We start from the raw sequence: 57,671 nt of genomic DNA, 5'->3' as shown, positions 1-57,671 counted from the left end.
GCGATCGCACTGCAACTAGAACAAACTCAACAACAACTGAGTCAAAAACTGGATCTAGATTTCCAAGGCTTTGAGATTCAAAAGCTAGCAATTAGTGAGCAAAAACCCCTCACCATCGAGAATTTACCAGCTTTCCGGGTGCGGGGAAAGTATGACTTAACAATCAAATTACCCAAAAGACGCTTGACGCAACTGCAACAACCCTTTGAAGTTTATTTGCAAATTCAGCAAGAAGGTAAAAGTTGGCGACTGCTGTTACCCGAAAGGGTGGGAAAAAATACTGAACCAATTTGGCATAGCTATCTGATCCTCTAGGTAGATGTGCAACTAGAAAAACTATCACATAATTTCCGTATAATTGCCCAGGTATCGCCATTATCAAAGTAATAGTTTGATTGGGGGCAAGGAAAGATGTATATAAACTTTTTCATCAGTTCCATTGCCAGCATTGTCGTTGTGGTGCTGGTGTCTTTTGGTTTGCTGCAATGGTTGCACATACCCGCTGGTAGCTTTCTTGACTGGGTAATTGGTGGTGCAAGTTTTTGGTGGCTGTTGGTAATTGTTACCGTACCCTGGAATGTGCATTTTCAGGCTAAAGAAGTTTTAGCAGAAGCAGCGCAGTCGATAGAAAAAGGCATTCCTGTAGACGAGAAACAATTAAAGTATGTCAGGCTGTTGGCAAAGCGATCGCTCTGGGTAGCTTTAGCTTTACATTTATTTTCAGCTATTGGTCTTTATACCTTGGCGGCGACTGGTATTAGTACAGTAGGCTACATTAGTTCCGGTGCTGCGTTGTTATTAACTATTCTTCGTCCAGCCATCCGTGCTTATGAATATTTATATGCACGGTTAAGGATGATTCGCCAAGAATGGCAATATCCCCGTGAAGATATTATGGAACTGCGCGATCGCTTTTCTGTATTAGAACAAAAAGTGCAGCGCTTAGAAGAACAACTCGATGCAGAACAACCTTACTCAATTCCCGCAACTCAACAACGCTTTAGTGAAGAAACCCGCCGTGACTTAGCCAGAATCGCCGCCAACTTAGAAGAATTACGCGCGACAAATCAAACCGAACACTTAAGTCTATCTCGGGAAGCCAGAAATGCGATCGCCCAACTTTCTACCGATGGACAATTTCTCGATCATGTCCGCGAAATTATTCGATTTTTCAAGACAGCATAGTGGTAATTCGTAATTAGGGGTGAAACCCATAGGGGGATAGACACGCTAGCGCATCATCAACAGTTTGCGTAAAATTATGCTTCCACAAATACCGATAACACCAGCGCCAGCTTTTACACCGTATTCACTGGCGCTTTTATTGTGCTTTGCGTGTCAGTTGTCATTGGGCATTTGTCATATCATGTCCGAGTAATTTAGTTATGATTCCCACAATCTTTGCACCTTATTAGTAGCCTCATAATAGAGACTGTTAAACACGAGTAATTTAGTTATGATTCCCACAATCTTTGCACCCCACCCCTTAATCCCCTCCCCGCTTGCGGGGAGGGGAGACAAAGCGTCGCTTTGGCGGGGTGGGGTTCTTGCGATTTAGTAAGTAATCAACCGGACATGATATCAGTTATTCCCCTCATCCCCCTCATTCGACCAATTCCACAGAAAACACTTCCGCAAAGGACTGTGAGACATGAAAACGTACTTCTTCACAGGTAATTCCCGGAATCCATTCGGCTAAACTGGCTACAGGCTTATCAGCAATACCACAAGGAACAATCTGCCTAAAGCCTTTGAGATCGGGACAGACATTTAAAGCAAAGCCATGCATAGTAATCCAACGGCTAACTTTAATCCCAATGGCTGCAACTTTGCGTCCTTCTACCCAAACACCTGTAAATGAGGGTATGCGTTCACCTTGCAATCCATAAATTGCTAATACCCGAATTAATACTTCTTCTAGTTGGCGCAAGTACCAATGCAAATCTTTTTGATAGCGTTGCAGATTTAAAATTGGATACCCCACCAATTGACCGGGACAATGATAAGTAACTTCGCCACCGCGTTCGACTCTATATACATCAAAGTTACTTTTGTCAAGGTCAAATTTGAGAAATTCTAAAGTAGCTCCTTGTCCCAAGGTGTAGACGGGGGGATGTTCGAGCAGGATTAACACGTCATCCAGATTTGGATTGTTCAAGCGATCGCTCATCAGCGTTCTTTGCCATTCCAGAGCCTCTAAGTAAGGTAACAATCCTCGGTGATATAACAAACAACGATGCATAGACATTGGCTTATTACTACGGATGCCGCTAAAAATCAACTACTTGAGGGACAAAAAATATTGCAAGTCTCTGGGGGAGAGTCAACAAATGTCAAGCTATGCAAAGGATTTTAAAGGAACATCAACGGAACCAGCTAATAAAAGTACAAAGTGCTAGTTTGAATATATAACCTAACTGGTTCTAGGAGGAGTTCTCTGCAATAAGCATCACGCCACAACAACAAGAAGAAATGTACTGGCTGATGAAGTCTAAATAAATTGTTTGCATCAAAAACTGTAACATTCTCTATGCAAAGTCAGCGAACACCCCAGGAGAAAAAAGAACTACTCAATAGTCAGATAGAAATTGCTCCAACAGCAAAGGCAAGTCGGAGTGATGCTACTCAGACTCCTGAGCTTCAGGGTTTTCACTTAGGTAGTCAATTGATTGACAACTAGTTATATACCAACACAAACATAGAGAAAAATCACAAAGGAACGCGCAATAGCAAATTCAGATACACCAACAATGATGGTAGACGTATCGTTAGTACAGCAAAATACTTCAAATATTGTTTTGGCGGCAGTGATAGACCTTACCGCATTTCCGTTTCATACAAAACTAATTCACATCAAATAAATATTGAGCGGGAGAGTTTACATGAAGCTTGTCATCCACGGCAAAAATATAGAAATCACCGATGCGATTCGGGATTATGTGCATCAAAAGATAGAAAAGGCGGTTAATCATTTTCAAAACATCACAAACGAAGTGGATGTGCACCTTAGCGTAGCTCGCAATCCCCGAATTGCTTCTAATAGACAAGCGGCTGAAGTCACTATATATGCCAATGGTAGCGTCATCCGTGCCGAGGAAAGCAGCGAAAATTTATATGCCAGCATTGACTTGGTAGCAGATAAAATTGCCCGTCAATTGCGCAAATACAAAGAAAGACGACAAGATAAGAAGACTCAAACTCAACCAACTAACGAGGTAGTAGTACCAGAACCAGTAGTTGCAGATTTAATAGGCGATCGCACTCCCGAACTACCCAGTGAAGTCGTTCGCACTAAATATTTCTCCATGCCACCTATGACTGTTACAGAAGCTTTAGAACAGCTGCAACTGGTAGGTCATGATTTTTATATGTTCCTAAATTCGGAAACCGGTGAAATTAACGTAATTTATGAACGTAACCACGGCGGTTATGGAGTACTTCAACCCCGCCATAATAATGGCCACACCAACGGTCATAGTAAGAATGGCAAGACAGCCAATGCTAATTTTGCCACTACAGAAAAACCGTCTTTGAGCAAATGAGGGCTAGGGGCTAGGGCGTGTTTTCAAAGTCTTAGATCCCCCCTACCCCCCTTAAAAAGGGGGGCGAAAAGACTCTCAAAGTCCCCCTTTTTAAGGGCGTGCCTCAAAGTTGGCTTCGGTTAGATAAGCACTAGCGACGAAAAGACTCTCAAAGTCCCCCTTTTTAAGGGGGATTTAGGGGGATCGAGAAATTTAGAAGGCTAAACGAGTAGTTTGAAAACACGCCCTAGGGGATGAGGGGGATGAGGGGGATGAGGGAGACAAGGGAGATAAATAAGAAATGCCCCATGCCCAATGCCCAATGCCCCATGCCCTATTTAGCTGCGAGTTGTTGCAATGTTTTCAACGCTTCTTCAACGTGCCCTTGAAAATTAAACATTGAATCAAAGACATATTGCACAACTCCCTGTTGATCGATAACGTAAGTCACCCGTCCAGGGAACAAACCAAAGGCAGCGGTTGCACCGTATAGTTTCCGTACTTGGTCGCCTTTGTCACTTAAGAGCGTAAATTGTAGATTGTACTTCGCAGCAAATTTTTGATGGGACTCGCTAGAGTCACCACTGACACCAATCACTTCAGCGCCGGCGTTTTTAAACACTTCATACTGATCGCGAAAAGCGCAAGATTCAGCAGTACATCCTGGTGTATCGTCTTTGGGATAAAAATACAGAACTACAGCATTTTTGCCCCGAAAGTCTCTCAAGCTTACCGTTGAGTCGTTTTGGGCAGGTAAGCTGAAGTCAGGTGCAGTATCTCCTACTTTAACTGGCATGGGTATTAAAAAATTCCAAATTGATAATTGCACAAACAACTATTTTAATTGATTGCACGAGTTTCAATCCCTAATAGGGATTAATTGTAATTGCAATCTCAGTCGCCGCAGGGCTACCCCGGCTTTTCTATTGTGGCGTTTCAATCCCTAATAGGGATTAATTGTAAGTAGGTCAACATAATTAAATGTAAGATGTCATTGCGAGGAGGAACGACGAAGCAATCCCAGTCTTTGCGATTCTTTTAGCCATTTTATAAAGGCTTAATCCAAACGAGGAGGAACGACGAAGCAATCCCAGTCTTTGCGATTGCTTCGTTCCTCGCAATGACAAAACATATTATATTTATTTAGGTTGATCTACTTAATTGTAATTGCAATTTTTTGTTTAGTAGGAGATATGTGAAAGCTATATTTGGTTTCAATCCCTAATAGGGATTAATTGTAATTGCAATGGTGTGCCATAATCATTTTGTAAATACAGAAACGAGGTTTCAATCCCTAATAGGGATTAATTGTAATTGCAATGGCGAACTGCTCAAATGAGTATCAAGATAGACGAAGTTTCAATCCCTAATAGGGATTAATTGTAATTGCAATTCAAAAGCGATCGCCAGCGATGTTAGTACAATTGTTTCAATCCCTAATAGGGATTAATTGTAATTGCAATCGGATTTTTGTGTCGAAGGGTTTTGTTGTTTTCGGGTTTCAATCCCTAATAGGGATTAATTGTAATTGCAATAAAATATGAAAGCAGTACCGCCACACAAAGCCGAGTTTCAATCCCTAATAGGGATTAATTGTAATTGCAATTACCCATTGCAGATGCTTTGGCGTTTATTTCCTTGTTTCAATCCCTAATAGGGATTAATTGTAATTGCAATCTACGTTGACGGATGCATTCTCTACAATCCGTTCGTTTCAATCCCTAATAGGGATTAATTGTAATTGCAATTTGTTGTTCAAATCCTGCAATGAACAGTACTCAGAGGTTTCAATCCCTAATAGGGATTAATTGTAATTGCAATTATCTAGATTTCCTCTGTAAGGTCATGGGCAAAGTTTCAATCCCTAATAGGGATTAATTGTAATTGCAATGGATAGTATATTTGTAGAGCTTCTAGAAAAATGGGTTTCAATCCCTAATAGGGATTAATTGTAATTGCAATAATTGGCTTCCGGTTGCACACATGTCTAGTTCTAAGTATGTTTCAATCCCTAATAGGGATTAATTGTAATTGCAATCGTAGGATTTGTCATATTAGCCTTTGCTTTTTGGTTTCAATCCCTAATAGGGATTAATTGTAATTGCAATTCACCCCTTCCAATGGCGATTTACCAGTATCGGTTTCAATCCCTAATAGGGATTAATTGTAATTGCAATGTGAATCTGTCGAGTTGGAGTCTACCGGATTCAGTTTCAATCCCTAATAGGGATTAATTGTAATTGCAATTGTTGATGCGTTAAGCCTAGCAATACCTGATAGATGTTTCAATCCCTAATAGGGATTAATTGTAATTGCAATGCGTCTATGAGTTCACCTTTAGGTTTAGTTACCTGGTTTCAATCCCTAATAGGGATTAATTGTAATTGCAATATAAACGATTGAATGCTGATAAACTCAAATATGCTGGTTTCAATCCCTAATAGGGATTAATTGTAATTGCAATATATCCAAGTCATTAATGATGCTGATGAAAAGTTTAGTTTCAATCCCTAATAGGGATTAATTGTAATTGCAATGTGGTTTCTTTTTATGAGGAAATGGGAATAATAAGCAAGTTTCAATCCCTAATAGGGATTAATTGTAATTGCAATTTTTTACAAGAGCAGGAAGTAAAAGTGTTTGTAAAACGTTTCAATCCCTAATAGGGATTAATTGTAATTGCAATCGCCCGGAGTTGGAAGCATTGATATATTTGGTTTTCAAGGTACAGTTGCGTCAACCTGAAATCAAAGTAGCTTTTGGGGCATTGGTTTGTCAAGGGTGTCATGGCGAAAATCCTTCAAAAGCTTGTACAACAAGGGTTAGGGAATTTGCTTCAACCTCAAAATAGGTAAAAATGGTTCAAAACCAAAAGGGGTAAGCTTTTGAGGCGCAAAATTTTGCTGTTGCTGTCAAACACCTACTGATTGACGCAAAACTCCAGCCAAGAACAGTACTTACTAGCCAAGGTTCGTTTGCTTAATCCTTTACGATATTTTAACTTGTATGTTGGTCTAGAAACTTTCCTTGCTCGTCTGCAACAGCAGGAGTAATGTGTAGATCTTCAAAAGACAAATTTCCTGCTATGCGCCTGACTTCACTTGATGTTTTTCGTGGTATTACCATTGCTCTGATGATTCTCGTCAACATGGCGGGAGTAGCAGATGATGTCTATCCTCCCTTGGCTCATGCTGATTGGCACGGCTGCACGCCTACTGATTTGGTATTTCCCTTTTTTCTGTTTATTATCGGTGTGGCGATGACATTTTCGCTGTCAAAGTACACTGAAGGTGAAAAACCCCAATCGGCTGTTTACTGGCGGATTTTGCGCCGCGCTGCGATTCTCTTTGCTTTGGGTTTGCTACTCAACGGTTTTTGGAATCAGGGGATTTGGACTTTCGATTTGAGCAGTATTCGGCTGATGGGAGTACTACAAAGAATCAGTCTCGCTTATCTATTTGCTTCCTTAACAGTCCTCAAGTTACCGCGTAAAGGTCAATGGATATTGGCGGCTGTACTACTCATCGGCTATTGGTTGGCGATGATGTATGTACCTGTACCTGGTTATGGTTCGGGAGTTTTGACGCGGTCAGGAAATTTTGGCGCTTATGTTGATAGATTAATTATACCGAAAGTTCATCTGTATAAAGGTGATGGGTTCAATTTCCTGGGCGACCCTGAAGGACTTTTCAGTACTATTCCGGCTATTGTCAGCGTATTAGCTGGCTATTTTTCTGGGCAATGGATACGCTCGCAGCCTGTACAATCACGTACGAGTATTGGTTTGGCGTTATTTGGCGTTGGCTGCTTAATTGTTGGTTGGGCGTGGGGGTGGACATTTCCAATTAACAAAAAAATCTGGACGAGTTCCTATGTTGTGTTTACCAGTGGTTGGGCGTTGCTGTTGCTAGCTGCTTGTTACGAACTTATCGAAGTGCGGCGGATAAAGCGCTGGAGTAAACCATTTGAAATTATGGGCTTAAATGCGATCGCTCTTTTCGTGGCGTCGGTTTTATTGATTAAAATCTTAGTTAAAACCAACATCGGTACTGGTGAAAAAGCCCCCAGCACCTACAATTGGATTTACCAGAATGTTTTTGCTTCTTGGGCTGGAACCTTCAACGGTTCATTTTTATTTGCGCTTGTTACCGTCCTTTTATGGTTGCTCGTTGCAATAATTATGTATCGCCAACGCTGGTTTCTCAAAGTTTAGGAGTAATTTTTGCCTTGTCTACTTACTCTTCTTCCACATTAAAATCTACCTTATCGTAAATATCCGCCAGAGTAATTTGAAAAGAAACAGAAGCCAGGGATAAAATTACATCGCCATCTTCATATTCCGAAAATATCCATTTATTATTTTCGGTTTTAAAGTATTGTTCAACATGCATCTTATATTGGTCAATTAGAACATACTCTTGAAAGCTAGGAATTGTCCGATAAGCTGCAAACTTTTCATCTCTGTCATAACTTTTGGTGGATTTTGATAACACCTCAGCAATAAATACTGGATTTATCAACGTATCTCTTCTTCCTTCCTTATACTCCAAAGGAGTTTTGACGATCATCACATCAGGGTAAGTGTGAATTTGCCTGTTAGGAATCCATAGACGCTGGTCGGTATAATACACTTCATAAGGCTGACGCTTGAGAGCAAAAAGAATTGCAGCGTACAAGTTACCAGCAAGTTTGTTGTGATTTGGTGTTCCACCTGTCATAGGGATAATTTGCCCATCAATATATTCATGGCGTTCCTCAGAATTAACCTCTAATTCAAGGTATTCTTCAGGTGAATAATATCGTTGTGTCTGTGCAATAGTCATTGGATTTCACCTAACCTAATACTTCCACTTCTTCGGCAGCATTAATTTGGTCAAGAATTCCCCAAATTTCTTGTAACATTGTATCTAAGCCAATGCGGGTGACTGCTGAAATTAAGAAAACCTTAGCGAAGGAACGATGATTTAATTCAGTAGCTAATGCCTCTAAATCTACCGTTTCCCGGTCAACTGCATCAATTTTATTCAGTGCTAAAATTTGCGGACGTTCTGCTAAACCTCTTCCGTAGGCTTGTAATTCTTGCTGAATTGTCATGAAGTCACCCACCACATCTTCACTTGTAGCATCAACTAAGTGTAGCAGCACCCTTGTGCGTTCAATGTGGCGTAAAAAATCGTGTCCTAAACCCGCCCCATGAGAAGCCCCTTCAATCAATCCGGGAATATCAGCAAAAACTGTACCATCCCCACTAGGTTTACGAACTACACCTAAATTTGGTATTAGGGTAGTAAAAGGATAGTCAGCGATTTTCGGGCGTGCGGCGGAGAGTGATGAAATTAAGGTAGATTTACCAGCATTTGGTAAGCCAATAATTCCCACCTCAGCCAAAAGTTTCAATTCCAAGCGCAGCACTTTCATTTCTCCTGGTAGTCCAGGGAGGGCGTATTCTGGGGCGCGGTTACGGTTACTCAAGAAATGCTGATTTCCCAATCCACCTTTACCGCCTTCAGCCACCCGAAAACGTTGTCCAGGTGCGGTTAAATCTTCTAGTAAAGCGCCTGTTGAGGCATCATAAATAGCAGTACCACAAGGAACTTCGACAATTAAATCTTTGCCATTTGCGCCAGTACAATTATTTGGGCCGCCACGTTCGCCGTTTTCTGCTTTAAACAGGTGGTTATAGCGGAAATCTAGCAAAGTTTGCAGGTTTTCCACAGCCACAAAAATTATTGAACCACCTCTTCCGCCATTACCACCAGAAGGGCCACCAGCGGGGACATATTTCTCACGGCGAAAGGCGACAATTCCATCGCCGCCTTTACCAGCTTCTACTTCAATTACTGCTTGATCGATAAATTGCATAGTTAGTCAATAGTCATTTGTCATTGGTCAATAGTCAATGGTCAATGGTCAGTTGTCAGTTGTCAGTTGTCCTTGATGATTTTTGTGCATCATCCGCAGGGTAACGCAATCAACGTCGCTCATGCTGCGCTCACACCAGTGCTAGACCAAGGAGAATTAATGACCAATGACTAATGACCAATGACTAATGACTATTAACTAAATATATGGTGAAATATCCTCTCCACAGTCATCTGCCAAATAGGAGAGGGCGCGAAAACGTAAACCTACCATTTGTTCATACAGGGGGTTAATTTTACATAATGGCGGAATATGCACGATTTTGCGTCCAAATAGCTTGACATCCCGTTCAAAGGGACATTGGGACGGAATCATTTTACATAAAAAGCGAGCAACTCTAGGGTCTTGAATATCAAGTCTATCTAACCAATCGCGTACGGGGTTGAGTGCATCATGGGGCGGGACATGGGGCCCAATTGTGATGGAAGGTTGGGCGGATGCGTCTTTTTGGAGGAAACCTTCTATCGCCGGATCTAGATGTTCTGTGTGTTCTAGGGTGTGGCGCAGGGCTTCAATTAAGTCCTTTGGTTCTCCTAGGGCTTGGCACAACTGTTGCAAAACTTGGTCTTCACTGGGAGAATATATTCCATCGGCGATCGCGACCATGACTGCTGTGCGTAAGAAATTTTCCGCTGCTGATGTCCCTTTACCCAAAATTGCGGCTAATTCCTCTGGTGTGATCACTTCCAGCGAATCAAAGTTAATGCTGGGAGCTAATTCGTTTTCGGTGATACTAGCAATCAATTGCTGTTCATGAGGGTCAAAGTCACCATCTGCTAAAGCAATAGTGAGCAATCCACGCAACCAAGCGGCTACTTGTTCACTACTGTAGGGGGATTGAACGACACTTTTCATAAACTCATACCTCAAGCTGTCCTCAGTCCATACAGTACATAGTAAGCTACCTTCAAGGAAACTAAACTGCTACATATTTAACTTTAGCGGCTGTGATAATTGGTTTTTTCAGCCCTAGAGAGAAAATAAATGTATGAACAGGGAAAAAGAATTTTTAAAATTTCCGAGCTTATTAAAAAAAGATTGAGAATATTTCTACTTAAACTCTCTAGAGTTAAGTTAGTTTTTGTAGGTTTATAGTCTCAAAAAGCAGATTAGATCTGACTCTAACCTCAATTTACTGTGGTTATTGCAGAAAATATTACATCTTTGATACAATCATTGTTGCAAATCTCTCTCAGATGGCTGGCATAAACAGCAATTTTCTGCAACTCTGTACAAAACTACCTCAAGTAGCATCCGGAAATTCATATATTTGGGATGGCTTCAAGATGTGATCTGAAATATTTCCTGTTTTATTACTAAGCATCAGATTGCGATTAACTTCAAATATCTTAGGTAGGAATATAATGATGTTTTTTTTCGGTATTGAACATGAAGTTGCTTTCCTGAATCAAGCAGGAAAGTTTGCTGATTTTGAAAATACAAAGTTTGCTGATTTTAGCCAAATTGTCGAAAGGTTACCGACATACCCCAATGATTATGGACAATTACGGGTTGGGGATGCTGGAATTAAAACAAAAAGATGGTATATTGAGGGGTTTGAAAGATTTGCTGACTCTGATAAGGTAATTGACTGCTTACCTAAAGGTATCGAAATTAGAACTACTATACACTCTGATATTCAAGGTGCAATTAATGAATTATCAGCAAGTTTTCTCTTACTACGCGATGTCGCTGCTGATTATGGTTTCTTACCTGTATTGACTAGTTTTAATCCCTACAAAATTGTTTTTGAACCGCAACCACCATTAAATGATTATGAGAAAAAATATCTCCAAGCTTATCCTGATGAACATACTGCTAATATTTACATGGTGACATACGGCCCAGATTTAAATATTTCCGTAGCAGATTTGTCGGGAGAAAAGCTAATTGATATTGGTAAAAAGTTGACTTATTACAGCCCCTATATAGTTCCTTTTAGTTATAGTGCGCCTTTTTATGATGGCGGTTTGTGGTCAGGACTTTCGGTGAGAACTTTTGTCAGAACTGGGAAAAGGTCAGCAACGTTGGTTTTTGTTGAAACAGCAGAACAAATTATTTCGAGTGTTCCTTCTTTGACAAAAGTTGCACGCATCCCAGCCGAAGTGGGTCGCATTGAATTTAAGGCTTTTGATAGCTGTGATGACTTTTCACTTTATGCAGCTTTGTTAGCTTTGTTAAAAGGCTTAGTTTTAGATGAATCTTTGTTAGGTAGAGCGACTATTCCCGATGCAGGTTTACACCAAGTTTCCGCCAAAGCAGGATTTGATAATGAAGAGATATTTTTGGCTGCAACTCAGGTGTTACAAGCGGCAGAATTTGCTCTAAAAGATGACCCCGATCGAGATTTATTAATGCCTCTGAAAGTTAAATTGAATAAACGAGAAACACCATCTCAACAACTAATCCAAGATTATCAGCAATTAGGTTCTATAGAAGCAGTATTGAAGAATACTTACTCTCAATTTAGAGTTTGAGTCTCAAATATCAGACCAAATCTTGATAAAATTTTGCTGCTACATAGCTAAGCTGCGATGCATCTAATTTGTATATAAGACGCGCGCAAGAAGCCCGCACTACAATTATTTTGCGTTTTTGACTTATATAATTTAGCTGCACATCAGCTTAGTAGAGACTTTTGATGAAACGTCTCTACTAGAAGATTTGCTGTATTTTACTTCCGAAAGTATATAATTACAAACTCGTTAATACCTGAGCTAGTTCTTGAGATAAATCAGTTTGATTATTTTGGCATCTAGTAAATAAAACTCCAGCCAAAAAGTAATATTCACCAGAATAAAATGCCATTTTGTGTTTCCGCAATTCTTCAATGTGCTGTTTAACTTTTGGCTCGGAGCTATAATGACCAAATTTGAGCGGGAGAACGACAAAATTGTTCACTGTATATCCATAATCTTTTGCCTGTTCTATGGTACTATTAGGGTTAGAATAACTAGAAATTAAAACTAGCACGTTTTCATAACCCAAAGACAACAGATTATTGGTGACTGTAGCGCCATCTATGCCACCAAATAATAATGGCATATAAATATCTGGATCTGGTGCAGGGAGATAGGGCGGATTAGCGACGAGATATTTAGCTTCAGGTTTATCAGATTTAAAGAGACAGGAATTATTGATGATATATTTGTCGGTGAGGTTATATTCATCAATGGTTAAATTTGCAGCTTTCCAAGCAGAGGTATTTAATTCAAATCCCTGGATGACTCCCTCAAATTTATTTCTCAGTAAGGAGTTGATGACTGGGCTACCATCGCCGGAACCAAATTCAACAATTGACTCAGGATTTTGGCAATTTCTCAAAACTAAGTTTTCTAAACAATTTGAGTAGAAATTAGATTCTTCTGGGCAGAAAAATATTTCTTTCATGTGACCTCAATTTAAATTTAATGTAGAATCAATTAGATTTAGGCAGCAAGAACCGCTTCTTTAGCGATCGCATCATCACTAAAGAAAGCCTTGTCTGTTGAAGATTGGGAATCCTACTAGCTATTTTTCTTGTTCGCGTATTGAACGAACTACAGCTTGCGCAGCGCGATCGCCCATGAGTTTTTCTTGGTCATACCCCAGTACCAATTCCCACGCCTCATTGGGGTACTGTTCGGCTAAAGCTAAAGCCACATCATCCAACATCCAACGACCGTGGCGTTCGTCTTCTTTGATGTGCAATTCCCAATAACCCATCGCCGCCGCTGACAGTCCCAGTCGTTGCGCTGCTGTGAGATAATTTCTGTATGCTGCGGGGCCAGCTACTTCAAAATAGGTTAATGCACCACTGTAACGGAGAAAATAGCGTTTACGCTCTGTGGTTAAGAAGTTATGGTTATCACAAGCTAAAACTTCCCAAGGTACTAAATCAAAATATGCTTCTGGTTGGGTATTCATCCCAAACTCAGCTAGCATTTGGGCAAAAAATGTTGAATGCTTGCGAGATAAGCGACCGTTGCCGTATTCTTCTAAAAATACTCGGACTAGGGTACACTGCACTTCATTCGCCGCACCGCCTAAAATAGAGGTCATCCGACTACCTTCTACTAAGCCATCAAAGGAACCAATGGCTAGTAAGTGACGGTAACCTGCTTCACTCATTTCTTCACGAATGTAGCGACTATCCGGTGATAAAGGCGGATCGACATCGACAGTGGCGCGTTCAATCAGTGCTTGTTTCACATCTAATTGTTGCAATGCTGAGACATCGATTTGTGATAGTTCCCACTCTTGCCAAGCCGCTTCAATTTTGTTACGACATGATAACAAATAAAGCGATCGCTCATTTTCATAGTGCCGCAAATCGTCATACCAAAAAAACTTTAGCCGATTAATTCGGTACAGTATTCTTTGCAGAAATCGATGAGCCTGTTTATCACCACAGCCGTTTCCATAAGCAGCAATTATTGCTGTTGATAAGGTCTGTTCAAAGTCCCAGACTTTGCTAGCGTCTTCTTCCAGTTGATTATCTAAATTTTCTGTAGCTAGCAGCTCTATAAATTGCTGTTCAGCATTCTTATACTTGGTAGCTGTTTTTTGGGCTATTTGTGTAGTATTCCCTGTACCTTTCAGGTTGGGGAACATAACCAGATTGTTTTGCATGGAATATTAGGTAGCCTTGCCAAGATGTGAAAAAAAATTTCATCTCATATACTTAAATTTCCACATTTGTAGCTTTGTTTACCTCTTTCTCTGGTTATAAAGAAAAATTAAGCCTTGCGGGGCATATCATTATCGAAAAGTTGATAAATATGTCAAAAGATTGAGAAATAAACTGCATAATCTATTTTGTAACTATTCCTTTAATTGAGTGAGTACTTTATTCAAGTTCGATAAAGAATTGTATTAGTTTGAGAACTGCTACCTTTGTGTGCCCGTATACTGAAGGTATTCCTCAATTAGCGTGCAGATTGCACATATGGAGGCTCCAAAATGGTTCATACATACGAGGTTTTGGTAGATATTAAGGAATTTGCCGATAAAACGGATAATACTTATCAACGCGGAACGACAAGATACGAAATTGATGCTCCTTCAAAAGAAAAAGCTGATGGTATGGCATTCCAGAAAGCTAAAAACGAGCATCCACATGGCACTGAATATGATGTTAGGGTAACAAGGCTGCTCAAATAAAGCCATTGTGCATAAGTTGTAAATTCACTAATTAATATAAAGTACAAAACCGCCCTCGATTGTTTGGGGGCGGTTGAAATGTGGGAATTGATTTTCTATTTGAGTTTTGCGATCGCTTCGCTGATATCTATGGAGGTTTCATAATCTTGATAAGGTATCTTTTTCAACACCCGCAGCACTTTCTCGTCGAAACCTTTCTCTTCTGCGTTCTTAATTAAGTCTTTTTTGCTAATTGGATAATTAAGTTCGTTCAAGCTTTTATTTAGTTGTACCGAGTTTACTGTACTCATCATGGTAATTCTCCTGAATACTAATTATCGGCATTTAAATGTTAAAGCCACTGAATTTTTATCTTACAGATGAATTTGCTGACTCTTTTTAGGCAGGTGAGTAGTTAATCAGAGTCTATTTTAACTATTTGTTATCACTTATACAATCAAAAGTTACAATTTTTTTTTACATCATACTAATGGTAGATTTTTGATTTTTTCTCAGGATGCTGTTGGCGAATGGTAGGTTTGTTGACTCAATTGTGATGAAAAAAGTTCTCTCGCTTACCCGAAAAAACGCCCGCAGGAACCGGTAGCCCACAAAGGTAAGCTTTTGTGCGATTAGCCGCACCCGGAGGTGAAAAAGCCCGAAGAATTGCGTCAGTTATGCTCTACACTTACAAGCGATCGCACTTTGGCGGAAATTTCTCAGGAATTACTCGTTATTTGTAACAAATAAGTCACAAATTTGACTTTAAAAGCTGAAAAATTATATATTTATATATTAAAGATACGCTGTGTCATGCCCCGAAAGGGGATGGAAACATTGATGTACTTACTGGTACATTAGCTTTTTTGGCTTTCCTACCTTGCCCCGAAAGGGGATGAAAACATGGCGACGAGACTTTTAGGGCTAACATATTTCGTCAGCTTTCCACTGACCTCGCCCCCAAAGGGGATGGAAACTCGTGAGCAAAACTGAATTGTCAGCAAATATCCCCTTGCGGGGATTGAAATAACGCTGAGAGCGATCGCTTTGCTGTTAACTGTAAACTTCTGGATTCACGCAATGAGGAAGGCGATCGCCTGTTAATCCAGCGATGAGATTTGCGATCGCAATTGCTGCCATTTTTGCCCGTGTTTGCCTACTGGCACTACCGATGTGTGGTGTAATAATTAAGTTATCTAAACTCAGTAACGGGCTATCCATTGATAGGGGTTCGATTTCTGTGACATCCACAGCTGCTGCGGCTATTTGTTTTTGCGACAGTGCGCGATATAATGCATTTTGGTCGATAATCGTGCCTCTGGCTGTGTTAATTAAGATAGCTGAGGGTTTCATTAAGGCAAATTGGCGATCGCTCAACAGATGATATGTATCCTCAGCGCCTGGTGTATGAATGGTGATAAAGTCGGATTCTTGGAGTAAAGTTTCTAAGCTGACAAACTCTGCCTTCAGTGATTCTTCTACCTCCGGCTGACATCTTTGTCTACTTGTATACAAAATTTTCATCTCAAAACCTTGGGCGCGACGAGCAACCGCTTGTCCAATGCGCCCGAAGCCGATAATACCTAAAGTAGCACCTGCTACATCTGGTCCTAATAATAAATCTGGTTCCCAAGTTTTCCACAAACCCGCGCGAGTGAATTTATCTGCTTCCACAACTCGCCTAGCTGCGGACATGAGTAACGCCCAGGTTAAATCTGCGGTAGCATTTGTCAAGACACCTGGAGTATTTCCTACGGGAATTTTTTGGGCTGTAGCTGCGGCGATATCGATGTTATCGTAACCTACCGCCATCTGACTAATGACTTTGAGTGAAGAGGTTGTGATTAATTGCCGGTCAATTTTGTCAGTTAACAGACATAATAATCCATCTACCGCCTGGGCTTTTGCTAGGAGAACATCATAAGGTGGTGGTTGACGTTCCGGCCAAATTTCTACATGTGCAATCGCCTGTAGTTGTTCTAAACTAGCAGGTAAGCGGCGTGTGATAAAGACTTGAGGTACAGACATAGTAGTTATTCAAAATCTTGCATAAAGCGATCGCACTCAACCTATAGTGAAATCATGGACGAATATATGACTGTTGATGGTTGATGGTTGACTATTGTACGGGCGGGTTCACAGATATCCTCGTGGATCAGCAATGATCTAAATAAACCCGCCCCTACAGACTGTTGCCCAATGCCCAATGCCCAATGCCCAATGCCCATTAACTTATGTGTCCACGCGCTGTATCTACAAGTCGCTCAAGTCAAGCTAAACAAACAATTGTCCCCAAATTGTGGTTGTTACTGGTGGGTGTGAATCAATATCAAGATGAGGAACTTCCTTCTCTACGTTATTCCGCAGTTGATTGTCAGGTTCTTGCTGAAGCTTTAGCTGTTGCAACAAAGGAACAATTTCCCCAAACACAGGTAAAAATCTATCACGATTTTGCCCAGCAATTGCCACTATTATCCACTGTTAGGGAAAGTTTACAGCAAATTGCCGCTGATGTGCAAGCGATTGACACAGTTTTATTTTATTTTTCTGGTCATGGCATCTTACAACCAAATACTCAAGAAGCATTTTTGTGTTTGGCAGATACTCATAAAGATAATTTAGAACAGACTGGTTTACCTGTGAAAGAACTTTTGGCACAGTTGAGTAAAAGCGGGGCACAAAATCAGTTAGTCTGGCTAGATGCTTGTCATAGTGGGGGAATGACTCTCAGGGGAGTAGGAGAAACTTTACTGAATCCGACTCCGCAATTAGTTGAGGTTTTGCAACGCAATGCGGGTAAAAGTAAGGGGTTTTATGCGTTACTTTCCTGTGATGTTAATCAACAATCTTGGGAATTTCCCGAATTGGGGCATGGGGTATTTACTTATTATTTAACACGGGGTTTAAATGGTGATGCGGCTGATGCCCAAGGTGTAATTTTTGCTGATGGACTTTATCGCTATGTTTATCATCAAACGTTACAATATATAGATAAAACTAATCAACAATTACGCTTAATTAATCAGCAGAAACGCGGCAAGGGAGACACCCAACTTTTTAGCGAGTATCCCTTACAAACGCCCAAGCGCATTGTCGAAGGAGTGGGGGAGTTAGTACTTGGTGCAATTCCGGCGATCGCCGAATCGAATTCTTTGAGATTAGCACTGGTAATTGAGGGATTTAGTGGTTCTCAGACGACTCTCGATTTGAGTAAGATATTGCTTGACACTGGCAATTTTGAGTTGGAATATTTGCCTCGTCCGGGGGAAACTACTGCTAAAGATATTCGTGTTGCGATTCAACAATGTTTAGGTTTAGCTTATCGCAAAGTAGATGAGGTAGCAGGAGAGGGAGACACGGGGACGCGGGGACGCGGTGATGGGGAGACGCGGGGAGAGGGAGAAAAGCGTATATTTGCTAATAATAATGATGGTTCATTACCTAACCAAGCCTTTGATTTGAGAGAGAATTATCAAAAAACCTCAGAATTTTCTCTTGATAATTCCCCGCGTCCCTCAGTCTCCGCGTCAGAGCGTCCTTTGCAGGAAGCCGCAACAATATTGTTATATCTACGCGGAAGATTGGAAGAAACTCCGACTGGGGAAGCTGCATTATTAATATCAGATGATATTTGGCTGAGTCGTTCTTGGTTAAGACAACAATTACGCCGTTCGCCAATTGCCCAACAAATCATTATTTTAGATTTTCCGGTAGTTGCAACTACTGTCTCTTCTCTGCAAGATTGGGTTGATGATTTGCGGTTGGAATCGGAGAAAGGACAATGTATTATCGCGGGAACTTCCCCAAAAGATAATCCAGAGTTATTTGCCCAAACACTAATTACAACTTTAAAACCTGCGAATAAAAATGCTGGTTTATCTGTAGCTGGGTGGATTACCCAATTGCAAGTGCAACTGTCTACCCAAACCCAAAGCACCCCATTTTTACCCCTGAATTTTTGGTTATCAGGAACTCAAGGTGTAATTGAAATTATCCCCGCCACAACTGGCGCACGCATTCATAAAAAATCAGCTTTAGATTTACGAATTTGTCCTTACCGAGGATTAAGGGCTTTTGCTGAAGATGATGCACAATATTTTTTCGGGAGAGAATCTTTAACCCAGCATTTAATTAGTCAAATAGCACATAAATCTTTCTTAGCTGTAGTTGGTGCTTCTGGTAGCGGTAAATCTTCAGTTGTGCAAGCTGGATTAATTGCGCAATTACGTCCAGGTAAACAATTAGCTGGAAGTGATTCTTGGTTAATTAAAAGCTTGCGTCCCGGTGCGCGTCCGTTGGAAGAGTTAGCGAAGCGATTGGGAGAGGGAGGGGGAAGGGGACAAGGGGATAAGGGGACAAGGGAAGGGGGACAAGGAGGACAAGGGGGACAGGGTAGTAATATTTCTCCCTTGTCTTCCCCCTCTCCCCACCTCATCCTTGAGGGAATGCTCTACCAGGGGGTGGAAGGCTTTGTTTACTGGTTGCGGAGTCGTCCTGAGTCTGTGGTAGTTTTAGTGGTGGATCAGTTTGAGGAGTTGTTTACTCTTGCGCCTGGTGAAGATAGACAGCGGTTTTTAGATTTGCTGCTGGGAGCAATAGAATATGCGTCTGATAAATTTAAATTAGTCATTACTTTGCGGGCTGATTTTATCGCTCCTTGCTTGGAAGTTCCCGCACTGGCGAGTTTATTGCAAGAATCTAGTGTGTTGGTTCCGCCGAATTTAAGCGATCGCGATTACCGTCGTGTCATGATTAATCCAGCCCAACAAGTCGGCTTAAAAGTCGAGTCGGAATTGGTGGAAGTTTTGCTACAGGAGTTAAACCACTCGGCTGGCGATTTACCTCTGTTAGAATTTGTCCTAGAACAGTTGTGGGAATTCCGCCAAGAGGGCGAACTAACTCTAGCAGCTTATCAGCAACAGGTGGGTGGAATTAAAGGCGCTTTGGAACGGAAGGCGCAAGCAGTTTACGAAAGTTTAGATAAACAAGCTCAAGATTGTGCTAGGTGGATTTTTCTCTCTCTCACCCAATTAGGTGAAGGAACAGAAGATACCAGACGCAGAGTATTAAAATCAGAGTTGGTGGTGCAAAAATATCCCGCTGCGTTGGTGGAAAGAACTCTGCAAGTATTAACTGCTGCGAAGTTGGTGGTGGTGAATGTGGATGATGAGGGGAGTGGGGGAGATGCGGGGACGCGGGGACATGGGGATGAAAACGATGCTGTCATATCTAGTTCGGGTAATCTATCATTAAAATCTCTCCGCGTCCCCGCGTCAGAAGTTCTCCGTGTCAGTCCTAACGATCAGATTATCTCTCTGCCGGCATCAGCTGTAACAATAGAAGTAGCCCATGAAATTCTGATACGTCATTGGTCAACTTTGCGCTGGTGGTTAGAAGAAAATCGGAGTAGATTGCGATCGCAGCGTCAAATTGAACAAGCCGCAGCTTTATGGAAACATAATCAGGAGCAATCTGATTTTTTGTTGCAAGGTATCCGTTTAGCTGAGGCGGAAGAAATCTATATTAAATATACCGATGAATTATCCCAAGATGTCCAACTTTTTATTGCTGCTTGTTTAGCAGAAAGAAAACGCCAACAATTTGAACAAAAAAAGCGTCTACGCCAAGCGCAAAGGGCGATTGTTGTCATCAGTGTTTTGGGTATTGCGGCTAGCGGTTTTGGCGTTTTCGCTTATTTCCAAAAACAAGCGGCGCAGTTACGGGAAATTTCAGCTTTAAATGCTTCATCGTCAGCATTATTATTATCCCATCAGCAACTTGAAGCTTTAATTGCTAGTGTGAAAGCTGGGCGAGAAGTTAACCAAGTATCTACACAAAATAAAGATATGCAATTAGCAACCGTCGCCACTCTCCAGCAAGCTGTAGCGCAAACTCAAGAAATCAATCGCTTGGAAGCACACAGTCAAGAAGTTAACGCTGTGAGTTTTAGCCACGATGGTAAAATTCTCGCCTCTGCTAGCGATGACAGAACAATTAAAATCTGGCGTGCAGATGGAAAGTTAATCAATACTATTACCACTAATCAAAATAGATTTACATATCTAGCTTTCAGCCCAGATGATAAATTGATTGCTGCTGCCAGTACAGATAAATCTATCAAACTATATAATATAGATGGCAAATTCATCAAAGCTTTTATTGGACATACTGATTGGGTAAATAGTATTGATTTTAGTCCTGATGGTAAAATGCTGGTTTCTGCTAGCCGAGATAAAACTCTAAAGTTATGGCGGATTGACGGCACTATAATCAATACCTGGAATGCTCATAATGGCTGGGTGAATACTGTTAGCTTTAGCCCAGATAATCAAATTATTGCTTCGGGTGGTGAAGATAATGTGGTGAAGCTGTGGCGAACTACAGATGGGAAGTTGCTGCAAACTCTGTCAGGACATAAAGAACGAGTTACCTGTGTGAAATTTACCCCAGATGGGAAAATTATCGCTTCCGCCAGTGGCGATAAAACTGTCAATTTGTGGAATCGTCAAGGCAAAATTTTACAAACTCTAGAAGGACATACAAATCAAATCAACAGCATCAGCTTTAGTCCAGATGGGAAAATGCTAGCTTCTGCTGATGATGACGCAGTTGTGCAAATCTGGAATAATCAAGATACATCCCCAATAGAATATACAATCAACCAAACTTTAAAAGGACATGGTGGCAGAATTAATAGTATTAGCTTTAGCCAAGATGGTAAAATGATTGCTTCTGCTAGTGCTGATAAAACTGTAAGACTTTGGCAAGTCAATAATCCACTAAATAACCTAGATAAAGGTAAATTTTATAGCGTGAATTTCAGCCTAGATAACCAGATGTTTGCTGCGGCTGGGTGGGATGGGATAATTAAAATTTGGCACAGAGATGGAGTATTTATCAAATCTATCTCAGGTAATAAACAGATAATTTATGCCTTAGATTTCAGCCCAGATAACAAAATTATCGCGGCTGGAAGTGAGGATAAAACGATTAAATTGTGGAATATAGCAAATGGTTCTCTACTTCATACCCTCACAGGACATACAGAGCGAGTAACTAGCATTGATTTTAGCCCAGATGGTAAAATGCTGGCTGCTGGTAGTGACGATAATACGGTAAAACTTTGGCAACTTGCAGATAAAAAACTACTCCAAACTTTAACAGGACATACAAATAAAATCCGCAGCGTCAGTTTTAGTGCTGATGGGAAAATGCTGGCTTCTGGTAGTGACGATAACACCGTAAAACTTTGGCGCATTGATGGTAGCCTTGTCAAAACTTTACAGGGAAATGGACTAGCGATCGCATCTGTGAAATTCAGCCCCGATAACACCATCCTCGCCGCTGCTAGTTTAGACAATACCATCAAACTGTGGAACGTCGCTGACGGGACTTTAATCAACACCCTCACCGGACATTCCAGCGGTGTCACCAGCTTGAGTTTTCTGCCCCATAGCCAAATACTAGCTTCTGGCAGCGCAGACGGTAAAATTAAACTGTGGAATATCCGCGATGCCTACGGCGGTAAACTACGCACTTTACTCAAAACCCTACTCGGTCATCCTGGTAAAATTAATAGCATCAGCTTCAGTCCCGATGGGAAAACACTGATGAGTGCAAGTGAGGATACTGGCTTAAAGCAATGGAATTTAGACTTAACCGACCTACGCCAACGCGGCTGCTTACGTATCAAAGATTACTTACAAAATAACCCAAATGTAAATCAGAGCGATCGCCATCTCTGCGATAATTAAAATAACTCGAAATGACAAATGACCAATGACTAATGACTAATTCTTAACGCCTCTAACTGCTTCAACTGCTGCGATTGCTGTTCCAGACGAATGGAAAGACGCGCACACACTAGTTCACAGATATCAAAAATTAATGGATCTGTAATTTCATAAAACACACTCACCCCTTGGGGTTGACGCTTAATCATCCCCGCTTTGGTGAGAATTTGCAGATGTTTGGACACATTAGCTTGTCCCAGTCCAGTTATATTGATAATTTCTGTGACATTTTTGCTACCAGACCTCAAAGAACATAAAACTTGCAGCCTGCTAATTTCCGATAGTACTTTAAAATAATCAGCAATTTGCCCTAGAGCAGCAGGTGAATTTTCTAACATAAAGATTCTCTAATATTTGCATACATTTATTATATTACTATATGGTAGTATAATCTGGCTGCCAAATAATTGGCTATGAGATATTGTAGGGAACATCCACAATCTTTTGGTGTATGCAGTAATCTTATCAGTGCCTAGCGAACAGTCCAGATTTTTGCTGGTTGTTTAACAAGGTCAGAACTTTCTTTAACAAGGTTAGAACTTTGTTTAACAAGGTCAGACGCTCGTAAAGCCACCATTACACGGTTAAAATCAAACCCAGACTCAAAAGTAGCTTCTACAGAGTCGGTGTAATTGAAAACTGCGATCGCTTCGACAATTCAAACATCGCTAGTTACAAGAGCGATCGCACACTTACACAAGACGCTCTATTTGCTTTGACATTTAAAACACGCCCTATAGGCAGAAAATCAAAGCAAAACCTCTCTCCTCATAGGAGAGAGGTCTATTTGTAGTTAATTTACCGGAAGATGCTCAGATCAAACCGAGTTATTTGTTTCCTGGTAACTGCTGGGGAATAGAGAGGGGCTTAAACGGCTTGAAAGTATTGATATCTACGCAGTTGGTATTATCCAGCTTAACTCTCAGTTCTGAACTGAAAGTAACTAACTGCTCAACAAGAGCTTGGCGATCTGTTAAGCAGCCTTTAATCGCCATCAATTCGCCCAAAGTCCACTCATAGAGATTTCTGTCTGCGTTGTGAATAATCACCGTCAATTCGTTTCTAATTCTCAAGATTTGGTTGAGCAGTTCATCCACTTTAAAGTTGATTACATTCGCAATTCGCAGATTGAATGTATCGTTGTCGCCGATGATGTTGATGAGTTCATTAACGTACTGTCTCACCAGAGTGATGAATGACTGATTCCACTCATTGCGGACATTCTCAATTTTGATGTCAATGTCTCTGTAGACGTTGTTAATCTTGTTATTAATTTCCGTACTGTTAACAACGAAATTGAGAATCCGGTTGTTAATTTCCGTACTATTGATCACCACATTTTCAATCTTTTGGTGAATTTGAGAATTATCGTTGAAGATAGCCTGAATCTTCTGGGTGATTTGCTCGTTATCAAAGATTTGGTTAATGATCACGTTGTTGTTCGTGACATTGTGGTGTAAGCGCTGATCGACGTACTGATTTAATACGTCATTATTATTCACAATGTTCTGAGTAATTAATTTGACATAATTTTTTACCTTTTGCTCGTAGGTATTGTCAATTTGCTGGCTGACGTACTGATTAATATCAGTATTGTTATTCACGACGTTCTGAGTAATTAATTTGATGAATGCTTCTCTACCACCGATGATATGAATCAGGTCATCAACTCGCTGTGTCACTAAACTGATAAATGTCTCATTCCATTCGTTGCGGATATTCTCAATCCTGGTGGTAAATTGATTACTGTTAGCAACGAGGTTGACAATATTGTTATTAACATCAGTATTGTGGTTGACAGTTTGCTGTAAGCGGTGGTCAACGTAATTGTTGAAGACATCATTATCATTGATAATGTTTTCGGTAATCACTTGAATGTGATTTTGGATTTTTTGCTCAAAGCTGTTGTCTATTTCTTGGCTAAAGTACTGGTTAAGCTCAGTGTTCTCCGTGATGAGATTCTGAGTAATTAGTTTGATGTTGTTGCGTATCTTTTGTTCAAAACTTTGGTCTAATTTTTGCTCAACATGTTGGTCAATGTATTGGTTGAGTTCCTGCTTCTTGATAATGTTGTTGACAATTAATTCAACATTATTGCTGATTTTGTCCCCGAAGATTTGGTCTATTTGCTGGTTGAGGTATTGGTTTATTTCTGTATTGTTAGCAACAATACTTTGCGTAATTAAGTTGACGTTATTTTGAATCTTCTGCTCGAAGGTTTGGTCAAGTTGCTGATTGACATGGCTGTCAATATACTGGTTGAGTTCCTGTTTATTGACGATGCTGTTGACAATTAATTCAACATTATTGGTGATTTTGTCTGCAAAGGTTTGGTCTATTTGCTGGTTGACGTATTGGTTGATTTCCGTATTGTTGCTAACAATACTTTGGGTAATTAAGTTGACGTTATTTTGAATCTTCTGCTCGAAGCTTTGGTCAAGTTGCTGATTGATATGGCTGTCAATATACTGGTTGAGTTCCTGTTTATTGACGATGCTGTTGACAATTAATTCAACATTATTGGCGATTTTGTCGGCGAAGGTTTGGTCTATTTGCTGGTTGACGTATTGGTTGATTTCTGTATTGTCGCTAACAATACTTTGTGTAATTAAGTTGACGTTATTTTGAATCTTCTGCTCGAAGGTTTGCTCAAGATACTGGTTGAGTTCCTGCTTATTGACGATGCTGTTGACAATTAATTCAACATTATTCGTGATTTTGTCGGCGAAGGTTTGGTCTATTTGCTGGTTGACGTACTTGTTGATTTCCGTATTGTTAGCAACAATACTTTGTGTAATTAAGTTGACGTTATTTTGAATCTTTTGCTCAAATGTTTGGTCAACTTGCTGATTGACGTGGCTGTCAATATACTGGTTGAGTTCCTGTTTATTGACGATGCTGTTGATGATTAATTCAACGTTATTTTGGATCTTTTGCTCGAAGCTTTGGTCAACTTGCTGATTGACATGGCTGTCAATATACTGGTTGAGTTCTTGCTTATTGACAAGGTTGCTGATAATTAAGCTAACGTTATTACGTACTTTTTGCTCGAAGCTTTGGTCAACTTGCTGATTGACGTGCTGGTCAATATACTGGTTAAGTTCCTGCTTGTTGACAAGGTTGTTGATAATTAAGCCTACGTTGTTACGTATTCTTTGTTCAAAAGTTTGGTCAATTTGTTGATTGACATGGCGGTCAATATACTGGTTGAGTTCCTGCTTATTAACAATATTGTTGACAATTAAGCCAACGTTGTTACGGATTCTTTGCTCAAAAGTTTGATCAACGTATTGGTTAATTTGCTGGTTAATTCTAGTTGTGATCTCGACATTGATTTTATCTGCGAGCAGCTTGTCTAAATAGCTAGACCAACCTTGTAAATACTGGTTGAGATTAAACTCCATCTGCTGTTGATAAGCATCCATCGAAAATCTGACTTTCGCGATTTCTACGGACAGGTTTTTGAAGTGCTTCTCGTAGTTCTTTAAAAGCCACTGTTCCAGTTGATCCCAATACTTAGCTTCCAGGGTGACATCAGCTTGATCGATGACTTTAATAGATGCATTAATCTGCTGTAACTGCTGCTCCCATTTTTTCTTAAATTCTTCGTCGTTAAAGCTGAAGCTGAAGTTCATCGAGCTACTGACACCGATTGGTTCCCGATTTACATTTCCACTATTACCTTCAATATTCGTGACAGTCTCGGTTGTTACACTTGTAAAAGTCTTTTCTTGTTTTTGATATCTTTCAGTCAGTTCAGTTACACTAACTTCCTCTATCGCTAGAATAATTCGCCCTTCATTATCGTCTTTGAAGGTGTCAATAAATAAACCTGTTAGCGTAGTTTTTTCTTTGACTTCTAAAACTACTTCATCTTTCAATCCATTCAATGACAGCCAAGTTTCTTCAACTTCAATTCCAGTCAATTTGGTAATAGTTTTTCCACCTTTGAGCCAGATTAAAGCCCAAGGTTCGATATTGAACTGCTTGTTCTCTGACCAATAGCTAGCATTTCCTTCACGAATTTTGAGCCGATAATTACCAGGATTTAATTCAACAAAATTATCACCAGATTGTTTCAGACTAGAAAGATATTTTTCATCTAGAACATAACAATTGCGTTTGCTGTCTACTGTTAATGTCTGAGGGTTAAAAAATGGCTTATTGCTGCTAATTGCCAGATTAATTGCACCATTATTCTCAGCATTGTTGACATCAAAGAATAAGGCGTTGAGAACTGCTTTTTCTTTAACTTCTAACTTCAGGGTATCATTATAGCCATTTAAAGTTGTCCAGGTTGCACCAACCTCAAACCCTGTATTTTTGTTGATGAAGGTATGACCATCGACACCATATATCCAAAGTAAAACGAAAGGTTCACCTTCGGTTTTTGTCTTAGCGTAACTATAGCGACCACCAGTAATTCTGATGTCGTAAGTACCTTTTTCAAACACATATGAACTAGCAACATTTTGTTGCAAATTGTTCATTTGGTTGGCATCAATAACGTAACAATTGTTTTTGGTGTCGATGGTTAAAATACTCATGCTTTCCTTTTTAGCAGTTGTAATTGCTTGGGGAACTTTTGCTTTTTGGGATTGTGCTTCTGAGGTGATTACTGTTGTTGCTGCTGTAACTGGTTCATAAAGACTGATACCAGCCCAACGCCCGACTGGTTCAGTGGTAGCAATTAATGTGCCTTTGCCGGTTTTAGTATCAATGCGGATTAATTGTCCGTCTTTACCTAAGTTAAAAAAGTTGCCGGTTACGCCATAGAGAACATCACCAACAAATTCCATACTGGCGACATCAGCAAAACCTATATCGCCAATAGTTTTAACTTCACCTGTATCCAAGTTAGTGCTGGCTAATAACTTCTTCTTGTCGTAACCAATCAAGGTAATATAAGCTTTACCTTCAGCATTAAAGGCAACTTCGCCACAGTTGAAGTCTTTATCTGCTACTGTTACTGCTGGCGTACCTTTACCTGTGTCGAGATTAATCGCAATTAGTTGTTTAGCTGTTGTGGCGTAGAGGGCTTGACGCTGGCGATTATATGCTAAACCTGCGGCGGCAAAGCCTATATCTCCGATTACAGTAGCATTACCTGAATTCAGGTCAATTTTCACTAATCGAGTTTTTTCGCCTTCGCGGTCGAGTCCATATAGTTGGGAACCGACAAAAGCAATATCAGAAACTTCTGTAACTATCTCGCCAATAAAAGCAGCTTTTCCTGTAACTAAATCTAGGGTATAGAGTTTGCTTAATTGATTGGTGACACAATCTTGAATATAAACTGCCCCTGGTTGGAGTTTTATAGTTTTAGGTGTGGTGATTGTGTTAGGTGTCCGACTACCGCAGATAACTTTTTCTAAGACGGCACTAAAACCACTGATAGCATCTTTATTTGTAAAAAATTGCCCCCCTGTTGAGGACGCAATTCTCGCATATTCGCTTTTGATTCCTTCTTGATGTTTGCTATTAGAAGTGCCAAAATAGGTGTGAACCGTAACTCCTGCTTTTTGGGCTTTTTGGATAGCTAAATCAGCGGCTTGAATATCTTTTTGCTCTGTTTTATCTCCACCACCTTCGAGTGCTTCATCACCGAGATAAAAAATTCCTCTCGCTGCACCTGCGCGCCAATTAAAGTGTTCACAAATATCTTCAATGGCACGCGCGCCATCTTCTTGCGCTCCGGCAGATTTTACTGTGCCGATTTTTCTTCCCCGGAGTTTTGATTCCGCTACTTTAGCTGTTTGCGTGAGATAATTTCTGATAGTTTGGTCGAAGTTTGTTCCTTTCCAAATACTTTCTATACCCAGCCAAACTACTCTTAAATCTGAAGGACAACTAGATTTAGCTTTGGCGATCGCACTGGCAGCCGCATCACTGAGATTCCGTGCTTCATCTCTCATTGACGCACTAGTATCAATGATGATTACTAAATCTACAGCAGGTGCAGAGTTTGCCTGTTTATTCATGTTTATTTCCTTTTTTTTCTTGTTGATGAAACTAAATAATTTCATATTTGCATTTGCAATGGAAATCCAAGCAGTAGACAGAAATTTTGTGGATAAACTTGATGTTATTACTTAATGTGCTAGTCTATTTAAACACTTTTGCCAGAAATAATACAAGGTCATAAATGTCATATATTTATCTCTGCGTTAGATATTTGGACTTGTTTGCCAACTGACTAGTCTTGATAGTACTGCCTAAGTATTGGTGACAATTTAAAGCGATCGCGCCGATGTCAAACAGGATGTGTTTGCGAGTCCTGGGTTTGCCATTACTGTATTCCCTTAGGTACACCTCTTGAAAAGATTACCTTTTTCTGAAGTTGTAACCATACTACCTAGGTAGGATTGTCAGAATTCTTCTATTGACAGATGACTTATGGTAGTGTTTATGCATCAGTATGGAAGAAAAAGAGCGAAAATAGAGAAGTTAGAGCAGGAACGCAAATTCTCAAGATTGGGCTTGATTTTCACTTTTTCCGGACACCGTTAACCCCTAAAGGTAATCGAAGACGGCTGAAACCACGAGTTGGTAATCACTTGCTGTTGCGTTTTCAAAACTTGAGGGGTGATATTTTATCGTTTCTGACGGAAGCAGAAAATTTCGGGCGCTTTCATTCGCCAATATACGTTTCTTTCTTTCGACTGCATCGCAGCGTGGTCTTAATCTCTTGCAAGTGTTTACTGACGGATGACAAAATAATGTCTCTGTTTTCTTTTCTTCTAAGACTATTAGCTAGGCAGTTACCTTTTGTCAGTTAATTATGATTATTATGCATATTTATGAGTTTATGTCAATGCATAAACTTCATATGTTTTGAGATAAAAAATTAAGTTATGTTAGGAAAAAATATAAATAATTTGTTAAATTTTTCGGATTTATTGTGTGTGCTAGTTTGTTTATTGTTAGTATAAATTTAGTCAAAACAATGAGTTACCAAGAAATTCTCAAACGCTATATAGCGAAGTAAAGAGATTTTCAGTATCTGAATTTAAACCAGATTTCTTTGCAGGGTGTTGCCTGAGAGTTAGCTTATTTATTTAATGCTGACTTTATCTGTGCAGACTTAGAATTAGCTTCTTTATGATTAAAGTTACTGGCTTAACTAGTCAACAAAAGTAATGGCTAAAAGAATTCGCAGATAAAACATCTTTGGTTTTGAAAATAAATGAGCAGCATAGAACAAATTCTCGAAACTACAGAAGCATTAATTTTTAATAAAACAGGAAAATCGCTCTCTTTTATTCAAAAAGCTATCCTGTCTGCATCTCTGGCAGAATATAAAAAAAATTATGCACAAATTGCTGGAGAAAATAACTATTCTAAAAATTATATTAGACAAATAGTTGCTCCTAAATTATGGCAATTACTTTCTGAGATTTTCGAGGTAAAAGTCAATCGAACTAATTGCCGTGCTGTGCTAGAGCAACGATTAGAATTGACATTTTTTCAGACTAAATTACCGCAGATACAAAAGCAACACAAGCTAGATTTAGAACCTCCACAAGGACAAGTTCCTCTGGCTTCTAGCTTTTATATTGAACGTGGTTTAGAACAGATATGTTATCAAGAAATTTTGCAACCTCATGCATTTATCCACATCAAAGCGCCACGGAAGATGGGAAAAACTTCTCTCATGTCAAGAATTTTGGCTTATGGCAGATCTCATAGTTATCATACTGTCCGTTTAAGTTTACATCGGGCTGAAACCAAAGTTTTCACTTCATTAGAAAAATTCTTGCGTTGGTTCTGTGCTAATGTTACCTACCAGTTAGGAATAGAGTCAAAGCTAGAAGAATGTTGGGATGAAGAAATGGGAGCTTTGATGAACTGTACTATTTATTTTCAAAATTATTTATTACCGGAAATTTCCCACCCGGTTATTTTGGCTGTAGATGAAGTTAATAAGTTATTTGAATATCCTGAGATTTACCCTGATGTTCTGACATTATTTTCTTCGTGGTATGAGGAAAATCGAGATATATTAATTTGGCAAAATCTGCGGTTAATAATTGTTAATTCTCCCCAGATTTATGAGAATTTAAATAAGCATAACTATCCTTTTAATTTAGGGTTAACAATTGACCTACCCCCATTTACCAGATTGCAGGTGGAAGATTTAGCAAAGCTTCACAGGCTGGAACTTACAGAATCTCAACTAGAAGTATTAATGGAACTTACAGGAGGATTTCCTTATTTAGTACGTCAAGCACTTTATCATAGTGTCATACATCAGATGCCTATAGAAACTGTACTGCTTAATACTGGGACTGATACGGAAATTTTTAGCCAGTATTTACACGAACAGTCTTGGAGTCTGAAGCAAAATATTGATTGGGCGCCTCCTATAGCATTGAAAATTGTTTCCCGATGACTCTTTGGTTCTGGGGAAAAGAGAAATAATCAAAGGATGCTTCTTTGGCATCACGGCAGCAAGCTGTTCTCAATTTTAACCCGGAGACAAAAAAGTGCAAATTACTAAGCGCAATGTCGAGTTAAGAGTAAATGACAGCTTAATGCGTGTCTATGTAGCCGCGCCTAAAGCAGCCGGAGTTTACCCTGGTATTGTATTTTACAGTGATATTTATCAGTTAGGTGGTGCAATCATTCGTCTGGCTAACTACTTAGCAGGATTTGGCTATGTAGTAGCAGCACCAGAAATTTTTCATCGCCTGGAGCCAATTGGGATGGTGATTGAACCAGATGATTTAGGGCGGATGCGGGGAAATGATGATGCACGGCGAACGGCGATCGCGGATTATGATGCTGATTGTCGGGCGGTAATTGAATTTCTCAAAACAGAAAGTTCCGTTTCTCCTGGTAAAATCGGTACTCTCGGCTTTTGTATTGGTGGACATTTAGCTTTCCGCGCTGCTTTTCAATCGGAAATTAAAACTTCTGTCTGCTGCTACCCGACCGGCATCCCCAGTGGTAAGCTAGGTCAGGGCATAGCTGATACAATCCATCGGGTGAGTGAAATTAAAGGCCAGATGCTTTTGGTTTTTGGTACTCTTGACCCGCATATCCCAGAACCCGACCGTCAAACGATAATTAAAGCGCTAGAGAATGCAAATATCCCTCACAAAGTTCTGATGTATGAAGCAGAGCATACATTTATGCGTGATGATGGTTATCGCTACGATGCGGTTGCTGCTACTTCTGCTTGGGCGGAAATAGTCAGTTTCTTAGAAACTATGTTTGCAAACTGAAGAATAACTGATATTATGTCCGCTTAATTATTTACTAAACCCGAAGAACCCCACCCCGCCAAAGCTGTGCTTTGTCTCCCCTCCCCGCTTGCGGGGAGGGGATTAAGGGGTGGGGTGCGATGCTTACTTTTACACAGTAAATCGATACAAAATATTGCCCTGTTCGTTCACTTCAAAAGTAGCATTGAGTTCTTTGGCTTTTTCATCTAAATATTGTTTAGCTTCCTGGATTGGTATTTCCGAACTTTGCGCTAGTTGGAATACTGTTATGCTGCCGGCATTGTTATCTATTAATTCTAAGAATACTAAGTCAAGACGCTTTTGTTCTGATGCCACAAGTAATGCTTGTTCTTTTCGCTTCTGCTGTAATAATGACCAACTCAACCAGCCTCCTAAGACTGTTGAGGGAACGGTCAGAATAGTTAAAGCTGCTACAGCATCGTTTTTGTCTTTAGGTGTAGTGTTGGGATTAATAATTTCTAGCATCATCGCCACAGAAAATGGAATACCAAATAAGAGAAAACATATTGCTAAAAATTTTTTAACTAGTTTCATATAACTTTTTTCACTTACTATTAAAAAAGTATATGTTTATTATATACGTATAATAAATAACTTGTAAAAGAGATATTTTACGGAAATTTTTAGGGAAATATGCTATGTTGAGGCGATCGCTCAAAGATGATACAGCAATCCTAGATGATTTGTGAAAATTCGCTGCTTTTAGATGCCTGACTTCTCAAAGCAGTGGCGGATCTATTCACAATCAAGTGCGATCGCCTGGGTAGTTTTTGGCTATCCTTAGATCTAAACTGTGTTTTGGTATTTGAGATGATTGCGGATGTTGGCGATTTTGCACTAATACCAAGGCTGCAACTGCTAAAAGAAAATAACCAAAGGTTTTCTGAAGTTTTTGGGCTGGTACAAACTGAGCTAAGTATGCACCGGGAATTGTTCCTAAACTTGCAGCCAAAATAAAGGATAATATCAGACTCCAATTGAGAGAAACCTGTCCCAGGTAGCCCAAAAAACCTGCAACTGAATTAAATGCGATAATCAGCAGTGATGTACCGATCGCTTTTTTCATGGGTACATTTCCTAAGAGTACCAAGGCTGGGACGATGGCAAATCCACCACCTACACCCACCAACCCAGTTAGTACTCCAACTCCTAAGCCTTCAGTCATTAACCATAACCAGCAATATTTACAAACTGGTCGAGGATAAAATGCTAGTTGTGGATCTGCGGCGGTAGGCTTAGAACTACGGCGAATCATAAACACTGCTGCTAGCAACATCATGACTGCAAACAGCATCATTTGGAAGCTTTCGGTAACTATTGGGAGTGTGGCAATTTTGGCTCCGATAAATGCACCCAACATTGTAGCGGAACCGAAGATAATTGCAGTTTTTAAGCTAATATTTTTGGCTCGCCAGTGGGGAATCAGTCCCAATAAACTAACTGTACCGACAATTACCAAAGTCATAGCGATCGCAGATTTTGGCGGTACACCCATGACGTAAACTAAGATTGGCAGCGCCAGCACTGAACCACCACCGCCAATTAAGCCCAAGCTTAGCCCAATACCAGCAGCTAGTAGATGCCCAATAATCCACAGTGTCATACGCTACTCCGCTGGTTATACGGTAGTTTCGCCAGCATCATCCCCAATATACAAGTGTCTGTGATGCCTGAATAGATTAACCCTGCTCCCATTACGCCACTGAGAAGGAGGAACCAGGGAGAAATAAATACTCCTAGTAATGTACCGATTACTACTGAGGAACCTGTAATCATCTGAACTTGTCGCAGTAGGCTAATTGGGGCTTTGCGGTTGATTGTAGTAGGTAAACCTGCTTCTTTCCATGCACCAATACCACCGACTAAATGAGTTACTGTTGCAAACTCAGCAGTAAACAGCTTTTGGGCTGCCATTGTCGAGCGATTTCCTGAGCGACAGTAGAGAACGATGCTACCATCTTGAGGAATCTTGCGAAGGTCAAAGTTAGATAGGGAAACTAGGGTTGCGCCTGGGATATGTTCGCCTGCATACTCAGCTGGTTCACGAACATCGATTAGTGTCACAGCTTTTTGTTCAAGCAGCTGTTTGAGAGTTTGGGCGCTCACTGTTTGCAATCTATTTACACCAGAAGTAGTCATCGAATTTTATCCTTGTAGTTATGAAAAGGCAGAGGGCAGAAGTGAAGAGGTTTTGAAGTATATTTATGTTCGTTATATACTTCGGTTTTTTACGCCTTTATACTGAGTTCTCTATATTTGAATTAAGCTGCAACGCTACCGCAGCGCTGGTTGGCTGGGACGGCTTCCATAATTTTGTTGGGTTGGGGTAGGTTGAGATTTGCCATCAATTGCACAAATTCACTGCGGTTACGTCCGGCTAACCGAGGGTTCCATTGCTTCTCTTCACTAATGGTAGAAACTGTGTGTCCGCGATAATCATGACCGGGATAAACTAAGGTTTCATCTGGTAGTGTGAACAATTTTTGCGTTATTGAGTCATACATGGCTTGTGCATTCCCACCTTGGAAGTCAGTTCTTCCACAGCCACGAATCAGCAGCGCATCTCCAGTTAATAAGTGAGTGCCATTAACTAGATAGGCATTATGGCTGTCGGTATGACCAGGAGTTGCGATCGCTTCTATTTTCACACTCCCTAACTCTAATATTTCTCTATCTTTAATCAAGCGGTCTGCACAGGCAACTTGGGCATTTTCCGGCACAATCCCCAGACAACCTGTTAACTCCCGTAGTTTGGCTGTGCCTGTAATATGGTCGGCGTGGATATGGGTTTCTAGACAGTATTTTAGAGTTAGTCCCAGTTCATTGAGCAATTTGCGATCTCGTTCCACCTGCTCTAATACTGGATCAACTAGGACAGCAAATTTTGTCGCGCGATCGGCAATTAAATACGTATATGTACTTGTTTCTGGGTCAAATAGTTGTCTAAATAACATGATGGCTGACTCCGATAATCTCTCTTGCCAATATCTTATTCGCTAATACTACTATATAGTTATATATTGTATTTGGCGATATTTTTTGCGAAAAGATAATTGAAATTCTTTGCTGGTGGGTCTTTCTACTCTACGTCCTGACATGAACGGCGACGGCAGTAATACCGCAATCCCCACATAGAGGTAACTAAAATCACAATTTTTAAGACCAAAGGACTGAAAACAAAACTGATAAACAGACTGACTACGGCAATAGTACTTGTCAAAACAACTACTATCTCTTCTTCGCGAAAGTAGAATCTGAGAAAGATGGCGATAAGTGCAACGCTAAATGCCAGGAGCAAGGATGTATACATAAAAATGCACCTTCTGGAAGAGTCAAAGGCTCAACAGTCAATCAATTTTGGATTTTGGATTTACGATTTTGGATTGACTGCACCCATAAAGGTAGGGGCGGGTTTAGTTGGATGTTTGTGAATGAATGAGGATATTTGTGAACCCGCCCCTACTTGGGGATTTTAAATTGACGATTTTGGATTTGTTCCACCCACGGCTGTGCATGAACCGAAATAATCTAAAATCTAAAATCTAAAATTGGCGCGGTCAACAGTCATTAGTTATTTCTCCCTCATCCCCCGTAAAGATTTTTATCGGTTTAGTTTACCAAAGTCTTGTATTACTATATAGTTATATCATGAAATGAGAGTTATGAGGTAAAACTGCTGTGGGATGTCAGTCGCATACTGCTACAAAGCGGTATCAGTAGGTGAACCTCGTAACTAGTATGAGGAGCTGGTTGACTCTGGCTGTATTAAATAGTTACCGGGGGGAATTTTATGGCTCGAATTGTGGTGATTGGTGCTGGAATTGGGGGATTACCCGTTACCTACGAACTGCGACGACTCTTGCCAAAAGAACATCAAATTACACTGATTTCTAATACCCCTAAGTTCACTTTTATTCCTTCTCTGCCTTGGGTAGGGTTGAATCTTAAAGAACTTAAGAGTATTCAATTAGATGTAGAAAATCTGTTAGTAAATCGAGGAATAGATTGGATATTAGGAGGAGTTAGCCAAATTCAGCCAGAGTTGCAGCAAATCGTTGTAAATGAAACTGTAATTCCTTATGACTACGCGGTGATTGCTACAGGTGCAGAATTAGCATTAGACGCAATCCCCGGAATGGATCAGGGATATGTGCAGTCTGTGTGTAATCCACCTCATGCACTTAAAGCTGCCCAATGCTGGAAACAGTTTCTCAAAAAACCAGGGCCGATAGTAGTAGGAGCCTTACCTGGAGCGAGTTGTTTTGGACCAGCTTACGAATTTGCATTACTTACAGATTGGCTATTACGGCGATATGGGTTACGCAATCAGGCCCCCATTACTTTCATTACACCAGAACCCTATATTGGACATTTGGGAATTGGTGGGATGGCAAATTCTGCGGAGTTGGTGACAAAATTACTCAAACAAAAAGAAATTACAGTACTGGAGAATACAGCTATTAGCTATGTTGGGCCAGAGACAATTTACTTAGCAGATGGTCGTTCTCTACCCTTTGCCTACAGTATGCTGCTTCCACCTTTTCGGGGGCCGCGTTTTTTACGAGAAGCGCCTTCTTTAACCGACCAAAAAGGGTTTATGCCCGTACTGCCAACATACCAACATCCTCAGTTTCCCTCAATATATAGTGTCGGGGTGATTACTCAACTCAAACCACCAGAACAAACTCCCATTCCCATCGGTGTACCTAAGACAGGTCAAATGACTGAAGCAATGGGGGTAGCTGTAGCTCATAATATTGCTGTGCAACTAAAGGTAATTTCTGCTCCTTTGGTAGCTCCAACTTTAGAAGCGCTTTGTTTAGCAGATTTTGGAGACACAGGAATTGCATTTTTAGCAGACCAAGTTTTACCCGATCCAATTACTAAACAAAGGCGACGAGCAATAGCGAAAGAAGGGCTTTGGGTAAGTTGGGCTAAGACTGCTTTTGAGAAATTTTTCTTAGCTAAAATGCGTTGGGGTTTAGCAGTTCCTTGGTTCGAGCATTGGGGATTAAATCTCATGGGTTTAAACCTGGTACAACCGGTCGAAGATTTGGAATTTTTAGAAAAGCCTCAACCTGTGGAAATGAAATAGTCATTAGTCATTAGTCATTAGTCATTTGTCATTTGTTGTTTGTATGGTGTGTTGTTGCGTATCAACGCACCGCTAATAATTCTCACTTTAAACCCAAATTTTTCTCTGCAAAATCTGGATAGAAAAAATTAATTTACCAGAAATAGGAGAAATAAAGATGAAAAAGATAGTCCCAACAATTGCAACGATTTCTATTTTGAGTTTACTTTCAGTACCAGTTGTACTAGCTCAATCAGGTACAGGAGGATGTACTTCTAGAGCTACTTCATACCAACGAATGTATGACTCGAAAACTGTAGAAACCATAACTGGGGAAGTAATTGCCATAGATAACGTCTCTTCGCCTAGAGGGATGTCTGGTGGATTACATTTAAAGGTCAAAACTGCAACTGAAGCGATTCCAGTGCATTTGGGGCCAGCATGGTACATCAACCAACAAAACATCCAAATCAAGCTTCAAGACAATATTGAAGTTAAAGGTTCAAGAATTACCTTTGCTGGACAGCCGACAATCATTGCTGCCCAAATTAAAAAAGACAACCAAATTCTGAATTTACGTTCTGACGATGGTATACCAGTTTGGGCTGGATGGAGAAGACACCAGAGGTAAGCTGATGAACAGCGATGAACGCAATATTAGGCTAGAAATTTACTTTCACTTAGTAGATGTTTTAGCACTAATTACTTGCTGGAGTTTGACATTATTGACAGGTTTTATATTGTGGTTTGCCCCGACAACAAAAAGTGTAGGTAGTCTTAATTGGTTGTTCAGCTTATTACAATTTGAATGGGGCAAACTTCATTTATTTATGGGTGTAATTGCTTTGTGTATCACAACGGTTCATCTGGTAATTTCTCGAAGAGTTTTACAGAGGTTGAATCATCGTCACAATTTATGGGAATAATCTTTATTAAAGATGTATGGAAATTGCACTCAACCCCAATGAATTAGAACTCCTAGCACGCCGCTTTAAAGTTCTTGCAGAACCCACAAGATTGCAAATTTTAGGGGCATTATGTAATCAAGAGCAGACTGTACAAGAAATATGCGATCGCACTGGTCTGAAACAAGGAAACGTCTCTAGACACCTGCAACTGATGAAAGACGCAGGCGTATTGACCTGTCGTCGAGAAGGTTCTTGGCGCTACTACCGCGTGATCGATACCGAACTTTTAGCTATGTGCAAACAACTTTTCCGCAATATATGAGGTGATTTGTGATACCTTGCCGCATCCGACGAATTTTTTCTTGGCTGTTGCTACTTGGCAGCTTAGTTTTACTGATTTGGGTCAATAAGTAGCCAGATTGGTCATTTGTCATTTGGTATTTGTCCCCATTACCCAGTCCCCAATCCCTAAAACCTTGGAGTTAAAAACATGACAGAATTATTTTCTCAAGAATGGATGCAAGCTTACGCAGAGAAGTGGAATCAAGAACCTGAGTTAGCAGATGCGCTCAAACAAATTCATTTCAATTCCGTAATTGGTTATGGTTTTGAAAATGAGCCAGAACCGAGAGGTGTACTCACCATTGTGGATGGCAAAGCCGTTTATGCAGATATCTACAATGGGCAAAAACTCAACTGGGATCTCCGCGCCGACAAGGATCATTGGCAACAGTGGGTAGCTAAAGGCTTAAACATGATGGGTTTGAGCATGGCTTATATGTCACGCAAGCTGCAATTCCGTGTGGGAGATTATCTCGCCATGATTAAAGACCCCCGTATGGCAGGGCCATTTATCAAATCTTTCTCGGTTATGGGTCGAGTTTAAATCAATCCTCATTCTCTGTGCGCCTGTGCGTGAAAAAGGCGCAAGAGAATCACTCCCAAGCAAAAATCTAAAATCTAAAATTCCCATGAAACGTACTCTCAACGATAATCAACAAAATCAAACCCAACCTTTTGGCTTAAGCGCTAGACAACTGCAATCTCGACAAGCACAATTCGTAATTATTGATGCGCGCAGTTGGATGGAGTACGTTCTTGGGCATATTCCCGGAGCACGTTACCTCAGTCAAAGCAGTATCCTGAAGGAGATTCCTCAAGATCAACTAATAGTGGTTACTTGCCTGTCAGGACACCGCAGTTTAGCTACAGCGCGTTGGTTAATAGAGCAAGGCTACAGTAAGGTTTACAACTTACAAGGCGGCATCATGACATGGCAACAGTTAGGCTATCCTCTGCAACGAGGAAACAATCCCTAGCTATTTGATGCTGAATTAATGGGAGAGCAGAATCAATCTTATGTTTAACGATCAATCGTCCGTCAACTTGGAACCAACTATTAAAGACTCTACCGCAGAACCAGCCCCAGAACTACAACCCAAAAAACCCAAGCGGCTGCGGATGATTGCCTTGATTAGTGTTTTTGCAATCGCATTTGGGGGTGTGGCTTGGTTCTGGTTATTTCGTCATGCGTCTGAATCAACGGAAGCTACAACGGCTAATCTCCAACCTCTAGAGGTGGAAACTACAACGGCTACCCAAGAATCTATACCTGGTGGCAGCAGTCTCACTGGTACTATCGAATCTGTGGAAACTGTCACCACTACCAGCCGTATTCAAGGACAAATTAAAAGTCTCCCAGTGGCAGAAGGTGATACAGTCAAAGCTGGTCAAGTGCTGGCTATTATCGATGTTAAAGATATTCAAGCCCAAGGAAATCAGGCATTAGCAGCCATCGCCCAAGCCCAAGCTGGTGTCACAGTGGCGGCGGCGGCGCAAACGCAAGCAATGGCTAGTAAAACCCAGGCAGAAGCACAGTTAAATCAAGCCGAGGCGGGACAACAACAAGCCGAAGCCCAACTACAAGAAGCCCAAGCACAATTAGCTGATGCCCAATTAAATCAACGCCGCATGACAATGCTGCAAAAAGATGGTGCAGTTAGTCAGTCACAGTTGGATCAGGCGAATACACAAGTCGCATTAATTCAAGCCAGAATCAAACAAGCCAAAGCAGGTATCGATCAAGCCAACCGGGGAATCGATCGCGCCAAAGCAGGGGTACAACAAGCCAGTTCCCAAGTTCAACAAGCCCAAGGCGGGGTAGAACAAGCACGTTCCCAAGTCCAACAAGCCAAGGCCGGACAACAGCAAACCCTCGCTAACTTAAACTATGGCACTGTCACCGCACCCTTTGCAGGCGTGATTACCAAGAAACATACAGCAGTGGGTGCGATCGCAGGGCCAGGACAGCCGATAGTTACATTAGAAAGCACTAATCGACTACGTTTAAGTGTCGCAGTCCCAGAATCCTTGATTTCCTTGGTGAGGTTGGGGGATGAAGTGACAGTACAGCTAGATACTGTGAACCGTTCCATCAGTGGTCATGTGCGGCAAATTGTACCTTCTGCTAACTTAAATTCACGTAGTTTTACTGTAAAAGTCGCTCTAGATAATTCCTATAAATTAATGCCAGGAATGTTTGGACGCTTAGAACTACCGCGTGAAAGTCGTGTAGTGATGATGATTCCCCAGAGTGCTGTTTTTAAGCGGGGTCAATTAGAAGGAGTTTATGTAATTGCTGCTAATAATACTGCTCAATTACGCTGGGTGAAAACCGGGAAAGTGCAAAATAACAAACTAGAAATTGTCTCCGGGTTAGAAACAGGCGATCGCATTATTACTAGCAATGTTAAAGAACTGCGCGATGGACAGCAGGTTGTCGCTAATAAATAAAGTGAATTGTCTCACGCAGAGGCGCAGCGAAAAGTCTGAGCGGAGGCTTCCTCCGATCAGAACTTTTCAAGACAGAGGCGCAGAGAGGAATGTAAGAGTGTGGGCTACAAATTCTCAGCTAAGAACTCTCTTGAAATCTCTTCCTTGGCGTTCCTGGCGGTTCGTTTTCTCTTCCTCATCTTACAAAACTGCATATCCTATGAACGGTAAAAGTTCAGAACCAAAACTACAAAATCAATCCAAACTTGGCTTTGTTGGGAAACTAGCCAAAAAATTTATCGCCTCTAAATTAACTCCCCTAATTATTTTAGTTTCCTTATTATTGGGCATTGGGGCAACAATAATTTTACCCCGTGAAGAAGAACCACAAATTACAGTCCCAATGGCAGATGTATTTGTACAAATGCCAGGTGCGACTGCGAAAGAGGTAGAACAGCGTGTTACCTTCCCAATGGAGAAGTTAATTAAAGAATTACCTGGTGTAGAATATGTTTATTCTACCTCTCGCCCTGGTTCATCTGTTGCCATAGTCAGGTTTTATGTAGGGCAAAAAAGCGAAGATGCTATTGTCCAACTGTACAACAAACTCTATGCTAACTTCGATAAAATTCCCGCTGGTGTTTCTCAGCCTTTAATTAAATCTCGCGCCATTGATGATGTGCCGATTCTGACTCTAACTTTGTGGAGTAATCAAGCTAATGCTACTGATTTACGCCAAATTGCAGCGCAATTAGATGAGCAAATAAAGCAGGTTCCAAATGTATCGGAAACCACAATTATTGGTGGTCAAAAACGACAGTTACGCATCGAAATTGACCCAGTACGTTTAAATGCCTTTGGTTTGACTCCCTTAGATATTTCCCAAGCATTACAGTTACAAAATACCGAACTAGCAAGCGGTGCTTTGAGTCAAAATAATCAATCATTATTAATTAGAACTCAAAGCTTTATTCGCTCGACGGAAGATGCACAAAATTTAGTTGTTAGTGTTGCGAATAATCAACCTGTGTATTTGCGGGATGTAGCTAGTGTTAGCGATGGTGCAGAAGAACCAGCTAGTTATGTATTTTTTGGACAAGGGAAGAAACAGGGTGAAGCGGATGCAGTGACAATTGCGATCGCTAAACGTCCAGGAGCAAATGCAATTCAAGTTTCTCATCATGTATTGCACAAGTTAAAGGAAATTCAGCATAATTACATCCCCAACTATGTACAGCTAACAGTCACGCGGGATTATGGGGAAACTGCGGCGGAACGTTCTAACGAGTTGTTAGTCCACATGGGTATAGCTGTCATTTCCGTTACTGTGCTTATGTGGTTTGCACTGGGTAAGAAAGAGGCGATGGTGGTAGCGGTATCGATCCCTGTAACCTTAGCGCTAACTCTTGCCAGCTTTGTATTCTACGGCTTTACCCTTAACCGTGTAACATTCTTTGCGCTAATTTTCTCCATTGGGATTTTAGTTGATGATGCGATCGTGGTTGTAGAAAATGTTGGTCGCCATTTGCAACTTCCCGAAAACAAAACTCGACTTCAGTTATCACGGAACCGCCAAAAGACGCTACAAAAAATTGTCCTAGAAGCTGTAGACGAGGTGGGTAATCCGACAATTTTGGCGACTTTAACCGTAATTGCGGCGATTCTGCCAATGGCATTCGTTGGGGGGTTGATGGGGCCTTATATGCGCCCAATTCCTTTAGGAGCCTCCGCCGCCATGATTTTCTCAGCTTTGGTGGCGTTTATTGTTGTCCCTTGGGCAACGATGCGATTTTTTGGCAATTATAATACTCACAACCACGGACATGAGCAGGAAGACTTTCTCAGTCGTCTTTATCGGCGGTTTATGGGGCCATTAATTGCGCGTCGTCAATGGGGGAATGCTTTTATTGCTGGGACACTGGCGTTATTAATTGCAGCTTTGGGATTAGCTGGATTTCGCTTAGTAATTCTCAAAATGTTGCCATACGACAATAAAAGCGAATTGCAAATTGTCCTAAATATGCCAGAGGGGACAACTCTAGAACAGACGGCTAGGGTAACGCGAGAAATGGGGCAATATTTGACCACAGTACCAGAAGTCATCAACTACCAAAGTTATGTTGGCGCTGCGTCACCTTACAATTTTAATGGCTTGGTGCGACATTACTTTTTACGTTCTGGTGCGAATATCGCAGATATGCAGGTGAACTTTTTACCGAAGGGCGATCGCAAACGCCAAAGCCATGATATTGCTAAAGCTATCCGCCCTAAGTTAAAGCAAATCGCTGATCAGTATAACGCCCGTGTGCAGGTGGCGGAAATACCCCCAGGGCCGCCAGTTTTACAAACTTTGGTAACTGAGGTATACGGTGCAGATTATGAAAAACAAATTGAACTAGCGCGACAAATCCGCCAAATTTACCACAATACTGGCGATATTGTGGATGTGGATTGGTACATGGAATCACCACAAACAGAATACCATTTAGTAATTGACAGAGAAAAAGCTACCCTCAATGGTATTAGTCCGGCGCAAATTTCGCCAGTTTTACAAATTGCTTTGTCTGGTCAAAATGTGGGTTTGCTACATGATGCCAATTCCCGCGAAGATGTAGCCATTAATTTGCGGTTAAATCAGGCAAATCGTACCAGTTTAGCAGACCTTAAATCCTTAAAAATGAAGGGACTAAATGGCAATTCAGTCTCTGTAAGTGACTTAATTCAAACTGAAACCACAACAGCAGACCACAGTATTTATCACAAAAATTTAAAGCCTGTAGTGTATGTAACTGCTGATGTCGCAGGTAAAGTTGAGAGTGCAGTTTATGCCATGCTCAACGTACAATCTCAAATTGACAAACTCTCCCATACTAAAGGCTATAACATTGCTACCTACTTTACTGAACAGCCACCAACTACAGAAAAATTTGGTATTAAATGGGATGGTGAATGGCACGTTACTTTTGAAGTATTCCGCGATTTGGGTATAGCTTTTGCTGTGGTATTGGTGTTAATTTATGCCCTTGTTGTCGGTTGGTTTCAATCTTTTATTACCCCTTTAGTAATTATGGCAGCAATTCCCTTTTCCCTAGTAGGAATTATGCCAGCCCATTGGTTAATGGGAGCATTTTTCAGTGCAACCTCGATGATTGGCTTTATTGCGGGCGCGGGAATTGTGGTGCGTAACTCGATTATTTTAGTAGATTTTATTGAATTGCGACTGAAGGAAGGAATACCTTTAGAAGAGGCAGTAATTGATGCTGGCGCTGTGCGGTTTCGTCCGATGTTGCTAACAGCGGCGGCGGTGATAGTCGGTTCAGCAATTATTTTGACTGACCCAATTTTTCAGGGATTAGCTATTTCTTTAATGGCTGGGGAAGTGGCATCTTTAATATTATCGCGGTCGGCTGTGCCAATTTTATATTATAAGGTGTGGCGGGGTAAGAAGTTAAAAGCAGCAACTACTCCTATTTCTGCTGTTATTGTCAATTAAATGAGTATCCCCACCCTTGGAGAGTGGCGTGTCGCCTCGCGTCTAGTGATTGGGCTTTCTTAGATCTTAACTTTTCAAGACAGGGATGGGGTATTAGACCAGATTTCAAAAAAACAACTCTACGGGCGGGTTTACAGATATCCTCATTGATTAAGGATGATCGCGCATAAACCCGCCCCTACTGACAACTGACACAGCTTTGCGCAATCAAACATTTTGATTGGCAAACATAAAAAAATAGAGTACAACAAGATATGAAAATTTCTCGTCACTCCATTTGCTTATTAATAACAGATGGGGTAGTGAGATAATCTGATTAAATAGTCCCCGTCCTTAAGGACGGGGTCTTAATATTTGGAGTAAAAAATATGGCAAGCTTCTGGTCAAATTTTCTTGACGATTACATCCTAACAGGAAAAACTGTAAACCACCCATATAAACCGAAAGAATCAGTCATAAAATTACTAGATAATAATGCTATCTATATCAAATGTGATATGGATGCAAATGCGGATGGTTCACCTCGCGCTAAGATTATTGATCCGCAATATGGTCAATTAGGAACTTCGTTAATCAAACCCAAATGGACTGGAGAATCTAATTATGTTAATGCGGAAACTATCCCTTACTTTGTTTTACCGTCGAATTTTACTTCTATATGCGATATGCCATATAAATTGAAGGAATTACTAGGTGATTTAGCATTAATTCGTTGGCGTAATCAAGAGGTTTTTGCTATCTGCGCTGATGTCGGCCCTGCCAATTTAATTGGTGAAGGTTCAATCAAAACTATTGAAGCATTAGGCGAAAATCCTTGGAATTTAGATAAAAGCCGAATTATCAAAGGTCTACCATTTGGGGTAGAGTATCTTATTTTTCCTAAATCAACAGCAAATATTCCCGTTCCTTCTACTTTTGATTCTATTCAACAGGTAGGTGCAGAAGTTTTCCAAAAATCATTTTCATTTTTAGCAGTTTATTCGCTGACAACAGAAGAGATGCAACAAAAATCTGGAGTTAATGATATTGAAGTTTGGGAAATTATCAATGCACCAACATTTAAGACATTAACAGACCTCAATTGTCGTAGTGGCGTTGGGACTGAGTATCCTATTTTAACAAGTATTCCCGCTAATACTGTTGTTAAAAATAAAGTACTATACACACCTGGTAATGCTCAAGTTTTTAATGTTGGCGCCAAAAATAATGGCTTGTGGTTTATGGTAGAGTATCAAAATTACCAAGGTTTTGTTCGCGCTTCTAGTAATTACATTATCCCCTGGCGGCAAGATTCATTAATATCAGGCTCTCCAGCAGACAATATGCTATCTATTTAAATACTTGCAATTATTTTTAATAACTTACATTTGCTCTAGAGAGTGCAAATATGAGCATAGTAAGTAGGTCGGCGCAATTAAAGACAACTGGCGAGGTCTGTCATTTGTCATTGGTCATTGGTAAGGGTTTCAAGCATGTTTACATTGCGCAACATAGTTTGGTTTATTCCCGCCGACTTACTTAAATGCAGGTGAGCTTATTGCCTTGCCTGCATTTATTGCGCTTCCCTGCGGGACGCTTCTCTGCGAGAGGCTCCGCCAACGCGAACGCGTGTCAAAAGTCAGTTTTTGAAAGGATCTAGTCTAATACCCCAACCCTTTGTGGGTGGAGTTTTTTATTAAAATAAAGGTACATTGAATCCAATATTTACACCTACAGAAAAGTTGTCTAAATCCACGGTTGCATCAGATGAAGAACCGAAAAGGTAGGATGCTGAACCACTAATAAAAAAATCTGGATTAATGCTATAAATTGCTTCTAAGCCGATTTGATTTTGCGTATCAAATCTTTCTTGTTGGGTGAAATCTCTTAAACTTAAGCGATAGTCTAATGCACCTTGGAGTTGGGGTGTAATATCATAGCGTAAACGCGCCCCTAAGGTGTTGGCGACGCGATTTTGGTCGCTGGGTGTGGCAAAGCTGGCGCGCAGTTCGTAAAATGAATCTAGTCTCAGGCGATTGTCTAATTGGTCTTGTCGCCCAACGGTGAAGCGAACTGAGTCATCTAATAATAAGCGATCGCCACTACCATCTCTGTACAGTCTCTCCTGAACCCATCCTAGTTGACCATACATGCCGGTGGCAATTCGTTGCTGTATGCCGACATTAAAGTTGAGGTAGTTATAATTAAAGTCTCCTTGGTCGGCATATCTTACTAAACCACCACTCGCAGCAGCTACTAAGCGGGTATCTTCTCCTAGTTTGGGTGTTGCTAGTAGGGTAGCACTATTGATAAATACTGTATCACTGGGTTGAAATGCTTCAAAACCTGTAATGTTAGAACTGGTAAAGGCTGAGGAACGCAGTAATAGTTGCACATTAGGCTGACGGCGAGGTGGTGGTTGTTGTTGACGAGGGGTGATGATTTCAATCTCGCCTAATTCGTCTTTAACATCTTGTGGATCTGTTTGTTGATTGGAGTCATTTGCAGGAAAGTCTGCGGGATTATTCGGGTCACCGGGAACTACGGGTACTTGGACTACAATTGTATTTTCTGGTTTTGGTTGTGGAGAATCTGCTGGTTGGGAAATGGGATTAGCGATCGCACTATGATGAATGTCCCAAGTCAGTAAGGTAGCTAATGAACAAAACGCAATCTCAAAAGTACGCATGGTTAATTCAAAATTGAAAATTTAAAATAATTTCAGTTTGGTTGTGCAGGCGATCGCTTTTTAACGTATTGGCACTGTACCACCAGTTTGACCACCTGTTTGAGTACCTGTGTCTCCTCCGGTTTGACCACCTGTTTGAGTACCTGTGTCTCCTCCGGTTTGACCACCTGTTTGAGTACCTGTGTCTCCTCCAGTTTGACCACCTGTTTGAGTACCTGTGTCTCCTCCAGTTTGACCACCTGTATCATCTCTTCTTGGCGGGGGAGTTACAATATTGCGATCGTCTTCAAATCTCCTGAGTGGGTCATCGTTAGTGGTGATACAGTTAGTTGAGAGTGTGCTGGCTCCACCACGGGAATTGACATTACACAATCCTTCTATCCAGACTTTTTGCGTCTCTAATCCTGCTAAGGTTTCTTTTCTGACTTTATTAAGAATTACCTGTACATTGGGAGCTTCTTGAGCTACTATTGCTTCTTGTCCAGGCCCTAAGCCCGCAGCTAGTTGGCTGGTTTGGTAAAATTTCTGCAAGTCAAAGTTTTTTACTGGACTGATTACGCCGTTGGTGACTGTGACTGTTTGACCTGCTTGTAAAGTTTGGGTTTGTGTACCGTTGAGATTGGTGACTGTAACTGGCAGATTAGTTAAATTAAAAACTTGGGTACTATTAGTAGCACCGTTATGAGTCACAGCTACAGCCCCACTTGCCAGATTTGGGGGTAATATGTTTGAACCAGGAGGTGGTGCGGCTGCTATTATATTGATGCGGCTTTGGGGGGTTTCGATTGTCGTTCCCGTACTCCCAGATGGCGTCAGGATTAAAGCTGTACCATTTCTCAGTTCAAAAATAGTTTCTGCTTTGTAAACGCCGTTAGGTAATTCATAGCGACGTAGTCCTGGCTTAAATAGAAAGGTAGCACTAGAACCAATCTTTGCCAGAGAACCTTCATTAAATAATAATTCCGCACGCGATCGCGTTTTTGTCTGAAGTGCATCTTGAGGAACCAACACATCTGACTTTTTTGCATTGCGCGCTGGTTTATCTTTCAGCAGCAATTGCACTTGATTGAGCAACTTGTAAACTTCTGCACGGGTAAGTAAATCTTGCTGCGCCAATGCTGGAGTTATCCAAGAGGCTGTGAGAATTATCCCTACAATTATATTTTGAGCTAATGACCTCATCCACCACTCCATCACAACTTTAATTAAAAGTGCTTATTATTCTTATTAGAACATTTGTTCTGCTATTTTTTACTACAAACCGCGATCGCCTTTTTCCAGATAATTACTGTTACGTTTGGTAACTAGAAGGGTTTGGGGAGACAAGGGAGAAATAACAAATGAAAATTGACGCTCTTTTGTTTAAGAAATTGTTGCAATTACTGAGTCTATATTTGCAAACTGGTAAAGTTTAGTATCAAGTGTTAGCCATGATAATTTAATCGTGTTACTTTAATAATTGAAGCTACAAAGCTTCACTGGCTAATAAAACAGCCAACTAGGTAGACAGAGTACACGTTCGTTAAAGAGGTAAAAAACGCTGTTAGATAGTCTGTCTCGTCAACTAACAACAACACCCAACTCGAAAGCTAATATTTCCTCATTGTGGTAAAGAGGGGGTCATACAACTGATAGTTAATTACATTGCGAGGATGTAGTTATTCAGCGTAGCCCCGTTTGAAAGAGAAAGCAGAGGAAATCACTAAGCAAGTCGTAGCTTGGGTGTTGTTGTTTTTGGTCATTGGTCATTTATGTGATTAGACAAGATGTAAAGTAATTGTTGCAATTATTGAGTGTAAATTATCAAACAAGTAAAGTTTGGTTTCAAGTATTAGCCATGATAACTTAATAGTGCTATTTTAATAATTGAAGCTACAGAGCTTCACTGGCTAATAAAACAGCCAAGTAGGTAGACAGAGTACACGTTCGTTAAAGAGGTAAAAAACGCTGTTAGATAGTCTGTCTCGTCAACTAACAACAACACCCAACTCGAAAGCTAATATTTCCTCAATGTGGTAAAGAGGGGGTTATACAACTGATAGTTAATTACATTGCGAGGATGTAGTTATTCAGCGTAGCCCCGTTTGAAAGAGAAAGCAGAGGAAATCACTAAGCAAGTCGTAGCTTGGGTGTTGTTGTTTTTGGGATTTTTTAGCCAGCATTAATCAACTATCAAACTAGATTTCAAGCAATACGCTTGTTGTCAGCTTTTGCTTTTACGATGTCTACGACAAGCGGCTACTTTTCTACGCACTTGCTATCGAATACAGTCTCTACAATTATCCAATCAGACAAGATGTAAAGTAATTGTTGCAATTATTGATGTGTAAATTATCAAACGAGTAAAGTTTGGTTTCAATATGAACCATCACAATTTAATAGTGTTATTTTAATAATTGAAGCTACAAAGCTTCCCTGGCAGATAAAACAGCCAAGTAGATAGAGTCCACGTTAGTTAAAGAGGTAAAAAACGCTGTTAGATAGTCTGTCTCGTCAACTAACAACAACACCCAACTCGAAAGCTAATATTTCCTCATTGTGGTAAAGAGGGGGTAATACAACTAAATATTAATTACATTGCGAGAATGTAATTACTAGTTGTAGATTGTAGCCCCGTGTGTCATGAGAAAGCAGAGGAAATCACTAAGCAAGTCGTAGCTTGGGTGTTGTTGTTTTTGGTCATTTGTCATTTATCGAAAATTTTGGTTGAAAACCCCGTACTTCTCGGACGGCTTTATGCTGTTTGTGGTAACAGCAATAATTGCTCATTAAATTTAATATTTAAACTTTGCCTGAAAGCTACAAAAGCTTTTGCTCGATTTCCTCAAGCTGCTGATCCAATCGTTTCAGTTCTGTTTCGGTTTCCTGAATTTGTTGTTCTAATTTAAACTTTGTAGCTGTATCTGTTTCAACAGAGTAGTCTTGGCGCAGCCTACTTAATTTTGTGCTCTCCAGATCATATTGTTGTTCTAGTGATTTTGTTTCTTGCTCTAATCGGCGACGCTTGCTAGCAGTTAATCCACCACTAGTTGTAGAAGAAGAACTAGCAGGTGTACTAGTTCCAGAAGTAGCAGAGGTTGTTGATATCGGGTCGGACTGAGGAAGAAACTGTTCGACAAAGTCTTGTAGCTCTTTATTAAGAGGATTTTGCTCAACAGCACTATCGATCAACTTCTCAAGATATCCTCGGGATTCAGCCCAGTTAATGAGGTCAAACACAGCTTTAGAGAGGTTATCACCGCCGGCGATCGCATCTAAATTTTCATCAAGTGTGAAACGAACCATTATAGCTAAGTCTGTACGACTTGGGAAGGCACTCATCAGTGCTTTGTGAAACTGTTGGCGCTGTGAACCATTAAGCTGCATAATAAACGTCGTCAAGAGAATGTAAATATATATTTGCTACTATCTCACAGTAAAGTTTTCCAGATTCAGACTAATTATAAATAAGTAGGGCGGTGCAATTAAACATAACTGGCGTTCGCGCAGCGTCTCCGACAGGAGAGGACTGTCATTTGTCATTTGTCATTTGTCAATGATGGGCGATAAGTTCGCACCAAGGGCGGATTCCTCGATCCAATAAAGCGATCGCCTTATCTTCAGCCTCAGCAAATTTTATGAAGCGATTTGTGTCATCTGCAACTACATACTGGGCAATATTTCCCTACAATTTTTTACACCCAGTTAGTAAATGTTGCACTAAATTATAACGGGGTATCTGGAAATTACTTAATTGTAGAGCCTGCTAACCCTCTGCTAGAAATTCACGACTGAGAGCTATGCCTAAGAACTCAAAGATGATGTGGAGTTTTAACTATGACAAGTGATACCATTACTGAAACTGGTTTATTACATGCTAAACCGGATGGGTATGATAATCCCCAGCAAATTCTCAGTGTTGAAGAATTAAGCATTTTAAACGATCGCTCTAATTGGAAAGGACTGGTGCAATTAGCCGGACATTTAATAGTGATGGGATGTAGTGGCTATGTGTGGGCGACTAATTTTGGTAATTGGCTAGTAGCAATACCTGCGTTGGTTATCTATGGCTTTAGTCTAGCTTGTATGTTTGCACCTATGCACGAAGCTGGACACCGAACTGCTTTTGCGAATAATCGCTTGAATGATGTTGTGGCTTGGTTGGCTGGTGTACTCTCATTTTACAACAGCACTTTTTATCGTCGTTACCACAAATGGCATCACCGTTATACTCGCGTTCCTGGTAAAGATCCAGAACTGACCGATCTGACACCGCACAACCTGGGTGAATATTTTTTAGTACTGAGCGGTTTACCCTGGTGGCTTGATAAAATACAAGGACATTATCGCGCTGCAATTGGTCAACTAGATGATTGTGCATTTATCCCAGAGACAGCACGGGCTGAGGTGATTCGTTCGACTCGATTACAATTAGCTGTGTATGCAAGTGCGATCGCATTTTCAATTGCATTTAGTCAACCTTGGTTTGTACTTTATTGGCTGCTACCACTAATTGTTGGTCAACCGCTACTGCGTTTTATTTTACTGGGAGAACATACAGGTTGTTCTCTTAACGCTAATTTGCTGACGAATACCCGCATCACCTTCACAATCTGGCCTGTGCGATTTTTGATGTGGAATATGCCATTACATGCAGTTCACCATTTGTACCCATCTATTCCCTTTCACGCTCTACCTCAAGCATATCCAAAATTGAGTTCCCATTTTACGCACATTGATTCTGGTTATCTCAAAGTTAACCGAGATATTATTGCGCAATTGGGACAGTTGGAAGGATGACAGGGAGACGCGGGGACATGGTGACGCGGAGAATTTAAAACCGTAGGGGCGGGGAAACCCCGTCCTACATTTTTCAATTGATATAAGGGACTTCCAAGTAAAAAAATATTCCCGAAGTGATTGTTGACTGTTCACAGTTAACACTCAACGGTTAACAACTTTAAGCGGAATAATTTATTTTTTGGAATTCCCTAAATCTCGGTAAAATCTCACGCCACAATATTATTCACCTTGCAGTAATTGCTTAACGATACCTAATCCTACTTGAGAAGCTTCATCCAGCAGTTTTGGATCTACAGTTTTATCGTTCTCGCTGTGATAATTAGGTTCATCACCCCGGAAGAAAAACAGGATGGGCACATTTTTGTTAGCAAACGATGCATGATCGCTACCACCATAGCCATAGGAACCCAAGGGTTTGATATCTGAGTCTACAGTTTGGGCGATCGCAGTTAATGAAGATGTTCCACCAATCAATAGCTGGTTGTTCACCCCTACCATATCAAAATTCAACATGCCTTTCAAACCGGCAAGGAACTCTGGTTTAGCTGTCTCGACAAAAGCCTGCGATCCATATAACCCGTCTTCTTCCCCATCGAAGGCGACAAACCAAACTTGATGGGCGAGATTTGTGTTTGCTAAATTACTGGCGATTCTCAGTACAACTGCTGTCCCGGAAGCGTTATCGTTTGCGCCTGGGGAACTTTCAACTGAGTCATAGTGTCCACCCAGTATCAATTTTGGCTGATTCACCCCTGGTAGATGAGCAATGACATTCCGTCCGGTAACAACTTGCTGTTGTGCATTGACATTCAGGCTAACATTAACTTTTGCAGTTTGCACAAGTAAAGGATGACCGCGATCGCCGGAAATTCCTAGGACGGGAATTGTAACTTTCTCAGCCAACTCAGCACCAGTTAAATTCCCCGGTTTGTTGTTGACTATCACCAAACCAATAGCGCCAGCAGCAGCAGCATTCTTGGCTTTTTGGGAAAAGCGGATTTTACCACGCCGCACAATAGCGATCGCGCCTTTCACTCTCACTTTCGCAAAGTCGTTAGGTTCGCCAAAATTGGGAACTGCTACTAATGGTGCAGAAAGCTTTGCGTTAATTGACCCCTTGAGTGCCTTACCTTCAATAGTTGTACCATTAACAATCAGGTTGGAACCTAAGTCTAAAAATTTTTCATAATTAAAAGTTTGAACTTGAGCAACATAACCAGCTTGACGATAGCGTTCGATGAGATAGGCGCTAGCTTTTTCCATGACTGGTGTACCAGCGACTCGCGGACCGAAATTTACCAAAGCTTGGACATCTGCATAAATTGGATGAGGGCGATCGCTTTCTTGCGCTTCAGCTTTGGGTAGAGATGCATTAATATTATTGATACGATTTGATTGTATCGTGCAAGCTGTTGGTAGTGAAACCATGACAGCTACAAGCGCCGCCTTTAACCAAGAATTTGTGTGCTTTTTGTGGATCAGAGTCATTTTCAGTAGATGGCGGTAGGTAGGAACAATAATTTCCCTATTTCTAGGAGTTTGTCTGTTGAGTTAAATTGTTCCCACCTACGCAGACAAATTTTTTGTGACAGCGGATTTCATGTAAGTGAGGTATATCTATAGCGGGCTTTCCGACCCGCACCACAAGAGCTATATGATTAATTTATGTACCTCATGTACTTGCCGTCACCGCTAGAGAGGTTGTTAATTTTTACAAATTATTACTGGATTTAAAAATCAGAAAAACACCTAAAAAGACAAAAAAGTAGCGAAATCCATAATCCATAAAATCTAAAGAAGTTTTGGTAAAGCTGAGAGATAAAAGACCAATCCCTGCAAATAAAATTCCGCTAATGATTAAAGAACAAGAGATGATCGTTCTTCTTAAATCTTTAATAGCTCCAATTAAATCTTTATTGTCTGCCATAACCAACACCCTGAAATACTTAAATAAGTACTTTACAACGAATAGAACCATTAACAGGGTAGGGGTTAGGCTACTTTTTACTTTGACCATTAATCCTAGGTTAAACCTATCCTTTAGCTACTGTGGGATATTCCATTGGTGTAGTGACAAACCAGATCAATTAACGTATGTGCAATAAAATGCGTCAGTCCGATAAAATCTGGAAATCCCCAGAATTTATTCAAACTGACGCACCCTTGTATATTTGGAGTTTGGCGCTGCATCTCCAAGTTTAGGACTCAGGACTCTTTTTCAACTTTTGCACTAACAACTGGACTGCTAAAGCCAATAAACCCACAGCCACTAAACCAAATATTCCCGCACCCAAGGCGAATAAGCCGACTACTAAGGTACGAACGGCGGAAGTTAGCCGAATCACTAATTGGTTATCGGAGTGTATAGGTTTGCTAGCAAAATTTGTGGCGATCGCAATCATCAGCGAATATAGTGCATATCCTAATCCTCCAGAAACGATCGCGCCACTGACACAGCGTACTGGACTGGTTTGTACTTCTGCTGAAGTCTCTGGTTGAGGAAGGGAATTTGGATCGGTCATACAATTTTAGATTTTAGATTTTAGATTTTGGATTTACCAATAAAAACAGACACAGCGACGCAAACAAAAGTGAATAGTTTTAATTAAACGACTTCAGTTGGCGAGAAGAAAAATATCCTTTGCTTAAATGAGGTGTCACTGCGTCTGTCTTATCTTCTTCACCATCCTTAAACCGACGACGCAATTTTTATTCCATGTGAAGTTGTCCGCGTCACAAATAATTCTAAATCTTCGTCGGGGATGGCGGCGCGAATTTGTTGCTTCACAACTTCTGCTTGTGGTTGCGACTCCACTAAAGCAAACACTGAAGGGCCTGAACCAGACATCATGGTTCCAAGAACCCCAGCTTGTGCTGCAAACAATTCTCGCAGTTGGAGAACTTGGGGATACTCTGGTAAGACGACGCGCTCTAAATCATTATGCAATTTTTGAGCGATGTCTGCTGCATCTTGATTGGCGATCGCTTTGACTATCGGACCGGAATGCACTGCATTCGCACGAGCGATTAAGTCAGCGGTATCCTTAATATATGTATTACCAAACTGCTGGCGATAAGTTTTGTATGCCCAAGCGGTAGAAACTTCCAAGCTGCGATACTTCGCCAATACTATATATATATTGTCTAAATTCGGCAGTGGGGAAAGTTGCTCACCTCTCCCTGTCGCAATTACTGTTCCCCCAGCGATACAAAACGGTACATCTGAACCGAGAACCGCACCTAATTCTTCTAATTCTGTCTGAGTCAGTCCCAGATTCCAAAGTAAATCTATCCCCACCAACACAGCTGCGGCGTTTGTCGAACCACCCGCCAACCCAGCTGCTACAGGTATATGCTTGTCGATGGTAATTTCTACACCACCATATTTAGCAAAGGTCTCCGGAAATTCTTTCACCATCAATTCAGCCGCCCGGTACGCCAGATTAGTTTTATCTGTCGGTACTTGGGGGTGCTTGCTGTGGACGCGAATCGTATCTGTGCTGAGGGAACGCACACCAATTTGATCAGCCAAGTCGATGCTTTGCAGTATCATCGCTAACTCGTGAAATCCATCGGGGCGATCGCCGATGATTTCCAGATACAAGTTGATTTTAGCAGGGGCAATGAGGGTGTAGGAACGCATTTTTTAAAGGATGAAGGATGAAGGATGAAGGATGAAAATTTTAGCTTTCAGACTTCATAGTTTCTAGTTGATTAGCTAAAGTTACCCATTGCGAGACGCTGAGGTCTTCAGCGCGTACCTGGGGATTTATCTTTAATTGTTCCAGTAAGTGAGTCAGGCGATCGCGTTCTACTACTGGTTGTAAATTATTTCGTAACATTTTCCGCTTCGCCCCAAACCCCAACTTGATCAAATTCTCAAATTTACGGGGGTCAATTGCTGGGGTTTCTATTGTTCTTGGACGTAACCTAACTACTGCTGAATCTACTTTTGGTGCTGGGTGAAATGCACTTGCGGGCACTGTACAAATTAACTCACATGCTGCTAGATATTGCACCCTGACACTCAACGCGCCAAAAGTTTTAGAACCTGGTTTTGCATATAACCTTTCTGCTACTTCTTTCTGCACTAATAACACGATTGAATCATAGGGTTTCGGATTAGGATTGGCAATCGTACCCAAGAGTTTTTCGATTATCGGTCCTGTGATGTTATAGGGGATATTCGCAACTACTTTATTTTGATTTTGAAAATTAGGAAATCCTCCCAACTGCGATTGTAAATCCAAAGTTAAAAAATCCCCTTGCAGCAGCAGAAAATTTTCTTTTTTACCCAGTTGCTTTGCTAATAAATCACATAAATCGCGGTCAATTTCCACCGCCACCAAAGATTGTACCAAAGGTAATAAACGACGAGTCAGAATCCCTGTACCTGGTCCAATCTCCAGAACGCGATCGCTCTGCTGACACTCCGCCGCCTTCACAATTGCGTCCAGAGCCTTTTCACTTTTGAGCCAATGCTGAGCAAACGCCTTGCGCGGTCGTACCATCTATCTTCCTCTCTATATCTACTTTCTAGCCTTTCACAAAAAATCCGTTTCTTACTTTTTTCTTACTTTTCACTACCCCTTTTTTACCCATTTTGTCTGTTTTTCTCTTGACATACGGACTTAAGTATGATTTTTCGGCAGAAAAAATTTGCGAAAATCAGACTTTAACCATTGTCTCTGAAGATGGGACTATTGACTTTTCCCTAGTTGACAGGGTAGTATATATATAATGGAAAAGGTGCGCGCATATATACCCACCAACCCAAAAGTATTATTAATTAAGTCAAAATATTGAGTGGTTTTAGCCTCGATGGACAGACAAAGTTTGCCCGACATGAGCAAAGAGTCCGTTGCCAAGAATGGTGATTGAAATTTAGGCGATCGCAAATTACAGCATGGCATTAATTGATTGCATTTTGAACCGCAGACTATTGTTGAATTTAACGCATCACAAACTTACAGCAGATTGCAACTCGATGAACTATAGATCATCGTAGGGGCACAACAATGTTGTGCCCTCACCCGTGTACTTAATTTACTCTTCCATTCTTCTTTGCGCCTCAGCGGCTGAAGGCAGGGTAACCAAACATTGCCCCCCAACTCAAATTATTGTTTCTGAAGATGGAACTATTGACTTTTAAATAGTTGACAGAGTATTATATAAATAATGGAAAAAGTGCGCGCAGATAGACCCACTATTAGCAAAATATTACTGATTAATTTAAATAGAGCAAGCCTAAAGCAAAAAACCCTGAATTAAAATTAGGCGATCGCAAATTACAGCATCGGATTAATTACGAAAATTGTTAAACACAGAAGTCGTAGTAGGGGCACGGCATCGACAATCTTCTGGTACATACAATAATTTTACTAGTGCCGTGCCCCTACAGCGTGGTGTATTTACTTATCTTTTTTCATTCTTCTTTGCGCCTTTGCGCCTCTGCGTGAGAAAAAACAGCAAAATTTTACATAACTTGCCTCATTACCGAAACATCTGGGAGAATTAATACAATTCATTCTCTTTTCAGATAAACCTAATGTTTATTGGTGTAGTTCTCCGAAAGCGCTACAAAATCATCCGACTCTTAGGAAGTGGTGGATTTGGAGACACCTATTTAGCACAAGATTTGGATTTACCCAACCATCCCTTTTGCGTTGTCAAACACCTGAAATCAAACAACCTTAATCCAGCCGTTTTACAAGTAGCCAGACGGTTATTTAATAGCGAAGCAGAAACATTATACCGATTAGGCAACCTCCACAACCAAATCCCCAAACTCTTTGCCCACTTTGAAGAGAATGGCGAATTTTATTTAGTCCAAGAATTTGTTGATGGCGAAGATTTGGGTAAAGAAATCTCGCCAGGTAAGCGGTTGAGTGAGGATGAAGTAACTCAGCTATTAGAGGAAATTTTAGAAATTCTCGCCGTAGTTCATCAGCAAAATATCATTCACCGCGATATCAAACCTCAAAACATCATGCGTCGTCGTCAAGATGGCAAGATTATGCTGATTGACTTTGGTGCAGTGAAAGAAATTATGGCAGTGAATGCCCAAGAACAAACCAGTGCTACAGTTCCTATAGGTACACCTGGCTATATGCCCAGCGAACAAGCAACCGGACAGCCAAAATTATGTAGCGATGTTCATGCTGTGGGGATGTTGGGAATTTATGCTTTGACAGGGATACAGCCACACCAACTCCCAAAAGATCCCACCAATGGCGAAGTAATTTGGCGGAATTGGGCAAAAGTTAGCGATCGCCTCGCTGATATTTTAAACAAAATGGTGAGTTATCACTTTCGCGATCGCTATTCTACAGCCGCAGAAGTATTAGAAGTACTCACACCACCACCACC

General features: G+C 40.8%; 45 protein-coding genes and 1 CRISPR repeat array (1 of these 46 running past the window's edge). Of the genes, 21 read left to right on the top strand and 24 right to left on the bottom strand.

Features of this window, described 5'->3' with window-relative positions; translation table 11 throughout:
* Both AACU32_RS11535 and AACU32_RS11530 read left to right on the top strand, forming a co-directional pair.
* Nucleotides 1-315 carry the 3' portion of a hypothetical protein gene (locus AACU32_RS11535; protein WP_096599696.1) on the top strand. The gene continues 132 nt to the left of window position 1, outside the view, so 315 of the gene's 447 nt are visible here — the last part of the coding sequence; the start codon falls outside the window, past its left edge; it ends in the stop codon at nt 313-315.
* Between the two features lie 96 nt (nt 316-411).
* Complete coding sequence (locus AACU32_RS11530; RefSeq protein WP_096599695.1) at nt 412-1,185, top strand: hypothetical protein; 774 nt, start codon at nt 412-414, stop codon at nt 1,183-1,185.
* 418 nt (nt 1,186-1,603) lie between these two features.
* Here AACU32_RS11530 and lipB read toward each other — a convergent pair whose 3' ends face one another.
* Nucleotides 1,604-2,248: a lipoyl(octanoyl) transferase LipB gene (lipB, locus tag AACU32_RS11525; RefSeq protein ID WP_096599694.1), complete on the bottom strand. Its 645-nt coding sequence runs from the start codon at nt 2,246-2,248 to the stop codon at nt 1,604-1,606.
* A 282-nt stretch (nt 2,249-2,530) separates the two neighbouring features.
* Between lipB and AACU32_RS11520 the strand changes: the two genes are divergently transcribed.
* Together AACU32_RS11520 and hpf are read left to right on the top strand one after the other, a co-directional pair.
* A complete protein-coding gene (locus AACU32_RS11520; protein WP_339377783.1) occupies nt 2,531-2,680 on the top strand; it encodes a hypothetical protein in 150 nt (49 codons plus the stop codon).
* A 202-nt stretch (nt 2,681-2,882) separates the two neighbouring features.
* Complete coding sequence (gene hpf / locus AACU32_RS11515; RefSeq protein ID WP_096599693.1) at nt 2,883-3,542, top strand: ribosome hibernation-promoting factor, HPF/YfiA family; 660 nt, start codon at nt 2,883-2,885, stop codon at nt 3,540-3,542.
* Between the two features lie 313 nt (nt 3,543-3,855).
* Here the strand turns inward: hpf and AACU32_RS11510 are convergent, their stop codons facing one another.
* A complete protein-coding gene (locus AACU32_RS11510; RefSeq protein WP_096599692.1) occupies nt 3,856-4,317 on the bottom strand; it encodes a peroxiredoxin in 462 nt (153 codons plus the stop codon).
* Nucleotides 4,318-4,731: 414 nt separating this feature from the next.
* A CRISPR array of direct repeats spans nt 4,732-6,207; the repeat unit is 37 nt; unit sequence GTTTCAATCCCTAATAGGGATTAATTGTAATTGCAAT.
* A 399-nt stretch (nt 6,208-6,606) separates the two neighbouring features.
* Between AACU32_RS11510 and AACU32_RS11505 the strand changes: the two genes are divergently transcribed.
* On the top strand, nt 6,607-7,734 hold the full coding sequence (locus tag AACU32_RS11505; protein ID WP_096599691.1) for an acyltransferase family protein: 1,128 nt from the start codon (nt 6,607-6,609) through the stop codon (nt 7,732-7,734).
* Nucleotides 7,735-7,756: 22 nt separating this feature from the next.
* On the opposite strand, the gene AACU32_RS11500 is transcribed toward AACU32_RS11505, so the two are convergent.
* From AACU32_RS11500 to AACU32_RS11490, 3 genes are all read right to left on the bottom strand, one after another.
* Complete coding sequence (locus tag AACU32_RS11500; RefSeq protein WP_096599690.1) at nt 7,757-8,344, bottom strand: Uma2 family endonuclease; 588 nt, start codon at nt 8,342-8,344, stop codon at nt 7,757-7,759.
* A 10-nt stretch (nt 8,345-8,354) separates the two neighbouring features.
* Nucleotides 8,355-9,383, bottom strand: a complete 1,029-nt coding sequence (gene obgE, locus AACU32_RS11495; protein ID WP_096599689.1) for a GTPase ObgE — start codon at nt 9,381-9,383, stop codon at nt 8,355-8,357.
* A gap of 198 nt (nt 9,384-9,581) precedes the next feature.
* Nucleotides 9,582-10,298, bottom strand: a complete 717-nt coding sequence (locus AACU32_RS11490; RefSeq protein ID WP_096599688.1) for a Mo-dependent nitrogenase C-terminal domain-containing protein — start codon at nt 10,296-10,298, stop codon at nt 9,582-9,584.
* 512 nt (nt 10,299-10,810) lie between these two features.
* Here AACU32_RS11490 and AACU32_RS11485 point away from each other — a divergent pair.
* A complete protein-coding gene (locus AACU32_RS11485) occupies nt 10,811-11,920 on the top strand; it encodes a glutamate--cysteine ligase (protein ID WP_339378679.1) in 1,110 nt (369 codons plus the stop codon).
* Between the two features lie 217 nt (nt 11,921-12,137).
* Here AACU32_RS11485 and AACU32_RS11480 read toward each other — a convergent pair whose 3' ends face one another.
* On the bottom strand, nt 12,138-12,833 hold the full coding sequence (locus AACU32_RS11480; RefSeq protein ID WP_096599686.1) for a class I SAM-dependent methyltransferase: 696 nt from the start codon (nt 12,831-12,833) through the stop codon (nt 12,138-12,140).
* A gap of 120 nt (nt 12,834-12,953) precedes the next feature.
* Nucleotides 12,954-14,054, bottom strand: a complete 1,101-nt coding sequence (locus AACU32_RS11475; RefSeq protein WP_096599685.1) for an iron-containing redox enzyme family protein — start codon at nt 14,052-14,054, stop codon at nt 12,954-12,956.
* Nucleotides 14,055-14,384: 330 nt separating this feature from the next.
* Here AACU32_RS11475 and AACU32_RS11470 point away from each other — a divergent pair, with 330 nt between their 5' ends.
* The gene (locus AACU32_RS11470) at nt 14,385-14,585 is read left to right on the top strand and encodes a hypothetical protein (RefSeq protein ID WP_096599684.1); all 201 of its coding nucleotides are present in this window, start codon (nt 14,385-14,387) and stop codon (nt 14,583-14,585) included.
* A 95-nt stretch (nt 14,586-14,680) separates the two neighbouring features.
* Here AACU32_RS11470 and AACU32_RS11465 read toward each other — a convergent pair whose 3' ends face one another.
* Entirely contained in the window at nt 14,681-14,878 is a 198-nt protein-coding gene (locus tag AACU32_RS11465; protein WP_339377782.1) for a DUF2795 domain-containing protein, read from the bottom strand.
* 739 nt (nt 14,879-15,617) lie between these two features.
* A complete protein-coding gene (locus tag AACU32_RS11460; RefSeq protein ID WP_096599683.1) occupies nt 15,618-16,592 on the bottom strand; it encodes a 2-hydroxyacid dehydrogenase in 975 nt (324 codons plus the stop codon).
* Between the two features lie 206 nt (nt 16,593-16,798).
* On the opposite strand from AACU32_RS11460, the gene AACU32_RS11455 reads away from it, so the two are divergent.
* Entirely contained in the window at nt 16,799-22,318 is a 5,520-nt protein-coding gene (locus AACU32_RS11455) for an nSTAND1 domain-containing NTPase (protein ID WP_339377781.1), read from the top strand.
* A gap of 29 nt (nt 22,319-22,347) precedes the next feature.
* On the opposite strand, the gene AACU32_RS11450 is transcribed toward AACU32_RS11455, so the two are convergent.
* Together AACU32_RS11450 and AACU32_RS11445 are read right to left on the bottom strand one after the other, a co-directional pair.
* Entirely contained in the window at nt 22,348-22,695 is a 348-nt protein-coding gene (locus AACU32_RS11450) for an ArsR/SmtB family transcription factor (RefSeq protein ID WP_096599682.1), read from the bottom strand.
* A 489-nt stretch (nt 22,696-23,184) separates the two neighbouring features.
* Entirely contained in the window at nt 23,185-28,338 is a 5,154-nt protein-coding gene (locus tag AACU32_RS11445) for a hypothetical protein (protein WP_339377780.1), read from the bottom strand.
* Nucleotides 28,339-29,543: 1,205 nt separating this feature from the next.
* Here AACU32_RS11445 and AACU32_RS11440 point away from each other — a divergent pair.
* Together AACU32_RS11440 and AACU32_RS11435 are read left to right on the top strand one after the other, a co-directional pair.
* A complete protein-coding gene (locus AACU32_RS11440; protein WP_096599681.1) occupies nt 29,544-30,749 on the top strand; it encodes an AAA-like domain-containing protein in 1,206 nt (401 codons plus the stop codon).
* Between the two features lie 94 nt (nt 30,750-30,843).
* Entirely contained in the window at nt 30,844-31,584 is a 741-nt protein-coding gene (locus AACU32_RS11435) for a dienelactone hydrolase family protein (protein ID WP_096599680.1), read from the top strand.
* Nucleotides 31,585-31,713: 129 nt separating this feature from the next.
* Here the strand turns inward: AACU32_RS11435 and AACU32_RS11430 are convergent, their stop codons facing one another.
* The 5 genes from AACU32_RS11430 to AACU32_RS11410 all read right to left on the bottom strand — a co-directional run bounded on the left by AACU32_RS11430 (nt 31,714) and on the right by AACU32_RS11410 (nt 34,915).
* A complete protein-coding gene (locus AACU32_RS11430) occupies nt 31,714-32,139 on the bottom strand; it encodes a hypothetical protein (RefSeq protein ID WP_096599679.1) in 426 nt (141 codons plus the stop codon).
* 211 nt (nt 32,140-32,350) lie between these two features.
* The gene (locus AACU32_RS11425; protein WP_096599678.1) at nt 32,351-33,208 is read right to left on the bottom strand and encodes a sulfite exporter TauE/SafE family protein; all 858 of its coding nucleotides are present in this window, start codon (nt 33,206-33,208) and stop codon (nt 32,351-32,353) included.
* Nucleotides 33,205-33,744 (bottom strand): rhodanese-like domain-containing protein, encoded by a 540-nt coding sequence (locus AACU32_RS11420; protein WP_096599677.1) that lies wholly within the window; start codon nt 33,742-33,744, stop codon nt 33,205-33,207. The genes AACU32_RS11425 and AACU32_RS11420 overlap by 4 nt, the downstream gene beginning before the upstream one ends.
* Nucleotides 33,745-33,866: 122 nt before the next feature.
* On the bottom strand, nt 33,867-34,559 hold the full coding sequence (locus AACU32_RS11415; protein WP_096599676.1) for an MBL fold metallo-hydrolase: 693 nt from the start codon (nt 34,557-34,559) through the stop codon (nt 33,867-33,869).
* Between the two features lie 125 nt (nt 34,560-34,684).
* Nucleotides 34,685-34,915 (bottom strand): hypothetical protein, encoded by a 231-nt coding sequence (locus AACU32_RS11410; RefSeq protein ID WP_339377779.1) that lies wholly within the window; start codon nt 34,913-34,915, stop codon nt 34,685-34,687.
* A gap of 480 nt (nt 34,916-35,395) precedes the next feature.
* On the opposite strand from AACU32_RS11410, the gene AACU32_RS11405 reads away from it, so the two are divergent.
* The 9 genes from AACU32_RS11405 to AACU32_RS11365 all read left to right on the top strand — a co-directional run bounded on the left by AACU32_RS11405 (nt 35,396) and on the right by AACU32_RS11365 (nt 45,189).
* Entirely contained in the window at nt 35,396-36,700 is a 1,305-nt protein-coding gene (locus tag AACU32_RS11405) for an NAD(P)/FAD-dependent oxidoreductase (protein ID WP_096599675.1), read from the top strand.
* A gap of 157 nt (nt 36,701-36,857) precedes the next feature.
* Nucleotides 36,858-37,310: a DNA-binding protein gene (locus AACU32_RS11400; protein WP_096599674.1), complete on the top strand. Its 453-nt coding sequence runs from the start codon at nt 36,858-36,860 to the stop codon at nt 37,308-37,310.
* Nucleotides 37,311-37,314: 4 nt separating this feature from the next.
* The gene (locus tag AACU32_RS11395) at nt 37,315-37,605 is read left to right on the top strand and encodes a hypothetical protein (RefSeq protein WP_339377778.1); all 291 of its coding nucleotides are present in this window, start codon (nt 37,315-37,317) and stop codon (nt 37,603-37,605) included.
* Nucleotides 37,606-37,621: 16 nt separating this feature from the next.
* Nucleotides 37,622-37,909: an ArsR/SmtB family transcription factor gene (locus tag AACU32_RS11390; protein WP_096599672.1), complete on the top strand. Its 288-nt coding sequence runs from the start codon at nt 37,622-37,624 to the stop codon at nt 37,907-37,909.
* Nucleotides 37,910-38,077: 168 nt separating this feature from the next.
* Entirely contained in the window at nt 38,078-38,473 is a 396-nt protein-coding gene (locus AACU32_RS11385; RefSeq protein ID WP_096599671.1) for an SCP-2 sterol transfer family protein, read from the top strand.
* An 85-nt stretch (nt 38,474-38,558) separates the two neighbouring features.
* Complete coding sequence (locus tag AACU32_RS11380) at nt 38,559-38,906, top strand: rhodanese-like domain-containing protein (protein ID WP_096599670.1); 348 nt, start codon at nt 38,559-38,561, stop codon at nt 38,904-38,906.
* Between the two features lie 40 nt (nt 38,907-38,946).
* Complete coding sequence (locus AACU32_RS11375) at nt 38,947-40,380, top strand: efflux RND transporter periplasmic adaptor subunit (RefSeq protein ID WP_339377776.1); 1,434 nt, start codon at nt 38,947-38,949, stop codon at nt 40,378-40,380.
* A gap of 199 nt (nt 40,381-40,579) precedes the next feature.
* Nucleotides 40,580-43,852 carry an efflux RND transporter permease subunit gene (locus AACU32_RS11370; protein ID WP_096599669.1) on the top strand — a complete coding sequence of 1,091 codons (3,273 nt, stop codon included), beginning with the start codon at nt 40,580-40,582 and terminating at the stop codon, nt 43,850-43,852.
* A 368-nt stretch (nt 43,853-44,220) separates the two neighbouring features.
* On the top strand, nt 44,221-45,189 hold the full coding sequence (locus tag AACU32_RS11365) for a glycoside hydrolase family 75 protein (protein WP_096599668.1): 969 nt from the start codon (nt 44,221-44,223) through the stop codon (nt 45,187-45,189).
* Between the two features lie 338 nt (nt 45,190-45,527).
* Here the strand turns inward: AACU32_RS11365 and AACU32_RS11360 are convergent, their stop codons facing one another.
* The 3 genes from AACU32_RS11360 to AACU32_RS11350 all read right to left on the bottom strand — a co-directional run bounded on the left by AACU32_RS11360 (nt 45,528) and on the right by AACU32_RS11350 (nt 49,886).
* Nucleotides 45,528-46,520 carry an outer membrane beta-barrel protein gene (locus AACU32_RS11360; RefSeq protein WP_096599667.1) on the bottom strand — a complete coding sequence of 331 codons (993 nt, stop codon included), beginning with the start codon at nt 46,518-46,520 and terminating at the stop codon, nt 45,528-45,530.
* A 60-nt stretch (nt 46,521-46,580) separates the two neighbouring features.
* Nucleotides 46,581-47,702 (bottom strand): hypothetical protein, encoded by a 1,122-nt coding sequence (locus AACU32_RS11355; RefSeq protein WP_339377775.1) that lies wholly within the window; start codon nt 47,700-47,702, stop codon nt 46,581-46,583.
* A gap of 1,617 nt (nt 47,703-49,319) precedes the next feature.
* On the bottom strand, nt 49,320-49,886 hold the full coding sequence (locus tag AACU32_RS11350; RefSeq protein WP_096599665.1) for an effector-associated domain EAD1-containing protein: 567 nt from the start codon (nt 49,884-49,886) through the stop codon (nt 49,320-49,322).
* 450 nt (nt 49,887-50,336) lie between these two features.
* Between AACU32_RS11350 and AACU32_RS11345 the strand changes: the two genes are divergently transcribed.
* The gene (locus tag AACU32_RS11345) at nt 50,337-51,299 is read left to right on the top strand and encodes a fatty acid desaturase family protein (RefSeq protein WP_096599664.1); all 963 of its coding nucleotides are present in this window, start codon (nt 50,337-50,339) and stop codon (nt 51,297-51,299) included.
* A gap of 222 nt (nt 51,300-51,521) precedes the next feature.
* On the opposite strand, the gene AACU32_RS11340 is transcribed toward AACU32_RS11345, so the two are convergent.
* From AACU32_RS11340 to rsmA, 5 genes are all read right to left on the bottom strand, one after another.
* Entirely contained in the window at nt 51,522-52,790 is a 1,269-nt protein-coding gene (locus AACU32_RS11340; protein ID WP_096599663.1) for a M28 family metallopeptidase, read from the bottom strand.
* 223 nt (nt 52,791-53,013) lie between these two features.
* Nucleotides 53,014-53,229 (bottom strand): hypothetical protein, encoded by a 216-nt coding sequence (locus AACU32_RS11335; protein ID WP_096599662.1) that lies wholly within the window; start codon nt 53,227-53,229, stop codon nt 53,014-53,016.
* A 271-nt stretch (nt 53,230-53,500) separates the two neighbouring features.
* A complete protein-coding gene (locus AACU32_RS11330) occupies nt 53,501-53,824 on the bottom strand; it encodes a DUF3082 domain-containing protein (protein WP_096599661.1) in 324 nt (107 codons plus the stop codon).
* A 167-nt stretch (nt 53,825-53,991) separates the two neighbouring features.
* Nucleotides 53,992-54,945 (bottom strand): 4-(cytidine 5'-diphospho)-2-C-methyl-D-erythritol kinase, encoded by a 954-nt coding sequence (gene ispE, locus AACU32_RS11325; RefSeq protein WP_096599660.1) that lies wholly within the window; start codon nt 54,943-54,945, stop codon nt 53,992-53,994.
* Between the two features lie 40 nt (nt 54,946-54,985).
* A complete protein-coding gene (gene rsmA / locus AACU32_RS11320) occupies nt 54,986-55,813 on the bottom strand; it encodes a 16S rRNA (adenine(1518)-N(6)/adenine(1519)-N(6))-dimethyltransferase RsmA (RefSeq protein WP_096599659.1) in 828 nt (275 codons plus the stop codon).
* Between the two features lie 1,037 nt (nt 55,814-56,850).
* Here rsmA and AACU32_RS11315 point away from each other — a divergent pair.
* A partial coding sequence (locus AACU32_RS11315; RefSeq protein ID WP_339377774.1) for a serine/threonine-protein kinase occupies nt 56,851-57,671 on the top strand: 821 nt, incomplete at its 3' end.

Origin of the sequence: Calothrix sp. NIES-2100 (assembly GCF_963875285.1) — a bacterium.
In the GTDB taxonomy this organism is placed as follows: domain Bacteria; phylum Cyanobacteriota; class Cyanobacteriia; order Cyanobacteriales; family Nostocaceae; genus Aulosira.
Note: the sequence above shows the minus strand (reverse complement) of the source record. Positions and strands in the feature narration are given on the sequence as shown.

What these genes read in the sequence shown, in the direction of transcription:
- AACU32_RS11330 (WP_096599661.1), bottom strand. Translation starts at nt 53,824, where the DNA reads ATGACCGATCCAAATTCCCTTCCTCAACCAGAGACTTCAGCAGAAGTA.
- AACU32_RS11355 (WP_339377775.1), bottom strand. Translation starts at nt 47,702, where the DNA reads ATGAGGTCATTAGCTCAAAATATAATTGTAGGGATAATTCTCACAGCC.
- AACU32_RS11400 (WP_096599674.1), top strand. Translation starts at nt 36,858, where the DNA reads ATGAAAAAGATAGTCCCAACAATTGCAACGATTTCTATTTTGAGTTTA.
- AACU32_RS11500 (WP_096599690.1), bottom strand. Translation starts at nt 8,344, where the DNA reads ATGACTATTGCACAGACACAACGATATTATTCACCTGAAGAATACCTT.
- rsmA (WP_096599659.1), bottom strand. Translation starts at nt 55,813, where the DNA reads ATGGTACGACCGCGCAAGGCGTTTGCTCAGCATTGGCTCAAAAGTGAA.
- AACU32_RS11390 (WP_096599672.1), top strand. Translation starts at nt 37,622, where the DNA reads ATGGAAATTGCACTCAACCCCAATGAATTAGAACTCCTAGCACGCCGC.
- AACU32_RS11510 (WP_096599692.1), bottom strand. Translation starts at nt 4,317, where the DNA reads ATGCCAGTTAAAGTAGGAGATACTGCACCTGACTTCAGCTTACCTGCC.
- AACU32_RS11530 (WP_096599695.1), top strand. Translation starts at nt 412, where the DNA reads ATGTATATAAACTTTTTCATCAGTTCCATTGCCAGCATTGTCGTTGTG.
- AACU32_RS11520 (WP_339377783.1), top strand. Translation starts at nt 2,531, where the DNA reads ATGCAAAGTCAGCGAACACCCCAGGAGAAAAAAGAACTACTCAATAGT.
- AACU32_RS11370 (WP_096599669.1), top strand. Translation starts at nt 40,580, where the DNA reads ATGAACGGTAAAAGTTCAGAACCAAAACTACAAAATCAATCCAAACTT.
- AACU32_RS11415 (WP_096599676.1), bottom strand. Translation starts at nt 34,559, where the DNA reads ATGTTATTTAGACAACTATTTGACCCAGAAACAAGTACATATACGTAT.
- AACU32_RS11455 (WP_339377781.1), top strand. Translation starts at nt 16,799, where the DNA reads ATGTGTCCACGCGCTGTATCTACAAGTCGCTCAAGTCAAGCTAAACAA.
- AACU32_RS11425 (WP_096599678.1), bottom strand. Translation starts at nt 33,208, where the DNA reads ATGACACTGTGGATTATTGGGCATCTACTAGCTGCTGGTATTGGGCTA.
- AACU32_RS11475 (WP_096599685.1), bottom strand. Translation starts at nt 14,054, where the DNA reads ATGCAAAACAATCTGGTTATGTTCCCCAACCTGAAAGGTACAGGGAAT.
- AACU32_RS11465 (WP_339377782.1), bottom strand. Translation starts at nt 14,878, where the DNA reads ATGATGAGTACAGTAAACTCGGTACAACTAAATAAAAGCTTGAACGAA.
- obgE (WP_096599689.1), bottom strand. Translation starts at nt 9,383, where the DNA reads ATGCAATTTATCGATCAAGCAGTAATTGAAGTAGAAGCTGGTAAAGGC.
- AACU32_RS11470 (WP_096599684.1), top strand. Translation starts at nt 14,385, where the DNA reads ATGGTTCATACATACGAGGTTTTGGTAGATATTAAGGAATTTGCCGAT.
- AACU32_RS11485 (WP_339378679.1), top strand. Translation starts at nt 10,811, where the DNA reads ATGTTTTTTTTCGGTATTGAACATGAAGTTGCTTTCCTGAATCAAGCA.
- AACU32_RS11505 (WP_096599691.1), top strand. Translation starts at nt 6,607, where the DNA reads ATGCGCCTGACTTCACTTGATGTTTTTCGTGGTATTACCATTGCTCTG.
- AACU32_RS11340 (WP_096599663.1), bottom strand. Translation starts at nt 52,790, where the DNA reads ATGACTCTGATCCACAAAAAGCACACAAATTCTTGGTTAAAGGCGGCG.
- AACU32_RS11445 (WP_339377780.1), bottom strand. Translation starts at nt 28,338, where the DNA reads ATGAATAAACAGGCAAACTCTGCACCTGCTGTAGATTTAGTAATCATC.
- AACU32_RS11335 (WP_096599662.1), bottom strand. Translation starts at nt 53,229, where the DNA reads ATGGCAGACAATAAAGATTTAATTGGAGCTATTAAAGATTTAAGAAGA.
- AACU32_RS11490 (WP_096599688.1), bottom strand. Translation starts at nt 10,298, where the DNA reads ATGAAAAGTGTCGTTCAATCCCCCTACAGTAGTGAACAAGTAGCCGCT.
- AACU32_RS11360 (WP_096599667.1), bottom strand. Translation starts at nt 46,520, where the DNA reads ATGCGTACTTTTGAGATTGCGTTTTGTTCATTAGCTACCTTACTGACT.
- AACU32_RS11450 (WP_096599682.1), bottom strand. Translation starts at nt 22,695, where the DNA reads ATGTTAGAAAATTCACCTGCTGCTCTAGGGCAAATTGCTGATTATTTT.
- AACU32_RS11375 (WP_339377776.1), top strand. Translation starts at nt 38,947, where the DNA reads ATGTTTAACGATCAATCGTCCGTCAACTTGGAACCAACTATTAAAGAC.
- AACU32_RS11420 (WP_096599677.1), bottom strand. Translation starts at nt 33,744, where the DNA reads ATGACTACTTCTGGTGTAAATAGATTGCAAACAGTGAGCGCCCAAACT.
- AACU32_RS11380 (WP_096599670.1), top strand. Translation starts at nt 38,559, where the DNA reads ATGAAACGTACTCTCAACGATAATCAACAAAATCAAACCCAACCTTTT.
- AACU32_RS11430 (WP_096599679.1), bottom strand. Translation starts at nt 32,139, where the DNA reads ATGAAACTAGTTAAAAAATTTTTAGCAATATGTTTTCTCTTATTTGGT.
- AACU32_RS11350 (WP_096599665.1), bottom strand. Translation starts at nt 49,886, where the DNA reads ATGCAGCTTAATGGTTCACAGCGCCAACAGTTTCACAAAGCACTGATG.
- AACU32_RS11365 (WP_096599668.1), top strand. Translation starts at nt 44,221, where the DNA reads ATGGCAAGCTTCTGGTCAAATTTTCTTGACGATTACATCCTAACAGGA.
- AACU32_RS11460 (WP_096599683.1), bottom strand. Translation starts at nt 16,592, where the DNA reads ATGTCTGTACCTCAAGTCTTTATCACACGCCGCTTACCTGCTAGTTTA.
- AACU32_RS11440 (WP_096599681.1), top strand. Translation starts at nt 29,544, where the DNA reads ATGAGCAGCATAGAACAAATTCTCGAAACTACAGAAGCATTAATTTTT.
- hpf (WP_096599693.1), top strand. Translation starts at nt 2,883, where the DNA reads ATGAAGCTTGTCATCCACGGCAAAAATATAGAAATCACCGATGCGATT.
- ispE (WP_096599660.1), bottom strand. Translation starts at nt 54,945, where the DNA reads ATGCGTTCCTACACCCTCATTGCCCCTGCTAAAATCAACTTGTATCTG.
- AACU32_RS11410 (WP_339377779.1), bottom strand. Translation starts at nt 34,915, where the DNA reads ATGTATACATCCTTGCTCCTGGCATTTAGCGTTGCACTTATCGCCATC.
- lipB (WP_096599694.1), bottom strand. Translation starts at nt 2,248, where the DNA reads ATGTCTATGCATCGTTGTTTGTTATATCACCGAGGATTGTTACCTTAC.
- AACU32_RS11405 (WP_096599675.1), top strand. Translation starts at nt 35,396, where the DNA reads ATGGCTCGAATTGTGGTGATTGGTGCTGGAATTGGGGGATTACCCGTT.
- AACU32_RS11395 (WP_339377778.1), top strand. Translation starts at nt 37,315, where the DNA reads ATGAACAGCGATGAACGCAATATTAGGCTAGAAATTTACTTTCACTTA.
- AACU32_RS11385 (WP_096599671.1), top strand. Translation starts at nt 38,078, where the DNA reads ATGACAGAATTATTTTCTCAAGAATGGATGCAAGCTTACGCAGAGAAG.
- AACU32_RS11480 (WP_096599686.1), bottom strand. Translation starts at nt 12,833, where the DNA reads ATGAAAGAAATATTTTTCTGCCCAGAAGAATCTAATTTCTACTCAAAT.
- AACU32_RS11345 (WP_096599664.1), top strand. Translation starts at nt 50,337, where the DNA reads ATGACAAGTGATACCATTACTGAAACTGGTTTATTACATGCTAAACCG.